The sequence below is a fragment of the Streptomyces sp. NPDC045899 genome, from assembly GCF_056431485.1.
The window spans coordinates 1-54,564 of sequence record NZ_JBWKKP010000028.1 but is presented as its reverse complement, the minus strand read 5'-3'; the positions used below and the strand labels follow the sequence as shown (position 1 = coordinate 54,564).

Sequence of the window (54,564 nt, the reverse complement as noted above, 5' to 3'; positions counted from 1 at the left end):
ACGCGCCCGCCGGCACCATCCGGTACTGGGCCGCGGCCCGCGCCGCGGCCGGTACGCAGGAGGAGCCGTACGCGGCGGCGACGCTGGCCGAGGCGCTCGACGCGGCCCGGCGGCGGCACACCGGGCGCCCGGAGTTCGCGCGGGTGCTGATGCGCTGTTCGTTCCTGGTCGACGGCACGCCCGTCGGCACCCGCGACCACACGACGATCCAACTGGCCGAGGGCGGCACGGTCGAGGTGCTCCCGCCGTTCGCAGGAGGGTGACCCCGAGGTCATGAGCAACCAGCCGCACGACCCGCAGCATCCGCAGAACCCGTACGAGCCGCATGGTCCGTACGGGTCCCCGGAGACGCCGTACGGGGGACAGCAGCCGCCCGCCGACCCCTACGGGAGCTGGGACCAGGGCGGGTACGACCAGGGCTACGGCCAGACGGGACAGCAGCCGCGGCAGGGTCAGGAGTACGGCGGTCACGCCCCGCACCCGGGCTACGGCACGCCGGACCAGCACCCCCGGCAGGGCCCGGCACAGGGCCACGGTCAGGCCGCGCACCAGCCGCAGCAGAACCCGGCCCACGGCGGGCAGGCTCACCCCCCGCACCCCGGCCAGTACACCCAGCCCGCCCCGCACCAGCAGTCCCCGGACCGGCAGGCCCAGCACGCCCCGCACCCGGGGTACGCCCCGCAGCAGGCGTACGGCCGGCAGCCCGGCGGCCCGTACGCGGACCCGTACGCCGCCGCGCCGCAGGGACACCAGCAGCAAGGCCACGCACCGCAGGGCCACGCGCAGTCGCAGGGCCACGCGCCGCAGGGACACCAGCAGCCGCAGGGACACCCCCAGCCACCGGCCCACCCGCAGCAGTCGTACTCCCCCGGCTGGGACCAACGGCACCAGCCGCAGCCCGCCGCCGCGTTCGCGGCGCACGGCCCCCAGGGCCCCGCGCCCGTCACCGCCGCCCCGGCGGCCATGGCGGGCCCCGCCGGACCGGAGCACCCCTCCGCGGCGGCGCCCGCCGCGCCCGAGGAGACGTCCCGGCCGCTCACGGCCGCCGAGAAGGCCCGTGCCGAGGGCCGTCCGCAGATCCTCCACCCCGGGCTGGTCCCGGCCGCCCTGACCTCCGCCATCGCCGCCGCCCTCGCGGGGGCCGCCCCACTGGGCCGCCCCGCGGTCGCCGTCGTGGTGGCGCTGCTCCAGGCGGTCACGGCGGCGGGCTGGTTCCGGCTGAACGGGATGTGGCCCGCCCGGCAGGGCATCGCGCTCGCCTTCGCGGGCGGGCTGGCCGCGACCGCCGGACTGCTCGCCACCGAGCGGACGCACGCCCCGACCGTGGTCATCGGCACGCTCGGGGTCTGGCTGCTGCTGGTGCTCGTACTCCAGCTGCGCAGCCACAGTTCACCGGACGAGCGGCTCTACGGGCTGACCGCCACCGTGGCCTCCACCGCCCTCGCCGTGATCGCGGCCGGGTACCTGGCCACGGCCGCCGAGTCCACCGACGCCGTGGTGATCGGCGCGGCCGGAGTGGCCGGGGCCGTGCTGGTCCGCGCGGTGCCGCTGCCGATCGCCGCCTCCGTGGTGGTGGCGCTGCTCGCCGCCGCGGGCGCGGGCGCCGGGGCCGGACAGCTCACCGGCACCGGCACCACGGACGCCGCGCTGCTGGGACTGGCGGCCGGGGCGTGCGCGCTGATCGGCCACCGGGTGGCGAGCTACGACTACCCGTCCCGTTTTGTCCATATGACCGCCGGGGTGGCGCTGCCGCTGGCCGCCGCCGCTCCCGTCGTCTATGTGATCGGCCGCGCACTGATCTGATCCCCGGCCCCCTGGCTCATCGCTCCGGTTAGGCTCACAACCTCAGGCGAGCGCCTGACCGAGAGCCAGGGGGACCCACCGCACATGCGCGCACTACGCATCACACTGATCGTCGCCGTGATACTCGGCGTTCTCTTCGTCGCCGCGGACCGCATCGCGGTGAGCATCGCCGAGTCCAAGGCCGCGGACAAGATCAAGACCTCGCAGGGGCTGACCGGCACCCCCGATGTCTCGATCAAGGGCTTCCCGTTCCTCACCCAGGTCGCGGGCAAGGAGCTGGACGAGGTCGACATCAGCATGGAGGGGCTGACCACGGACGCGGGCAACGGCCGCAGCGTGCGGGTCTCCGAACTCGATGCCCAGCTCCACACGGTGGGCATCTCGGGCGACTTCTCGTCCGCCACCGCCGACCGCGCCACCGGTACGGCCCACATCAGCTACGCGGACCTCTCGCGCGCGGCGGGTCCGGGGATCACGGTCGCCTACGACCCGTCCGGTACCAACCAAGTCAAGATCACCGGCAGTCTGCTGGGCTTCTCCCTCACCGCGCGCTCCACCATCACCGTGGTCGACGGCGACACCATCAAGCTGCACGCCGAGTCCGTCCCCGGAGGCTCCGTCCCGGGCTGGGAGGAGAAGGTCCGGGAGCGCACCGACATGGAGCGCCAGGTGGAGGGGCTGCCGCGGGGGATGCGGCTGGACACGGTGAAGACCGACAAGGACGGCATGGACATCTCGGTCACGGGGCAGAACGTCGAACTGGCGGGCTGAGCCCGGCGGACGAAGCGGTACCGGCCACCCCACGGGCCACCCCGGCACCCCCGGCCGGGGACCGTCCGCGGACCAGGTGATCCCATGCAGTGAGACGCCTCGTCCGCGACAGCGAGCGCGCGGGTCGCCGCGCGGCTCCGCGACCGCCCCCACGGGGCACTCCTCCACCCCGGTCCCGAATAGTGGACAATCACGTCTCACTATCCGACACGCCGGTGACACGCCCACCGGTCCGTCCCTACGATCGGACGCATGAAGCGACAGGCGGATCTCACGAAGCGGCGGGCAGTCGACCTGTGCCGCGTCGCCGCCATGCTCTGTCACGCCGTCTGAGACGAGGACGCGTGGCCGCCGACGAGATGCCCCCGGCCCGCCCCTCCTCGGCCCGTCAGCCGGATCTTCCCGCACTCCGCTCGTACGCTCGCAACCGAGCCCGCCTCGGGCCGTCCGAGCGTATGACCACCGCCGCAACTGCCCCGGAGGAGAGACACATGAGCCGCAGTGACGTCCTGGTGGACGCCGACTGGGTACAGGCCCGCATCGATGACCCCAAGACGGTCATCGTCGAGGTCGACGAGGACACCTCGGCCTACGACAAGAACCACATCACGAACGCCATCCGGATCGACTGGAAGCAGGACCTCCAGGACCCGGTGCGCCGTGACTTCGTCGACCAGGCCGGTTTCGAGAAGCTGCTGTCGGAGAAGGGCATCGCCAACGACGACACGGTCGTCCTCTACGGCGGCAACAACAACTGGTTCGCGTCCTACGCCTACTGGTACTTCAAGCTCTACGGCCACCAGGACGTGAAGCTGCTCGACGGCGGCCGCAAGAAGTGGGAGCTGGACTCCCGCGACCTGGTCGCCGAGGTCCCGGACCGCCCGGCCACCCAGTACAAGGCCAAGCCGCAGGACGCCTCGATCCGCGCGTTCCGCGATGACGTCGTCGCCGCCATCGGCTCGCTCAACCTGGTGGACGTCCGCTCCCCCGACGAGTTCTCCGGCAAGCTGCTCGCCCCGGCCCACCTCCCGCAGGAGCAGTCGCAGCGTCCGGGCCACGTCCCGAGCGCGCGCAACATCCCGTGGTCGAAGTCGGCCAACGACGACGGCACCTTCAAGTCCGACGCGGAGCTCAAGGAGCTCTACGAGGGCGAGGGCGTGGACCTGTCCAAGGACACCATCGCCTACTGCCGCATCGGCGAGCGCTCCGCCCACACCTGGTTCGTCCTGCACGAGCTGCTCGGCCAGTCCAACGTCAAGAACTACGACGGTTCCTGGACCGAGTACGGCTCCCTCGTCGGCGTGCCGATCGAGCTCGGCGCCAACAGCTGACCCCCTCACCCCCGACGTAAGGACAGACATCCATGTGTGGAGCCCAGGCCGGCGGTCCCGACGCCTCGACGATCAAGCCCGGTGAGACCACGATCCAGGGGTCGGTGACCCGTGACGGCGAGCCGGTGACCGGCTACGTCCGCCTCCTGGACAGCACCGGCGAGTTCACCGCCGAGGTCCCCACCTCCGCGACCGGACAGTTCCGCTTCTACGCCGCCGAGGGCACCTGGACGCTGCGCGCCCTGGTCCCCGGCGCCACCGCGGACCGCACGGTCGTCGCCCAGAAGGGCGGTCTGGCGGAGGTCGCCATCACCGTCTGACGCCCCACCGCGCGTCATACGCACGGCGGGAGGGCCGTACCCCGGGGTTGGACGCCTCGGCGGGGTACGGCCCTCCCGTCCGTCGTGCCGGGCCCCGCGGGCGCGGTCCAGGAGCTGCCCCCGCCGCACCCCCGGACGTATCCTGGGACCATGTACGCGCGACGCCGCCACGCATATTTCTTCCTGATGGGCGCGTGTCTGACGCTCTTCATCTCGGCGTGGGCCTTCGTGCGCCTGTGGTCGGTTCCGGCGGCCGTCGTGATGTGCATCGTCGCCATGGTGATCCCCCCGTTCGCGGCCATCGTCGCCAACCGCCGGGGACCCGACGACCACTGGTGGGACGAGTCGGGGGACGAGGAGTCCGACCGGTGGTGGCGGGAGCTGGACGAGCACAACCACCGCCACTGACCCGGGCCCCGCTCCGCCCCGAGGAGCTCCGTGCCCGCCCGTCCCGTCAGTAGACGAGCGCCTGCACGCCCTCGGGCATGATCTCGCTCACGAAGACCTGGGAGCCCGCGATCCGCGCCCCCTCGATCAGGTCCTTCTCCTCGATGTCCCGGCGGGCCGCGCACTGCGTGCACACCGTGAGGGTGCCGCCGCCCGCGAGAACCCCCTCGATCAGCTCCGGCAGCGGCGCCGCGTGCGGCAGCTCGAACTCCGCCGCCCGCCCCGGCAGCGCGAACCACGCGGACTCACCGGTCAGCCACAGCGAGACCTCCACCCCGCTCGCCACGGCCACCGCCGCCACCGTGAACGCCTGGGAGCACCGCTCGGGCGCGTCCGCGCCCGCCGTCACCTTGATCACCAGCTTCTTCGCCATACGGCAAGCCTAGGCTCGGGGCCTCGCGACGCCCGCCGCCGGACCGCCGACTAGACTCGGCTCCGGTCCGTCATCCGTTCCGCCGTCCCTCCGCCGCCCGCGGAGCCGGGGGACACACGCCGTTCGAGGAGCGCGCCCGTGCTTGAGGCAGTCTTCACCACGCTGATGATCCTGGTCGCCGTCGCCACCCTTGGCTTCTGCGCACTCACCTGGAAGAAGCTGTTCCAGGGCCAGCGCTGATCCGCGCTCCCCGCACCACCGTCACCGACCGCCCTCGAAAGATCGCCTGAGCCCATGATCGAGATTCCGTCCGACCTCCACCCCGACCTGGTGCCGCTCGTCTTCCTCCTGGGCAACTGGGAAGGCGCCGGTGTCTCGGACTTCCCGGGCGCCGAGAAGTGCAACTTCGGCCAGGAGGCGACCTTCACCCACGACGGGCGCGACTTCATCGAGTACGTCTCGCACACCTGGGTGCTGGACTCCGAGGGCAAGAAGGTCCGCCCGCTGGAGTCCGAGTCCGGCTACTGGCGGATCGACAAGGACCGCAAGGTCGAGGTCGTGATGTGCCGCGACCAGGGCATCGTCGAGGTCTGGTACGGCGAGCTGGCGGACGGCAAGCCGCAGATCGACCTGGCCACCGACGCCGTGGCGCGCACCGCCGCCGCCGGGCCCTACGCGGGCGGCAAGCGGCTCTACGGCTACGTCAACAGCGATCTGATGTGGGTGGGCGAGAAGGCCACCCCCGAGGTCGAGCTGCGGCCGTACATGTCGGCGCACCTGAAGAAGGTCGTCGACCCGCGCGAGTGGGCCAAGGACCTCAAGGACCTGCCCGACGACGGGATCGCCTTCTTCCGCTGAGCCTCCACCGGGCCCCGCCTACACTGGGCTCGTGGCGACCACCGACTGGAAGACCGATCTGCGGGAGCGCGGCTACCGGCTCACCCCGCAGCGTCAGCTCGTGCTGGAAGCAGTCGATCACCTGGAGCACGCCACTCCGGACGACATCCTCACCGAGGTGCGCCGTACGGCGAGCGGCGTCAACATCTCCACGGTCTACCGCACGCTGGAGCTGCTGGAGGAGCTGGGCCTGGTCAGCCATGCCCATCTGGGCCATGGCGCCCCCACGTACCACCTCGCCGACCGGCACCACCACATCCACATGGTGTGCCGGGACTGCACGGATGTGATCGAGGCCGATGTGTCGGTGGCCGAGGCGTTCACCCGGCGGCTGCGGAGCGACTTCGGCTTCGACACCGATATGAAGCACTTCGCGATCTTCGGCCGGTGCGCCGACTGCACCGCCAAGCAGAGCCCCGGGCCGGGCTCCGGCGACTCCGCCGAGGGCCGAGTGGCCAAGTCGTAGGCTGAGCGCATGAAGAGCCCTTTGCTGTCGCTGCCCGGCGCCGTCCCCGGCGAGGGCCCCGACGAAGGCGTCGCCGCCCACTACGGCGACCTGTTCCGCGAGCAGCGCACGCTCGCCGACGGATCCGGTTTCGTGGACCTCTCGCACCGCGGGGTGGTCACGGTCACCGGCTCCGACCGGCTGAGCTGGCTGCACCTGCTGCTCACCCAGCACGTCCAGGAACTCCCGGCGGGCCAGGCCACCGAAGCCCTGATCCTCTCCGCGCACGGCCATATCGAGCACGCGCTCTATCTCGTCGACGACGGTGAGACCACCTGGGCCCATGTGGAGCCCGGGAGCCAGGGCGATCTGATCACCTACCTGGAGAGCATGAAGTTCTTCTACCGGGTCGAGATCGCCGACCGCACCGCCGCGTACGCGGTGGTCCACCTCCCGGCCGGGAGCATCACCGAGGCCCCCGAGGACACCGTGGTCCGGGAGACCGCCCACGGCCGTGATCTGTTCCTGCCGCGGGAGCGGCTGGAGTCCTTCGCGGCGGCCGCCGGTCCGCCGGCCGGCGCGCTGGCCTACGAGGCGCTGCGCGTGGAGGCGCGGCGGCCGCGGCTGGGGCTGGAGACCGATCACCGCACCATCCCGCACGAGCTGGGCTGGATCGGCACCGCGGTGCACCTGCAGAAGGGCTGCTACCGCGGCCAGGAGACGGTGGCCCGGGTGCACAACCTCGGCAAACCGCCGCGGCGGCTGGTCTTCCTCCACCTCGACGGCAGCGAGGTCAAGCTGCCCGGCCACGGTGCGCCGATACGTCTGGCCGCCGACGGCGAGGAGGGGCGTCAGCTGGGCTTCGTCACCACCTCGGCCCGCCACCACGAACTGGGGCCGATCGCGCTGGCGCTGGTGAAGCGGAACGTTCCGGTGGATGCGGAGCTGCTGGCGGATACGACGGCGGCGGCGCAGGAAGTGGTGGTCGAACCGTAGCCGTTCCGCGGGGCGCGGTGGGGCTGACGCGGTAGGGATCGTTCTCTGTCCGCGGGTGCGTCGTGGTTGCTCGCGCAGTTCCCCGCGCCCCTGACGGGGCGCGGGTGCGCGTCAGAGGACGTCGCTTGCGGTGTCCGCCAGCCGGCTGCGGGCGGCACGGGCCGCGGGCAGGGCCGCCGCGGCCATCGCTCCGGCCACCGCTCCGGCGCCGATCAGCAGCAGCACCCCCAGCGGCGGCGCCTCCGCGATGCCCGCGCCCATCCCGCTGCTGCGGCCCTGGAGGTCGATCATCCAACCGGAGGCGAACGTCCCGATCACCGTCCCGGCCACCGCCGCGGCCAGTGCGGTGAAGCCGGTCCCGGCCACGATCACCGCCGCGATCTGGCGCGGGGTCAGCCCGATCGCCCGGAGCGCGAGCAGATCGCGGCGGCGGTCGCGCACCGCGGCGCCGATCGTCGTCGACAGCTCGGCCAGACCTATGAGGCCGAGCACCGCGATCAGGCCGAGGCTCACTCCGCGCACGGCGGAGAGCCGGTCGGCCGGGTTGGGGATTTCCCGCACCTCCAGACGGCCGTGCGAGGTGTCCGCCAGGGAGGCGCTGACCGCCTCGGGGCTGGCCCCGGGGCGCAGCGCCAGGTGGTAGAAGTCCGGCTCCAGCTTCGGATCGCGTTCGCGGAGGGTGTCGACCGAGGTGGAGATCACCCGGCCGCCCTGTTCGGGCTCTATGCTCCGCCCGACGATATGGAGCACCTGGGGGCTTCCGCCGACCGTCATCCGGACCCAGTCGCCGACCCTGACGTCGAGCAGGTCCAGCAGTCCCTGTCCGGCCACCGCCTCGTCCTCGCCGTGGGCGGGACGGCCCTCGGCGACGGAGAACGGGTAGGGGCGGCGGTCGGTGCCCAGCCCCTGGAGGGTGATCGTGCCGGTCTGGCCGGGGACCAGTGCCTCGGTCTCGGTACCCGGGTAGACGGCGGTGACCTCGGGGTCCTTGCTGAGGAGGGCACGGATCCGGGCGTCGGACAGCCCTTCGCCCCGGGCGGTGAGCGGGGCGGCAAGACCGATCTTCTCGGGATGGCTCTCGAACCGGTCCAAGGTGGTCCAGGTGCCCACGGCGACCGTGATCAGCAGCAGCGGCAGCGCGAGCCGTCCGACGGACGCGAGCGCGCGCACCGGACGCTGGAACGCGCCGCGCCAGCCGAGCACCAATGCGGGCGGCAGCCGCATACCCAGGGCCCGGCGGGTGGTGCCGGACATCCGGCGGCCGGGGTCGATGGCGGCGCGGGCGACCGGCACCGGCGGCACCCGGCCCGCGCGCCAGGCGGCCAGGCAGGTGGCCGCGGCGATGAAGACGACGGCGCCGCCCATGACGGCGAACGGAGCCCAGCGGTGCTCCGGGAGCGCCTGCCACAGCGCCACCGCCTCGCCGATGCGGCCGGGCAGATGCGGCCCCAGCACCTCGGCGAGGACCGCGCCGCAGACCACACCGAGCAACGCCAGCCCCAGGTGCTGGACGAGGAACATCCGGACCACCTGGCCGGGGGCGAAGCCGATCGCCTTGAGCACCGAGATGTCCCGCAGATGACCGCGGACCCGGGTGGTGATCGCACCGCCCACCGCCAGCGCGGCGGCCAGCAGCGCGCCCAGTCCGAAGAGGCCGAGCAGCTGGCCCACCAGCCGGTCGTCGCCCACCGCCTCGGCACGGGCCCGCTGCCACAGCGAGACCCCGGTGACCTCCTCGGCGCCGAGTTCGGTGACCACCCGCTGCACCGCGAAATCGGTGTCCGTCGGATCCTGCAACCGCAGTCCGATGGCCTGGCCGAGGTGGTCCGGCCGAGTCTCGACGGAGCTGAGGGCGGCGGGCAGCACCCAGCCCACGCCGGGGGTCTCACCGGGGTCGTAGCGCGGTTCGGCGGACTCCGCGACCCCCGCGACCCGCAGCGTACGGGCCTTGCCGCCGGGGGCACGGACGGTGAGCGCGTCACCGGGCTCGGCCCACAGGGCGCGGGCGACCGAGCTCTCCAGCACGATGCCGTTCCGTGCGTCCGAGGAGAGCCAGCGGCCGCCGGTGATCAGCGGACGGGCGGTGTCCGGCTCCTCGGGCCCGGCGGCGCGCAGCTCCAGCGAGGCGCGGGCACCGCCGTGTTCGAGGGTGGCGCGGGCGGTACGGAAGGGCCCGGACGCGGCCTCGACCCCGTCGAGACCGGCCAGTGAACCGGCGTCGGCGGTGGCCCGGGTGTGGATCCACACATGGGCGCCGGAGGACTGGGTGAACACCCGCTGCCAGGGGTTGGCGGCATAGGCGAAGAAGGCGCTCGCCAGCAGCAGCGAGACGATGATCCCGGCGGTGGCGAGCACGGTGAACAGGGCCGCGCCGCGGTGTGCCCGCAGATCGGCGTGTGCCCAGCGCAGGGTGGCCCGCACCCCGGTCAGCCCTTCAGCTCGAGGACGTCGGCCACCCCGCCGCCGCGGCGTCCGCCGCCGCCCTGGAGCGCCACGTCGTCGACGACCTGGCCGTCGAAGAAGCTGATCACGCGGTCCGCGGCACTGGCCATCCGGGCGTCATGGGTGACCAGCACGATCGTCTGGCCGCGCTGGTGGAAGCGGGACAGCAGCCGCAGCACCTCGCGGGTGCCCTTGCTGTCGAGGCTGCCCGCGGGCTCGTCGGCGAGCAGCACGCTCGGGGTGTTGACCAGGGCCCGGGCCAGGGCGACCCGCTGCTGCTCACCGCCGGACAGCTCGGCGGGCATGCTCTGCTCCTTGCCCGCCAGGCCCAGCTCGGCGAGCAGCTCCTCCCGGCCCGCCCTGGCCTGCCGCGGGGTGGACCCGGCCAGCAGCGCGGGCAGCTCCACGTTGTCGGCGACGGTGAGGTTGGAGACCAGGTTGAAGAACTGGAAGACGATGCCGATCTTCTTGCGGCGCAGCACCGCCCAGCGGGCCTCGCTGTAGGAGTCGACCTGCTTCCCGTCCAGCCAGAGCGAGCCGCCGTCGGGGCGGTCGAGGCCGCCGAGCAGGTGGAGCAGGGTGGACTTGCCCGCTCCGGAGGGTCCGGTGACCGCGACGAACTCACCGCGCTCGACATGGAGGTCGACCCCGCGGACCGCCTCGACGGGCGCGGCGCCCTCGGTGCGGTAGGTCTTGACCAGGCCCTCGGCCCGCACGATCGAGTCCGCGGACGGCCCGGCCGCGCGCGGGGACTCCTCGCGGCTCGACTGCTCGCGGCTCATCTCTGCTCCTCCTCCAGGTCCTCCTGGCAGCGCTCCAGCCAGTCGAGGTCGGCCTGGAGGTGCAGCATGGCTCCTTCTATGAGCAGCTGGGGGATCCTGTTCTCCCGCTCCTCGGCCGCGGCCAGTCTGGACAGGTCGCGCATGGCATTCAGATAGTGCCGGCGCTGCTTGTTGATCAGGCCGATCTGGTCGACGTCCCCGGTCTGGGGGGCGAGGGCGAGCTTCATGAAGAACTCGTCCCGTACCCGCGGCTCATCCGTCGGCTCCTCGAACCATAGGGCCAACGCTTCGCGTCCGGCGTCGGTGAGCCGGTAGATGCGCTTGTTGGGCCGGGTCGACTGGGCAACATCCTCGCCCTCGATCAGACCGGACTTCTGGAGCCGGTTGAGAGTGACGTAGATTTGTCCGATGTTGGGCTGAGGGTACGCCGAGCCCAGGAGCTTCTCAAGGGCCTGCTTGAGCTCATAGCCGTGGGCCGGTCCGCGCGAGAGTAGCGCCAGCAGAGGGAGCCGCACCCCTGCCCTCCTCAGCCGTGCCGTACATGTCCGTTAGGGACCATTTCCGACTGTGTGCCGGATCGCCCTTGTATCTTCCTGCAACGTCTAGTATCCCGCATGCCTAACAGGTATACAGGTGGCCGGATACCGGTCTCCGGATCCGACCGGTTACGCGCGCGTAAGGAGGGACCGATGCGGTGGACACACGCCGCCGGCAGAACCCTCCTCGTCACCGCCCTGCTGGTGGCCGGACAGGCGGGCGCGCGGGGCCCCGGCGGAGCGCCGACCGCCGCCGACGGGGGCGGTCGCGGACCGATCACCCTGGTCACCGGCGGTGATCTCACCAGCTATCTGCGCGGTGTGCTGGACGGCTGGAACCGCAAGCACCCGGCGGAGAAGGTCACGCTGATCGAGCTGCCGGACGCCGCCGACGAGGTCCGTGCCCAGATGGTCAGCGGGCTGCGCTCCGGGAGCGACCGCTTCGATGTACTCAACATCGACGTGGCGTGGACCTCGGAGTTCGCCGCGGCGGGCTGGATCTCCCCGCTGAACGCCGACCGCTTCCCGCTGGACCGCTTCCTGCCCCCGGTGGTGGACACCGCCACCTTCGGCGGGCGGCTGCGCGCGGTGCCGTACGTGACCAACGCGGCACTGCTCTACTACCGCAAGGACGTGCTCGCCCAGGAGCACGAGAAGCCGCCCCGGACCTGGGCCGAGCTCGAACGCCTGGCCAAGACCGCCGCCCCGGCCCACGGGCTGGACGGCTACGCGGGCCAGTTCCTGCCGTACGAGGGGCTGACCACCAATGTCACCGAGGCGGTGCAGTCGGCGGGCGGCACGATCCTCGGCGACGAGGGAGCCAAGGTCACCGTGGACTCCGCGGCCACCAGACGGGCGCTGGACTTCCTGACCGGCGGGGTGCGGGACGGCTGGATACCCGAGGAGGCCCTCCGGTACAAGGAGGAGGAGTCGCGGCGGGCGTTCCAGAACGGCCGGCTGCTGTTCCTGCGCAACTGGCCCTATGTGTACTCGCTGGCCAACGCCCCGTCCTCGCCCGTCGCCGGGAAGGTCGGCGCGGTCCCGCTGCCGGGCCCGGACGGCCCCGGCTCCGGCGTCCTGGGCGGCTCCAACCTCGCCGTCAACGCGCAATCCCGGCACCAGAAGTCGGCCACCGATCTGATCGCCTATCTGACCAGCGAGGCGGTCCAGCGCCGGGTCCTCACCGAGGGGGCGCTGCCGCCGGTGTGGGCCGATCTCTACAGCGATCCCGCGCTGGTGCGGAAGTACCCGTACCTGCCGACGCTCCGCAAGGGTGTGCTCGCGGCCAAACCGCGCCCCAAGAGCCCCCGCTACGACCAGGTGAGCCTGACCGTGCAGGCCGTGGTGCACGACGCGCTGGCGCAGCGGCAGTCCACCGAGCGGACGGTCACCCGGCTGCGGCGCGAGCTCGGCGACGTCGTCCGCACGGACTGACCTTCCGGACCCTTCTGCCCGTCGGCGGGACCCTTATCTACCTACCTGTTAAGTAGCTCAGGCACGCTCTGGCGATGGATAAAACAACGCAAACCTGGACACTACTTCGCTACTTCTGTGATTTTCGTTGACACCCGTTCGCAACGCTTACTTAACATGCATGCATAACAGCCGACGATGGCGTGCGGCGCACGCCCGCTGAGAACGGGTAAACGGCACGATGCTCACAGCCACGGCCGCGAACGGCCCCTCACCGTCCCCTGCGGACCTCGCGCAGCGGCACTGGTGGCGCGACGCGGTGATCTACCAGGTCTACATCCGCAGCTTCCTGGACAGCACCGGTGACGGCATAGGCGATCTGGCGGGAGTCCGCGCCGGACTGCCCTACCTCAAGAAACTGGGCGTGGACGGGATCTGGCTGAGCCCGTTCTATCCCTCGCCCCAGCACGACCACGGCTATGACGTCGCCGACTACCGCGAGGTGGACCCGGTCTACGGCGACCTCGCCGAGTTCGACAGCGTCGTGGCCGACGCCCACCGGCTGGGCATGAAGATCCTGGTCGACATCGTCCCCAACCACTGCTCCAGCGAGCACCCCTGGTTCCGGGCCGCGCTGGCGGGCGCCCCCGGCGGCCCGGAGCGGGAGTACTTCCACTTCGCCGACGGCCGCGGGGAGAACGGCGAACTGCCGCCCAACAACTGGCGCGCGATGTTCGGCGGCCCCGCCTGGTCCCGGGTCCGGGAGGCCGACGGCAGCGAGGGCCAGTGGTACCTCCACCTGTTCACCCCCGAGCAGCCCGACCTCAACTGGCGCAACCCGGCGGTCGGCGAGTACTTCCTCGACGTCCTGCGGTTCTGGCTGGACCGCGGTGTCGACGGCTTCCGCATCGATGTGGCCGCGGGCCTCTTCCGTCACCCCGAGCTCCCCGACTCCCCCGACCCGGAGGCCGATGAGCGCACCCGCGACTCGGTCAACCCGCTCGCCTGGAACCAGCCCGAGGTGCACCAGGTGTGGCGGGACTGGCGCGCACTGTGCGACGAGTACGCGGAAGCCGACGGCACCGACCGGCTGCTGGTCGGCGAGGTGTCGGTGCCCACCGCCCGGGAGCACGCCGCCTACGTCCGCCCCGACGAGCTGCACCAGGCGTTCTTCTTCCACCTGCTCAGCGCCCGCTGGGACGTGGACGCCTTCCGGAACACCATCACCGAGGCGCTGCGCGACATCGCCGGGACCGGCTCCACCGTCACCTGGGTGCTCAACAACCACGACCAGGTCAGGACCGTGACCCGGTACGCCTCCGGTCCGGCCGGTGAGGGCGACATCAGCACCGACCACGGCCCCGCGCGGGCCCGCGCCGCCGCCCTGCTGATGCTGGCGCTGCCCGGTGCCGCCTACGTCTACCAGGGTGAGGAACTGGGCCTGCCCGAGGTGCTGGACCTGCCCGACGAGGTGCTCACCGACCCGATCTTCCGCCGCACCGGCAGCCGTCGGCACGTCCGGGACGGCTGCCGGGTGCCGCTGCCCTGGTCCGGGCTGGCCTCCCCGTTCGGCTTCACCCCCGCCGAGGGCGGCGCCCGGCCGTGGCTGCCGCAGCCCGAGTGGTTCGCCGAGCACGCCACCGACCGGGCGCTGGCCGACACCCGTTCCTTCTGGCACCTCTACCGCGACGGCCTGCACCTGCGCCGCAGCCTCCCCCAGCTCGGCGAGGGCGGACTGCGCTGGCTGGAGACCCCGCCCGAGGTGCTCGCCTTCGTCCGGGGCGACGGCCTGGTGTGCGCCGTGAACTTCGGCACCGAACCGGCTCCCGCCCCGGTCTCCGGACCTCCCCTGCTGGCCAGCGGCGACTGCCCGGCCGGCATCCTCCCCGGTTCCACCGCCGCCTGGTGGATCAGCGACATCGACCCCCGATGACCTCCCGCGAAAGGACTTTCCCGATGAGACGCATAATGACCGCGACCGCCACCGTCCTCGGCCTGGCGCTGACCGCGACCGCCTGTGGTGGCGGCGACGACGACTCCGCCAAGGGCGAGCAGAAGCTCAAGGGCCAGACCGTGAACGTGGCGGGGGTCTGGACCGGTGTGGAGATGAAGAACTTCAAGAAGGTGCTGGACGCCTTCTCGGAGAAGACCGGCGCCAAGACCAACTTCGTGCCCACCGGTGACAACGTCTCCACCGTCATCGGCAGCAAGATCGAGGGCGGTAAGGCCCCCGACGTGGTGATGGTGCCGCAGGTCGGCGTGCTCAAGCAGTTCGCCAAGAAGGGCTGGCTCACCCCGCTGTCGAAGAAGGTCGGCGAGAAGGCCGGGGCCACCTTCGCCACCGTGTGGAAGAAGTACGGCACCGTCGACAACACGTACTACGGCCTGTACTTCAAGGCGACCCACAAGTCCACGGTCTGGTACACCCCCCAGTCGTTCGAGCAGGCCGGGGTGCAGCCGCCGAAGAGCTACGACGAGATGCTCAAGACGGCCAAGACCGTCTCCGACTCCGGGACGCCCGCCTTCTCCGTCGGCGGCGAGGACGGCTGGACCCTCACCGACTGGTTCGAGAACATCTACCTCTCGCAGGCCGGTCCGGAGATGTACGACAAGCTGGCCTCCCACAGCATCCCGTGGACCGACCCCAGCGTGGTCAAGGCACTGACCACCCTGGGCAAGCTGTTCGGCGACAAGAACCTGGTCGCCGGGGGCAGCGCCGAGGCGCTGCGCACCGACTTCCCCGAGTCGGTGGAGAACGTCTTCGGCAGCGAGCCCAAGGCGGGCATGGTCTACGAGGGCGACTTCGTGGGCGGTCTGATCTCCGGCCAGTTCCACAAGAAGCTCGGCGAGGAAGCCCGGTTCTTCCCCTTCCCCGCGGTGGACGGCAAGAAGGCCCCGGTGGTCAGCGGCGGTGACGCGGCCGTGGTGCTCAAGGCGGGCAAGAACCAGAAGGCCGCCATGGCGTTCCTGGAGTACCTGGCGAGCCCCGAGGCCGCCGCGGTGTGGGCCGAGGCGGGCGGATTCGTCTCCCCCAACACCAACCTCAAGCCCACCGCGTACAAGGACGAGACCACCCGCGCGATCGCCGAGTCGCTGGTCGACGCCGGGGACAGCGTCCGGTTCGACATGTCGGACCAGGCCCCGGCCGCCTTCGGCGGGACCGTGGGCACCGGTGAGTGGAAGATCCTCCAGGACTTCCTGAAGAGCCCGTCGGACGCGAAGGGCACCGCGCGCAAGCTCGAGGCCGCCGCGGCCAAGGCGTACAAGGACTGAGTGCCCGTCATGTCTGCCACTGTCCGCAAGGTGCTGCCCGCGAACGCGGGCAGCACCCCGTCCGGGCCCACGCCCCGGAGCCGCGCGGCCCGCCGCAGGAAGCTGATCTCGCTGGGCTTCCTGCTGCCCGCGCTGCTCCTGCTGGGCTCCCTGGTCGCCTATCCCATCCTGTTCTCGGTCGGGCGCAGCTTCTTCGACGCCTCGGGCGACACCTTCGTCGGTGCCGACAACTACACCGAGATGTTCCAGGACCCGGCGACGACGAAGGCGATCCGCAACAGCGCGATCTGGGTCATCGTGGCCCCGGTCCTGCTCACCGGGCTCGGTCTGATCCTCGCGGTGCTCTCCGAGAAGATCCGCTGGGCGACCGCCTTCAAGCTGCTGATGTTCATGCCGATGGCGATCTCCTTCCTCGCCGCGGGCATCATCTTCCGCGTCGCCTACGAGGCGGACCCCGACCGCGGTGTGCTCAACGCGATGACCGTCGGCGTCCACGACGCCTTCTCCGGGGACACCGAGGGCTATCCGACGGCCCACCCCCAGAACCCGCGGACGATCCCGGCGCAGAAGGACGGTTCGTACCGCACGGCGAAGGCCGTCTCCCCCGGTGACACGGCCAACCTCGGTCTGGTCGGCGTACCGCCCAAGGACATTCCCAAGGCGGCCAAGCCCGCCGCCGCGGCGTCCTCGGCCCCCGCGGCCAAGGGCGAACTGCGCGGTGTGGTCTTCATCGACTTCACCCTCGGCGGCGGTGGCAAGCCGGGCCGCGTCGACCCCACCGAACGCGGACTGCCGGGGCTCGCCGTGGAGGCGGTGAAGGGCGGCGAGGTCGTCGCCACCGCCACCACCGGGAACGACGGTACGTACCGCTTCGAGGACCTGCCGTCCGGCGACTACCACCTGCAGCTGCCCCAGAAGGACTTCGCCGAGGCGTACCAGGGGATCTCCTGGCTGGGCCCCTCGCTGATCACCCCAGCGATCATCGGCGCCTATCTGTGGATCTGGACCGGCTTCTCGATGGTGCTCATCGGCGCGGGGCTCGCCTCGCTGCCGCGTGACGCCCTGGAGGCGGCCCGGATGGACGGCGCCAATGAGTGGCAGATCTTCCGGAAGATCACCGTCCCGCTGCTCAGCCCGGTGCTGGGCGTGGTCTTCGTAACCACGGTGATCAATGTGATGAAGGTCTTCGACCTCGTCTACATCATCGCGCCGGGGCCGGTGCAGCAGGACGCGAGCGTACTGGCCACACGGATGTGGCTGGTCTCCTTCGGCGGCGGCAACAACCAGGGTCTCGGCAGCGCGCTCGGCGTTCTGCTGCTGCTGCTGGTGGTCCCCGCCATGGCCCTCAACATCCGTCGCTTCCGCAGGAGCCAGTCATGACCCTCTCCGACACCGCCGGGCGGGAACCCGGCGCGTCCGCGGCCGCCCCGGCCACGGCGACGCCCGCGAAGACGTCCCCCGCTCCCCACCGGGCCGGGCGGGGGCCGGCCGCCTGGCTGGCCAAGAAGCTCAGCAACGGACTCATCCAGGCGTTCCTGCTGCTGATCGGGCTGATCTGGCTCACCCCGGCGGCCGGGCTCTTCATGTCCTCGCTGCGTTCGGAGGAGGACAACTCCACCTCCGGCTGGTGGAAGGCGTTCACCAGCCCCGGTTCGCTCTCCTTCGACAACTACCAGGAACTGCTGAAGCAGTCCGACATGGTCCAGGCGTTCTGGAACACGGTGGCGATCTCCGTCCCCGCCACCGTGCTGGTCGTGGTGATCGCCGCGCTGGCCGGATACGCCTTCGCCTGGCTGGACTTCCCCGGCCGGGACTGGGTCTTCCTGGTGGTCGTGGCGATGCTGGTGGTGCCGGTGCAGATCGGACTGCTGCCGGTGTCCAAGCTGTTCGGCTCACTCGGGCTGTTCGGCACGATCCCCGGTGTGGTGCTCTTCCACGTCGCCTACGGACTGCCGTTCGCCATCTTCCTGCTCCGCAACTACTTCGCGGAGATTCCCCGGGAGATGCTGGAGGCGGCCCGGATGGACGGCGGCACCGAGTGGCGGATCTTCACCCGGCTGGTGCTGCCGCTGGGCCGCCCGGCCATCGCCAGTCTGACCATCTTCCAGTTCCTGTGGGTCTGGAACGACATGCTGGTCTCGCTGATCTTCGCCGACAACGAGTCGCAGCCGCTGACCGTGGCGCTGCAGACCCAGACCCGGCAGTTCGGCAGCAACATCGGGGTGCTGGCGCCGGGCGCCTTCCTCTCCCTGATCGTGCCGCTGGTGGTGTTCTTCGCCTTCCAGAAGCACTTCGTCCAGGGCGTCATGGCGGGGTCGGTGAAGTAGCTCAGACCTCGACGATCACCGTGAACGGGCCGTCGTTCGTGAGCGTGACCTTCATGTCCGCTCCGAACCGGCCCGTTTCCACCGTCGCGCCCAGCTCCCGCAGCCGCGCCACGACCTCGTCCACCAGCGGTTCGGCCACCTCACCCGGCGCCGCCGCGTTCCAGGTGGGGCGGCGGCCCTTGCGGGCGTCGCCGTAGAGCGTGAACTGGCTGATCACCAGCAGCGGGGCGGCCAGGTCCGAGCAGGACTTCTCGTCCTCCAGGATCCGCACCGACCACAGTTTGCGGGCCAGCTGGGCCGCCTTCTCGGGGGTGTCGTCATGGGTCACCCCCACCAGGACGCACAGCCCCGGACCGACGACCTCCCCGACCGTCTCGCCGTCCACGACGACGCTCGCCCCGTTCACTCTCTGTACCACAGCACGCATGGGGACCATCATGCCGTGCGTCCATCCGGGGCCGAACGGGTGGAGAGCCGCTGCACAGGGTGCACCCACGGTGGCACGATGCGTGCAGGCGGTGCAGGTGGGCAGGAACTGCGGGAACGACGCACCGCTGGAGGGGACGGACAGAAATGATCACACCGGGCACCGAGCAGCACACGGCCACCGAGGGCCTGCTGCCGCCACGGCCGCCGAGCCAGCGCGGCGGCCGCCTGGCCGACTCCGTGGCGCTGACCACGAACGCCGCCGCCAACGCCGCCGACACCGGGGCCGCGGGACAGAGCCTGTCCGGGCTGCGGCTGCCCGAGCTGCGGACGCTGCGCCGCACCGCGCAGCTCGAGGAGGCGGATCTCAGCTATGTGCGCAGGCTGTTGCAGGGACGGATCGACATCCTCCGCGCCGAACTGGATCGCCGCAGAGATCCGGCACCCACGGTGGTGCCGGATGCCCCGCCCGCGGCCCTGGTGGAGCTGCTGCCGAAGATCCTCGCGGATGTCCCGTCCCGGCACCGCTCCTCAGCCCGCCATGTGACGCTCGGAACCCCGCGGAGCGCGGAGTACGAGCGGCTGGCCGAGGAGATGCTCGCCGAGGTCGGCCTGTCCGATCCGGGGGCCCGGACCGATGAGGAACTGCACGGCGCGATGGGCCGCCTGGTCGGGTACGAGCAGCAGGTCTCCCGGCGCCGGCAGGAGCTCCAGCGCACCGCCGACGGCTGCAGTGCGGAGATCGCCCGCCGGTACCGCGAGGGAGAAGCACAGGTGGACGACCTGCTCGGCTAGGCACGGGTCCCGGGCGGCGACGGGGGCGGGAAAATCCGCGTGCGCCCGGGAAAGACGCGCGCCTAGCGTGCCCCCATGGCCATCGAGATCCGCACCCCGCTCGCCGACACCGATCTGACCTCCTGGAGCCGTGGGCTCAACACCGGCTTCCTCCGGCCGCCGGAGGTGTCGGAGGAGGAGGTGGACTTGCGCCGGTCACAGGTGGATCTGGACCGGGTGCAGGGGGTGTACGACGGGGGCCGCTGTGTCGCCACCTTCCGCAGCTTCGCGCAGCGGCTGACGGCGGTCGGCGGCACCGAGGTACCGGCCGGCGCGATCAGCAATGTGACCGTCTCCCCCACCCATCGCCGCCGCGGTCTGCTCAGCCGGATGATGGACCGCGACCTGCGGGCGGCCAAGGACCGCGGCGAGGCGGTGGCCAGCCTGATCGCCGCCGAGTACCCGATCTACGGACGCTACGGCTTCGGCACGGCCACCTGGGTCAGCGCATGGCGGGTGGATGTGGCGCGGGCAGGTCTGGACCCGCGGTACGCCGGGCCCGCGGACGGCGGCCGGGTCGACTTCGCCGACGGTGACGAGGTGCGGGAGCTCGGCCCCGCGCTGCACGAGCGGCTGCGCGCCGGGGCGCACGGTGTGATCGACCGGTCCGCGTTCTGGTGGCGGCTCAACACCGGCCTCCATCCCTCCCCGGGCCACCCCTGGAAGGAACCGTTCTACGCGGTGTACCGGTCCGCCGAGGGCACCGTGGAGGGATTGCTCGTCTACTCCGCCGATGACCGCTGGGAGGGCAAGTGGCCGCAGAACACCGCGACCGTCCGCGATCTGATCGCGGTCACCCCGGCCGCCGAACGCGCCCTGTGGCACTTCCTGTTGTCCATCGACTGGATCACCTACGTCGACACCGGGCTGCGCGCCCCGGACGACCTGCTGCCGCTGCTGCTCGGCGATCCGCGCGCCGCGCGGGTCACCACCCACGCCGACTTCCTGTGGCTGCGCCCGCTGGACGTACCCCGGCTGCTGACCTCCCGCGGCTACCCGGCCGAGGGCTCGCTCGTCCTCGAGCTGCACGACCGGGCCGGGCTCGCGGGCGGACGCTTCGCGCTGGAGGCGGGACCGGACGGCGCCACCTGTGTGCCGACCACCCGCACCGCCGATCTGACCATGGACATCGCCGAGTTGGGCACCCTGTGGCTGGGTGATGAGTCGGCGGTACGGCTGGCTGCGCTGGGCCGGGTGGCCGAGGAGCGCGCGGGCGCGATGGCGCTGGCGGAGCGGCTGCTGCGGACGGGCCGCCGCCCCTGGTGCCCCGACATCTTCTGAGGCACCCCCGGGAGCAGGGTCGACTCCTGTGGGATCAGGTTGACTTGAGGTACCGGTGCGGACCCGAGCCGTGCTCGGCCAACTGGTCGTAGGGGTTGGCCAGCGCGCATGTGTCGATCGACAGACAGCCACAGCCGATGCAGTCGGTGAGGTGGTCGCGCAGGTTCTCCAACTGCTCGATGCGCTCGGAGAGATCCGCGCGCCAGCACTCCGAGATCCGGGCCCAGTCCTCCTTGCTGAGCACATGGTCCTCGGGGAAGAGCGCGAGCACCTCCCGGATCCGGGCCAGCGGGATGCCGACCCGCTGCGAGGAGCGGACGAAGGCGACGCGGCGCAGTGTGTCACGGGTGTAGCGGCGCTGGTTGCCGCTGGTACGGCGGCTGTGGATCAGCCCCTCGCGCTCGTAGAAGCGCAGCGCCGAGGCCGGGACCCCGCTGCGCCGGGAGAGATCGCCGACCGTGAGCTCATGAGTCTTCCAGGTCAGTTGCGTCATACCGCCGAGAGTAGCTTGACTTCAACTTAAGTTTAAGTCCGAGGCTCTTCCCATGACCTCACAGACCGCGGTCTCCACCGCTTCCAGCAGCACCACCGGCACCGCTCCGCTCCGCCTCGCCGTCGTCGTGGGCAGCACCCGCCAAGGACGCTTCGGGCCGAAGGTCGCGCGGTGGTTCACCGAGCGCGCCGCGCTCCGGGACGACATGAACGTCGAGGTGATCGACCTGGCCGACACCCCGCTGCCCTTCGACCTCACCCACACCCCCGGTCCCGAGGAGAGCCGGGCCCTCGATGCGGTGAGCCCGCGGCTGGACGCGGCCGACGCGTTTGCCGTGATCACCCCCGAGTACAACCACAGCTACCCGGCCGCCCTGAAGAACGCGATCGACTGGCACTACAGCCAGTGGCGGGCCAAGCCGGTCGGCTTCGTCTCCTACGGCGGGATCTCCGGCGGGCTGCGTGCGGTCGAACATCTCCGGCCGGTCTTCGCCGAGGTCCACGCGGTCACCGTGCGCGACTCGGTCAGCTTCCACAACGCCTGGGACCTGTTCGGCCCCGAGGGGCGGCTGACGGACTCCGCCGCCGCGGACAAGGCGGCCACCACCATGCTCGACCAGCTCCACTGGTGGGGCCGCGCCCTGCGCACCGCCCGCGAGACCAGCCCCTACGGCAGCTGATCCCGCGCAGCGGCCCGGCCGGTGGGACGCCCCGCGCGCCCCACCGGCCGCGCCCTCATGCCGTACGGCGCCGGAAGAGCACCCCGGACAGGGCGACCGCCACCGCCAGGATGGAGCCGCTCCAGACCAGGGCCTGCCAGGCGCTGTCCCCGGCCGGCCGGTCCAGCAGCAGCGCCCGGAGGGTCTCGATCAGCGGGGTGACGGGCTGGTGCCGCGCGAAGCCGTGCAGCCAGCCGGGCATGGTGTCGATGGGGACGAACGCGCTGCTGGGATAGGGCAGGAACATCATCAGGAAGGTGAATCCACCCGCCGCCTCCGGCGATCTGGCGATCAGCCCGAAACAGGCCGACAGCCAGGAGATGGCGAGGATGAACAGCAGCAGGATCCCCGCCACCGCCAGCCACTCCAGCGGACCCGCGGCCGGCCGGAAGCCGATCAGGAAGGCGACCCCGAAGACGATGGCGGTCGCGACGGCGTTGCGCAGCACGCTCGCGGCCACATGGCCCGCCACGATCGCGGTGCCGCCGATGTCCAGCGAGCGGAAGCGGTCGATGATGCCGCCCGTCATGTCGTGGGTGACGGTGACCGCGGTGTTGGCCGAGCCGAAGCCCGCGCACAGCAGCATCACCCCGGGGACCACATAGGTGACGTACTCCGTACCGGTGTCGATGGCCCCGCCGAAGAAGTAGACGAAGACCAGCATCAGCATCACGGGCAGCAGCATCGCGGTGAGCACCGCGTCGAGATTGCGCCTGCTCAGCCGGATGGCCCGGCCGGTGAGGACGATCGCGTCAGACACGGGTGGACTCCTTGTCTCCGGCGGGGCCGGGGGTGGTGTCATGGGCGGCGCCGTGCCCGGTCAGGGCCAGGAAGACGTCGTCGAGGGTGGCGCCGCGCACGGTGAAGCGGTCCACCGCGCGGCGTCCGGGGTCGATCTCGTCGAGCAGTCCGCGGACATGGGCGGCGCTGCCGTCGGTGGCGACGCCGAGGGTGAGCCGGTCGGCGTCGCTCCACACCAGCCGGGCGCCCAGGAGGCGCGCGGTCTCGGCGAACGCGTCGGCACCGTCGAGCACCAGGTCCAGCCGCTGTCCGGCGACCCGTTCCTTGAGCTGGGCGGAGGTCCCCTCTGCCACCACCCGGCCGCCGTCCACCACGGCGATCCGGTCGGCGAGTTGATCGGCCTCCTCCAGGTACTGGGTGGTGAGGAAGACCGTCACCCCCTCCCCCACCAGCCCTTTGACCACCTCCCACATGGCCTGGCGGCTGCGCGGGTCCAGCCCGGTCGTGGGCTCGTCCAGGAAGATGACCTCGGGGCGGCCGACCAGACCGGCCGCGAGATCGAGACGGCGGCGCATCCCTCCGGAGTAGGTGCCGACGGCACGGCGTCCGGCGTCGGCGAGGTCGAACCGCTCCAGCAGCTCCTGGGCGCGGCGGCGGGCGTCGGCCCGGCCGAGCCGGGTCAGCCGCCCCATCATCCACAGGTTCTCCGCACCGGTCTGGGCCTCGTCGACCGCCGCGTACTGGCCGGTGAGGCTGATGGCGCGGCGCACCCGGCGGCGTTCGGCGACCACATCGAAGCCCGCGACCCGGGCACGCCCGGCGTCGGGGGTGGTGAGGGTGGCCAGGATGCGCACGGTCGTGGTCTTGCCCGCCCCGTTCGGGCCGAGCAGGGCGAAGACGCTGCCGCGCGCGACGCTCAGATCGACACCCCCGAGGACGCGCACCGCCCCGTAGGACTTCTCCAGGCCCCGCGCCTCGATGGCCGGTTCATCGGTCATGGCTCCCCCGCTCCTTCTTCTGCGTATGCCATACACACTACTGCGTAGGGTATACACAGTTCTTAGGATGGCAGTCAACCGCGAGGAAGACCGGCGGACGAGACGGACGGAGGTCCTCAAGGCCATGGCCACGGAGGCGAACGGCGGCACCGGCCTGCCGACCAGCATCGAGGCCGCCTGGGGGCTGCGGGAGCGCCCCGCCAAGGGGCCCCGCCCCGGGCTGACCCTGCCCCGGATCGTCGACGCCGCCGTGAAACTGGCCGCGGCGGACGGCCTCGGCGCGGTCTCCATGAGCCGGGTCGCGGCGGAGCTCGGCGTCTCCACCATGTCGCTGTACCGCTATGTCTCGGCCAAGGACGAACTGCTGCTGCTGATGGAGGACGCGGCCTACGGCCCCGCGCCGTCCGGCCCCGGCGCCGACGAGCACTGGCGGACCGGGATGAACGGCTGGGCCTGGGCGCTGCGCGCGGCACTGATCCGCAACCCGTGGGCGGTACGGATCCCGATCAGCACTCCGCCCTGTACCCCCAACTCGGTGGCCTGGATGGAGCACGGGCTCGCCTGTCTGCGCGACACCGGGCTCGGCGAGGGCGCGAAGATCTCGATCCTCATGCTGGTCAGCGGGTTCGTCCGCAATGAGGTACGGCTCGCGGCCGATCTCCAGGACGCCGCCCGGCGCTCCGGCAACAGCCCCGAGCAGTCGATGGCGGCATGGGCCCGGCTGCTGGAGAGACTGACCGACGCCGAGCGCTACCCCGCGGTGACCGCGGCGCTGCGGGCCGGGGAGCTGTACACCCCGGGCGGTCCGGACGATGAGTTCATCTTCGGCCTGGACCGCATCCTCGACGGGGTGGAGGCCCTGGTCACCCCGCGCGGCTGAGCCCGGCGGCGGCATATGCGACCGTCGGCCATGGCCAGATTCTTGCACTTGCTGTCCATCTGGCCACTCGTTGCCGCCGTGCCGGTTTCCCACCATGGACGGCATGAACGTGCTGTGGATATTCGCCCATCCCGAACCGCGCTCGCTCAGCGGCGCCCTGCGTGACGAGGGACTGCGCACCCTGCGGGAATTCGGCCATGACACCCGGCAGTCCGACCTCTACGCGATGCGCTGGAACCCCGTCGTCGACGTCGGCGACTTCCGCCATGACGGCGAGCGGCGGCTCATCGTCGGAGCCACCTCCCGACGCGCCTACGCCGAGGGCACGCTGAGCGACGACATCCGCGCCGAGCAGGAGAAGCTGGCCTGGTCCGACGCGCTGGTGATCCAGTTTCCGCTGTGGTGGTACGGCATGCCCGCGATCCTCAAGGGCTGGTTCGACCGCGTCTTCGTCAAGGGGTTCGCCTACGGGGTGACCGGGCCCGACGGCCGCACCCTGCGCTACGGCGACGGCGCGCTGTCCGGGAAGCGGGCCATGGTGGTGCTGACCGCCGGGGCGCCCGAGGAGTCCATGGGCCCGCGCGGTATCAACGGCGATGTCGACCAGCTGCTCTTCCCGCTCCAGCACGGCACCCTCTGGTACAGCGGGATGTCCGTTCTGCCGCCCCATGTCGTCTACGGCGCGGACCGGTTGGCCCCGGAGGCGTACCGGGAGAGCGCCCGAGACCTGCGGGAGCGGCTGCGCACACTGCCCACCGCCGAGCCGCTGCCGTTCCGCCGCCAGAACGGCGGGGACTACGACGAGCGGCTGGTGCTGCGGTCCGATCTGCTGCCGGGCCGCTCCGGACTCGCCGTGCACTACGCACGGGGTTGAGACACAGGGTCGAGCATCAAATCCGATCGCTCCTGACTCCCTCCATAGGCTAATGTCCCGACATCGATCGGAAATGATCAGATGGTCATAACAAGGGGTGGGGTAGTTGGGCACGGTCGTACACACCGGAACCACCAGACGCACCAGGGCGGCGGGGGCGCTGCTCACCGCCGCGCTGCTGTGCGCGGGCGTGGTGGGCTGCGGCAGTGAGAAGGCCGGTGACAAGACGGCGGACACACCGGAGATGTCAGCGGCGGCGGCCGTGAAGGCGGCGGCCAGGAACACCGAGAAGCTGACCTCGCTCAGCTACCGGATGACCGGCCGCACCCCGGAGGACGGCCGGGTCGCGGGCGAGGGCGCGATCTCCTTCGAGCCCCAGGCGATGCGCATGAAGATCCGCGCCCTGGACCAGGGCGCCGACGCCTCGTTCGAGATGCGGGTCATCGACAAGGTGATGTACATGGGCGCGGACAAGTCCTCCGCGCCCGAGATGGAGGGCAAGCGCTGGATCAAGTTCGACCTCGCCGCCCTGGGCGGGGGCGGCTCCGGTGACCGGTCCGCCGCCCCGTTCTCCGGCCAGGTGGACAAGAACCCGGCCGCCGAATCCACCTTCCTCTCCGACTCCGACAACGTGAAGCGCGTCGGCAAGGAGACCATCGACGGCGTCAGCACCACCCACTACCGGGGCACGGTCACCGTCGACCAGATGCGCGAGAGCCTGAAGGGCGAGGACGCCAAGACCCGCGAGCGCCGGGAGAAGAGCCTCAAGCAGTTCGACGAGGTCGGGGTCGAACGGCTCTCCATGGACATGTGGATCGACGGGGAGCACCACACCAAGCGGTTCCGGATGCGCGGCAAGGGCGACAAGGGGCCGCTGGACACCACGATCACCTTCGTGGACATCAACAAGCCGGTCACGGTGAAGGCGCCACCCGCGAGCGAGACCCAGGACCTGGCCGATCCCTCCGAGGGAGCCCAGGGCTGACGAGGAGGCGGCCGCCCCTCACATCCGGTCGACGAGCTCCAGCCGCCAGTCGTTGCACCGGATCGGATTCCCCGCCGGATACTCGAAGTCGCAGACGCCGAGCAGGGTGAACCCCGCCTTGCGGCACACCGCGTTGGACGCCGGATGCCCCAGCGAGGGAAAGGCGTGCAGCCGGCGGTGGGACTTCTCCGCCGCGGCGGCCCCGGCCACCAGCCGGGCCGCCGCGGCCGCGACGCCCCGGCCCTGGCACTCGGGGAGCACGGCCCAGCCGGTCTCGTACACCATGGCGCCCCGCCACTCCTTCTCCCAGAAGCCGATGGCCCCGGCCGCCGCCCCGTCCGGCAGCACCATCCGGTACATCCGCCCCCGGCTCCCGTCACGCATCCCCGCGTAGCGGCGGTGCCGGTCGAGCACCTTCTCCTCGCTCTCCGGCCCGCCCAGGTGACGCGTCATCTCCGGGGTGTTGGCGCGGCGCAGCAGCTCCAGGAAGGACGGATCGTCCTCCCACGGCTCGAGCCGCACCACCAGCCGGTCCCCGTCCGTCGTCTCCGCCATCCGTCCGCCTCCCGCACGCCTCGTCCGGCCGCCGTCCCCCGGCTCACATTCGACCACGGGGGTACGACAACGCCTCCTCACACGGTGAGGAGCGCCATGTCCTCCTCGTCGAGGACCAGCCGCGCCGCCGCCACGTTCTGCTCCAGGTGGACCGGCGAGGCGGTGCCGGGGATCTGCACCACCGAGGACGAACGGGCCAGCCCCCACGCCAGCGCGATCTGGTGCTCGGTGGCGCCGTGCCGCTCCGCGACCGTCCGCAGCCCCTCCCCCTCCAGCGCGGAGTGCCCCCCGCCGAGCGCGAAGAACGGCATATAGGCGATCCCGTCGGCCGCGCACCGGTCGACCAGCGCGGCGTCCTCCTGGCCGAGCACCCCGAACCGGTTCTGCACCGCCGCGACCGGCGCGACGGCACATGCCTCGGCCAGCTGCTCCGCACTCACATTGCTCAGTCCGAGATGCCGGACCAGGCCCTCCTCCCGCAGCGCGGCCAGCGCCTCGAACCGCTCACCGATGGACACCCCGCCCACCGCTCCGAGCCTGCCCACCCGCAGGGACACCAGATCCAGACTGTCCACGCCGAGTTGGGCGAGGTTCTCCTCCACCAGCTCCCGGATCTGCCCGGCGGTCGCCTCCGCGTACATCTCCCCGTCGGCGTCCCGCAGCGGGCCGATCTTGGTGGCGATGGTGAGGTCCGCCGGATAGGGGTGCAGCGCCTCGCGCAGGATGTCGTTGGCCCGTGCACGGGGCGAGAAGTAGAACGCCGCGGTGTCGATGAAGCGCACGCCCAGGTCCACGGCCCGCCGCGCCACCGCGACCGCCGTGTCCCGCTCGACCACGCGTGTCCACCGGCCGGGCAGCTGCATCGCCCCGAAGCCCAGCCGGGGCACGGCGGTCTCCCCGCCCAGCGCGAAGGTGCCCGATGCCGATGCCGAAGTCGATGTGAGTGCGGAAGAAGGTGAGGTCATGGGGCAGCATGCGCAGGTTTCCGGGCACATCACAAGATCAGGTCCACTGTCCGGCCCGTCACCCGGTCGCCGCGTGGCACACACCACTATTGCAAGCACTTGCTTGCAATAGTTAGCACTCATGGGGCAGCATCGAGGCATGGCATCACTGAACGTCGGCAATCTCGGCGAGTTCCTGCGGGAGCAGCGCCGCAGTGCGCAGCTCTCGCTGCGGCAGCTGGCCGACGCCGCCGGGGTGTCCAATCCGTACCTGAGCCAGATCGAGCGCGGGCTGCGCAAGCCGAGCGCCGAGATCCTCCAGCAGCTGGCGAAGGCGCTGCGGATATCCGCCGAGACCCTGTACGTACAGGCGGGGATCCTCGACGAGCGCGATCGGGAGGAGGCGGAGGTGCGCAGCGTGATACTCGCCGACCCCTCGATCAACGAGCGGCAGAAGGCGGTGCTGCTCCAGATCTACGAGTCCTTCCGCAAGGAGAACGGACACCCGACCGCCTCGGCCGGCACCCCCGCCGCGGACGCCGACGTCACCCCACCCTCGACCTGATCCGGGAGGACCAGCAGATGGCCATCACCGACGACGTACGCAAGACCCTCACCGACCCGACCCCGCTGTACTTCGTGGCGGGCACGGCGGACCTCGCCGCGCAGAAGCTCAAGGAGGTGCCGTCGCTGGTCGAGAAGATCGTCGCCGAGGCCCCCGAGCGTTTCAACGCGGTGCGCAACACCGACCCGAAGTCCGTCCAGGACCGGGTCAGCCAGCAGGCGAAAGAGGCGCAGGACAAGCTGACCGAGATGCTCGGTTCGCTGGACACCGACCTCAAGCGGCTGCGGGACACCGCCCAGGACCTCGCCCTCCAGGGCGTCGGCCGGGCCGCCGAGTTCGCCGTCAAGGCGCGGGAGCGCTACGACGAGGTGGCCGAGCACGGCCAGGAGGTCGTGAAGACCTGGCGCGGTGAGGCGGCCGACGAGGTCGTGGACATCGCCAGCGCGATCGAGCCCAAGGACGGCCGGCCCACCACGGCCGCGGCCCAGTCCACGACCCCGTCGCGGTCGGTCACGGTGGACCCCTCCAAGGAGGCCCCGAAGCCCGCGGCCAAGCCCGCCGGGCAGAGCGCCCCGGCCAAGAAGGCCCCGGCGCGCAAGCCCGCCACCGGCAAGAAGACCGACCCGAAGTCGGCCGGCTGACCCACCGGGATCCCCTCGGGACCCCCTCGTGTCCTCGCTGGGAGGGGCGGGCTCGCCCTGCGTGCCCGGCCCTCCCAGCGGGTACGGTGGCCCGAGAGACGCTCCCCTTCATCTCTTCTAGGCGGTGGACAGCGTGCTGGTGCAAGGTTTCGGTGAGTTGCTGTACTGGGTCTCCTGGGGCCTGCTGCTGTTCAGCCTGTTCGCCTTCGTCGACTCCGCGTTCCGCCGGGAGGACGCCTACCGGGCCGCGGACAAGCAGACCAAGCCCTTCTGGCTGATCATCCTCGGCCTCGCGGCCGCGGTGAACTTCTTCATGGGCATCCTGAGCTTCCTGCCGATCATCGGGCTGATCGCGACGATCGTGTACATCGTGGACGTCCGGCCCGCGCTGCGTCAGGCCTCCGGGGGCGGCGGCCGCTGGAACCGGGGCCGCGGCTCCAGCTCCGACGGCCCGTACGGCCCGTTCAACGGGCGGTAGGAACGACCGGGGCGGTGGGCGTCAGCCGCGGTCGAGCAGCAGTACCGCGAGGTCGTCGGTCAACTCCCCGCCGTTGAGCGTCCGCACCTCGGTGACGGTCGCGTCGAGCAGCTCCTCACCGCGCCGCCCCTCCCCGAGCTGGCGGGCGACGATCTCGACCATCCCCTCCTGCCCGAGCCGCTGCACGCCCGGTCCGACCCGGCCCTCGATCAGCCCGTCGGTGTACATCATCAGGCTCCAGGCGCCGCCGAGCTGGATCTCCCGGCGCGGCCAGCGGGCGTTCGGCAGCAGCCCCAGCGCCGGGCCGTTCTCATCGGTCGGCAGCAGCCGGGGCGCCATTCCGGGCCGGATCACCAGCGGTGACGGGTGCCCGGCCAGACAGACCCCGGCCCGCCGCCCGTCCGGGGCGATGTCCACGGTGCACAGGGTCGCGAAGATCTCGTCGTCCGGCCGCTCGTTCTCCAGGACCTGCTGGAGGGTGCCCAGCAGCTGGTCACCGCAGAGTCCGGCGAAGGTCAGCGCGCGCCAGGCGATACGCAGCTCCACCCCGAGGGCGGCCTCGTCCGGGCCGTGGCCGCAGACGTCGCCGATCATCGCGTGGACCGTGCCGTCGGCGGTGCGCACGGTGTCGTAGAAGTCGCCGCCGAGCAGGGCACGGCTGCGGCCGGGCCGGTAGCGGGCGGCGAACCGCAGCCCCGAGTCCTGCAACAGCGGAGTGGGGAGCAGTCCGCGCTCCAGCCGGGCGTTCTCCTGGGCGCGCAGCCGGGACTCGGTCAGCTGGCGCTGGGCGAGGTCGGAGCGTTTTCGCTCCACGGCGTAGCGGATGGCGCGGCTGAGGACACGGCCGTCCAGCTCATCGCGGAAGAGGAAGTCCTGGGCGCCCACCCGCACCGCCTCGGCGGCGCGTTCGGCGTCGTCCTCGGCTGTCAGCACCAGGACGGCGTGCGAGGGCGCCAGCTTGAGCACCGCGCGCAGGGTGTCCAGCGCGTCCGCCGCCTCGCGCTCCGGGCCGGGCAGGGCCAGGTCGAGGAGGATGCACTGCACACCGTCGGTGAGCAGCCGGGTGGCCTCGGTGAGGTTGCGGGCCGTGCGGATACGGACCCGATTGCCCTCGGTGTCCAGCATTTCGGGGACGGTGAAGGCACCGGACGGATCGTCCTCGATCACCAGCAGGGTGAGCCCGCTGTCGGGCAGCGGGGCAGGGCGGGCCTCAGTGGCCAGCGCCTCCCGTTGCCTCGGCACGGGTACGGACATCGCTCGATTCCTTCCCTCCCCCCGAGGGCGCGGCGCCCGCCACCGACCGGCGGTCCGCACATTCCCCGGCACGCACACCGACTAGTCGGTTTCAGAGGTTTCACAGGCGTGGGTGCCGGATACTGCCAGGCGACCTTAGCGCTAGGGCGCGGCTCTACGGAATGACCTTCAGGCATCGACTTTTGTCATATGCCCCACGTCCTGCGGCACTTGGCAGACAACGGGAGAATCGCGGAATGACGAACATCACGCTGGTTCTGGGCGATATCACTCAACAGAACACCGATGCCGTGGTGAACGCGGCCAATTCGTCCCTGCTGGGCGGGGGCGGGGTGGACGGCGCCATCCACCGCCGGGGCGGATCAGACATCTTGGATGAATGCCGCAAACTGCGCGCCTCCCACTACGGCAAGGGGCTCCCGGCGGGCCAGGCCGTCGCCACCACGGCCGGACGGCTGCCCGCCCGCTGGGTGATCCACACCGTCGGCCCGGTGCACTCCGCGAGCGAGGACCGCTCCGAGACCCTCGCCTCCTGCTTCCGGGAGTCGCTGCGCGTCGCGGACGAGCTCGGCGCCGGAACGGTCGCCTTCCCTGCCGTCTCCACCGGCGTCTACCGCTGGCCGCTGGACGACGCGGCGCGGATCGCGGTGGAGACGGTCCGCGCGGCGGACACCTCGGTCAGCGAGGTCCGTTTCGTCCTGTTCGACCAGCCCGCCTACGACGCCTTCGAGGCTGCCCTGCGGCAGCGCGACTGAGCGCCGGCTACGCCCCGCCCGGACGGACGACGCCCAGGATCGGCATGGACCCCGCCCCCGCCACGGTCACCTGGCGGCCGGGGCGCGGGGCGTGCACCATCGCGCCGTTCCCCACGTACATCCCGACGTGACTGGCGTCCGGGTAGTAGATGATCAGGTCACCCGGGCGCATGTTCCCGATGCCCACCTTCGGCAGCAGCCGCCACTGCTCCTGCGAGGTCCGCGGGATCGACCGCCCGGCCACCGCCCAGGCCCGCTGCGTCAGCCCCGAGCAGTCGTAGGCGTCCGGACCCACCGCGCCCCAGACGTAGTTCTTGCCGATCTGGGCCGAGGCGAAGGACACCGCCCGCTTGCCCGTCGCGGTCGCGCCCGCGCCGAGTTCCCGCAGTATCCCGGTGTCCAGCCACTTCGCCTGGGAGGCGCGGGCCTTGTCCTCCTCCAGCCGCCGCAGCCGCTCCCGCTCCTTCTTCTCCAGCCGGGACTCCAGCCGCTGCGCCTTCGCCAGCTTCGCCGTGATCTGCCGCTTCGCCGCCGCCTTCTTCTTCCGGCTCCCGTCCAGCCGCTCCCACTCCCGGGAGGCGGACGCGGCGTAGCGGTCGAGCGCGGCCTGGGTGCGCTCCAGCCTGCTCATCAGCCCGTGGGTGGCCTGCTGGCCCTTGCGGGCGAGGGTGACGCCGTTGAGGAAGTCGCTGGGGTCGTCGTTGAGGAGCAGCCGCGCCTCGGCGGGCATCCCGCCGCCGCGGTACTGGGCACGGGCCATCGCCCCGGCCCGTTTGCGCAGTCCGGACATCTCCTTCTGCGCCTTCACCACGGCCCGCGCGATCTTCACGATCGCCTTCTCCTGGCGGGTCTGGCGCTCCCGCGCGAGGTTGTAGGCGTCGGTGGCCTTCTCGGCCTTGCGGTACAGGGCGTCGATCTCCGAGCGGACACCCTCCAGGCTCGTGTCGCCGGAGCCCTCCGAACCGCCCGGGCCGCCCGCGTCCGGCCGTGGCGCCGGATCGTCCGGTACCGCGTACGCCGATTCGGGGACCGCCGTCACCCCCAGCGCGCATACGAGCGCCGTGGCCGCGGCGGCGCTCGCACCCCGCCCTCTCCCGTCCCGCCTCACGCGCCGTCTCCTCTCATCCGCTGTCGCCTGCCGAGGCCGTACGCGCAGCCGTGGGTATCGCGTACCAGACCTGACGTACCGGCACGTAGGGACGGATAGTGGCATGCCGTACCGCAATCCGACAGAGACACGCGGGAGTTGTCCTCGCCGTCGCCGGATCCGGGACACCGCGGGCGTTCATTCGGGAAGTCATACGGCTGTCACCCGGACGCCGCACGGGCGCCGGGCGGCGGCAGGACGGGGGCGCCAGGATGCCGCGGCGGCCCCGGCTCCCCCGTCCGGCGGCCGTGCGGAAGCGATATGCCCAGGCCCGGGGCGGTGCGCACGGTCCGCGGGTGGGGGACGGAGCACCCGGGAGGGCGGCGGTCCGGCCCGCGACCGCGCCGTGACCTGGCCGTGACCTGGCCACCACCCTGACGGCCGAGGTTCACCATGCGTTAACTCACCCCCTGAGGTCGCTTCACCTGTTCTGCCTAATTTCGGCCCTACTGGGAGAGAGCCGGGGCTGAAATCCGGCTCGACCCCGACAAGCGCCGCTCCACAGTGCGCCTCATCCGTCTCGCGCGCCGTCCCCACCGGCGGCAACTGGAAGGAACTCCCGAAAGTGAAGCAGCTTCAGCGCAAGAACCGGCTTCGCGCCGTCGCCGCCGGTGCCCTCGCCGTCTCCAGCGCCCTCGTCCTCACCGCCTGCGGCTCGGACGACAACAACGGCGGTGGCAGCGACACCAAGGCCGGCAACATCAAGTGCGATGGCAAGGGCCAGCTGCTGGCCTCCGGCTCCTCGGCGCAGAAGAACGCCATGGACCTGTGGATCAAGAACTATGGTGCCGCCTGCGAGGACACCAAGATCAACTACAAGGCCACCGGCTCCGGTGCGGGCATCCAGGAGTTCCTCCAGGGCAAGACCGCGTTCGCCGGTTCCGACTCGGCCCTGAAGCCCGATGAGATCGCGAACTCCAAGAAGGTCTGCGACGGCGGCCAGGGCATCGACCTGCCGATGGTCGGCGGCCCGATCGCGGTCGGCTTCAACGTCCCGGGCGTGGACAAGCTGGTCCTGGACGCCAAGACCCTCGCCGAGATCTTCGACTCGAAGATCACCAAGTGGGACGACCCGGCGATCAAGGCGCTCAACAAGGACGCCAAGCTGCCGAGCCTGAAGATCCAGGCGTTCCACCGCTCCGACGAGTCGGGCACCACCGACAACTTCACCAAGTACCTCAAGGCCGCCGCCCCGAAGGCGTGGCCGCACGAGCCGGGCAAGGCGTGGGAGGGCAAGGGCGGCCAGTCGGCCGACGGCTCCTCCGGTGTCTCCTCCCAGGTGAAGCAGGTCTCCGGCGCGATCAGCTACTTCGAGCTGTCCTACGCGACCGCCAACAGCATCAAGACCGTCGACCTGGACACCGGCGCCTCCGCCCCGGTCCAGGCCACCGTCGACAACGCCTCCAAGGCCATCTCCGAGGCCAAGGTCAAGGGCACCGGCAAGGACCTGGCCCTGGACCTGGCGTACGACACCAAGGCCGACGGCGCCTACCCGATCACCCTGGTCACCTACGAGATCGCCTGCGACAAGGGCAACAAGCCCGGCACCCTCGCCCCGACCAAGTCCTTCCTGAACTACGTCGCCAGCGAGGACGGCCAGACCTCCCTCAAGGAGCTCGGCTACGCCCCGCTCCCGACCGAGATCGCCACGAAGGTCCGCGAGAGCGTCAAGAGCCTCTCCTGACCCGAAAGCGGCCGGCTCCACCGCGTGAACGCGCGGCGGGGCCGGCCGCATCGTCCGGTGCACCGCCGCACGCAGGAGCCGGTCCCGATCGGCTCCGCAGACCGGAGAACCCATGAAAACGGACATAGAACCCACACACACGCCCGCCGGGTCACCACCCCGGTTCAAGACCCGCTCCACGGGCCGCGCCGGTGACAAGATCTTCCTCGGCCTCTCCCGGGGCTCCGGAATCATCCTGCTGGTGATCATGGCCGCCATCGCGGCCTTCCTCTCCTACCGCGCCGTCATCGCGATCTCCAAGGACGAGGCCAACTTCCTCACCGCCTTCGAGTGGAACACCGGCACCGAGCCGATGCGGTTCGGTATCGCCGTCCTCGCCTACGGCACGGTCATCAGCTCGGTCATCGCGATGGTCATCGCGGTCCCGGTCGCGGTCGGCATCGCGCTGTTCATCTCGCACTACGCCCCGCGCCGGCTGGCGGCCCCGGTGGCGTACGTCATCGATCTGCTCGCCGCCGTCCCCAGCATCGTCTACGGCCTGTGGGGCGCGCTCTTCCTGGTCCCGCATCTGACCGGGCTGTACACCTGGCTCGACGAGTACCTGGGCTGGACCGGGATCTTCAGCTACCAGGGCGGCGCCGCGCGCTCCCTGTTCACCGTCGGCATCCTGCTGGCGATCATGATCCTGCCGATCGTCACCAGCGTGAGCCGCGAGGTGTTCCGGCAGGTTCCGAAGATGCACGAGGAAGCCGCGCTGGCCCTCGGTGCCACCCGCTGGGAAGTCGTCCGCATGTCGGTCCTCCCCTTCGGCCGCTCCGGCATCATCAGCGCCTCCATGCTGGGCCTGGGCCGCGCGCTGGGCGAGACCATGGCGGTCGCCACCGTGCTGTCCCCCAGCTATCTGATCGACGCCAGCCTGCTGGACCCGGGCGGCGGCACCTTCGCCCAGAACATCGCCAGCCACTTCAAGGAGGCGAACGACAACGGCCGTGACGCGCTGATCGCCTCCGGTCTGGTGCTGTTCGTCATCACCCTGCTGGTGAACGGTGCCGCGCGGATGATCATCGCCCGGCGCAAGGAGTACTCGGGGGCCGCGGCATGAGCAACGCGACGATCACCAAGAACGAGACGGGCGGCGCCCCCGCGGGCACCTCGTCCCTCCGTCAGGCCCGGCTGCCCCGCTGGGTGCCGCCGGCCCTGGTCGTGGTCTCGGCCGCGGCGGGCGCGGGCATCGGCACCGCCGCCGGTCTCGGCAACACCCTCCAGTGGGGCCTGATCGCGGCCGCGCTGTTCATCCTGGGCACCTACGGCCTCGCCGCCGCCGTCGAAGGCAGCCGCCAGGCCAAGGACCGGCTGGCCACCAGCCTGGTGTGGGTCTGCTTCATCCTCGCCGTCGTCCCGCTGGTCTCCCTGATCTGGGAGACCGTGGACCGCGGCCGCACCGTGCTCGACGGCTACTTCCTGGGCCACTCCATGGAGGGCGTGCAGACGATCCTGCCCGGCGGTGGCGCGTACCACGCGATCATCGGCACCCTGGAGCAGGTCGGCATCGCCACCCTCATCGCCGCCCCGATCGGTCTGCTGACCGCCATCTACCTGGTGGAGTACGGCCGCGGGCGGCTGGCCAAGGCCGTGACGTTCTTCGTCGACGTCATGACCGGCATCCCCTCGATCGTCGCCGGTCTGTTCATCCTCAGCTTCTGGATCATCATCCTGGGCTTCAGCTACTCCGGGTTCGCCGGTGCGATGGCCCTGGCCATCCTGATGATGCCGGTGGTCGTGCGCTCGACCGAGGAGATGCTCAAGCTGGTCCCGAACGAGCTGCGTGAGGCTTCGCTCGCGCTCGGCGTGCCCAAGTGGCGCACCATCCTCAAGGTGGTGCTGCCCACCGCCGTCGGCGGGATCACCACGGGTGTGATGCTCGCCGTCGCCCGTGTCGCGGGTGAGTCCGCGCCCATCGTCCTGCTGGTCTTCGGCGCCGCCGGGATCAACAACAACCCGTTCGACGGTGCCCAGTCCTCGCTGCCCTACTACATCTACGAACAGTGGCAGCTGGGCAACGAGGCCTCCTTCGACCGGGCCTGGGCCGCGGCGCTCGTCCTCATCGCCTTCGTCATGATCCTGAACCTGGTCGCCCGCGGCATCGCCCGCTGGAAGGCCCCGAAGACCGGCCGCTGAGGCCAAGAAGAGAAGTGATTCACATGGCCAAGCGCATCGACGTCGGCGGCCTCTCCGCCTACTACGGAAACCACAAGGCCATCGAGGACATCTCGATGACCGTCGAGCCCCGCTCGGTGACCGCCTTCATCGGTCCCTCCGGCTGCGGCAAGTCCACCTTCCTGCGCACCCTGAACCGGATGCACGAGGTGACCCCCGGCGGCCGGGTGGAGGGCAAGGTGATGCTCGACGACGAGAACCTCTACGGCTCCGGTGTCGACCCGGTCTCCGTGCGGCGCACCGTCGGCATGGTCTTCCAGCGCCCCAACCCGTTCCCGACGATGTCCATCTTCGAGAACGTCGCGGCCGGGCTGAAGCTCAACGGCTCGTACAAGAAGAGCGAGCTGGAGAGTGTCGTCGAGCGGTCCCTGAAGGGCGCCAACCTCTGGAACGAGGTCAAGGACCGGCTGAACAAGCCGGGCGCCGGGCTCTCCGGCGGTCAGCAGCAGCGGCTGTGCATCGCGCGCGCCATCGCGGTCGAGCCCGATGTGCTGCTGATGGACGAGCCCTGCTCGGCGCTGGACCCGATCTCCACCCTCGCCATCGAGGACCTGATCGGTGAGCTCAAGGAGCGCTTCACGATCGTCATCGTGACGCACAACATGCAGCAGGCGGCGCGCGTCTCGGACCGCACGGCCTTCTTCAACCTGGCGGGCGTCGGCCAGCCCGGCAAGCTCATCGAGATCGACGAGACCGAGCGGATCTTCTCCAACCCGTCGGTGCAGGCGACCGAGGACTACATCTCGGGCCGCTTCGGCTGACCCACGACCCCTCGCGATCCGGCGAGGAGGAGGCGTCCTGCGGTGCTGCATGGCGGTGCCACCGCACGACGAAAGGCCCGCCCCTGGCTCCCGGGGGCGGGCCTCCTGTCCAGGGGCCCGCTGCGTACGGGCCTCCTGCGCACGGGTCCTGTGCATGGCGAAGCCCGCGGGGCGTGGAGAACGCCGCCGCGGGCCGCGAGGGGGTGGCCGTCAGCCGAAGGCCAGGTTCACGATCCAGTAGCTGCCCGCCGCCACACCGGCGGCCGCGGGCATGGTGATGAACCAGCCGAGGATGATGTTCTTCGCGACGCCCCAGCGCACCGCGCTGACCCGCTTGGTGGCGCCCACACCCATGATCGCCGAGGTGATCACATGGGTGGTGGAGATCGGTGCGTGGAACATGAACGACGCGGAGTACATGACGGAGGCGGCCGTGGTCTCGGCCGCGAACCCCTGCGGCGGATCCAGCTCGATGATCCGGCGGCCCAGGGTGCGCATGATGCGCCAGCCGCCCGCGTAGGTGCCCAGCGAGAGCATCGCGGCACAGGCGATCTTCACCCACACCGGAATCGGGTCACCCTGGTCCTCGACACCGGCGATGACCAGGGCCATCACCACCACACCCATGGTCTTCTGGGCGTCCTGGAGACCGTGACCCAGCGCCATGCCCGCCGCCGAGACGGTCTGCGCTATCCGGAAGCCGCGCTTGGCCTTGTGCGGGTTGGAGTTGCGGAACATCCAGAGGATGATCACCATCACGAAGTAGCCCAGCACCAGGCCGACGATCGGCGAGATCACCATCGGGATGACGACCTTCTCGAGCACACCGTCCCAGTGGACCGTGCTGGCACCGGCGAGCGCCGCGCCCACCAGACCGCCGAACAGTGCGTGCGAGGACGAGGACGGCAGCCCGAAGTACCAGGTCACCATGTTCCAGGTGATCGCGCCCACCAGACCGGCGAACAAGATCATCATGCCCTGTTTGCCCGTCGGGGTGGCGATCAGCCCCTCACTGACGGTCTTGGCGACCCCGCTGCCGAGGAAGGCACCGGCGAGGTTCATCACCGCGGCCATCGCCAGCGCCGCCCGAGGGGTCAGCGCCCGGGTGGAGACCGAGGTCGCGATGGCGTTCGCGGAGTCGTGGAAGCCGTTGGTATAGGTGAAGAAGAGCGCGACCGCGATGGTCACGACAAGCGCGAAGGTGTCCATGCCGGGGCTCAGGACTCCTTGACGGCGATGGTCTCGACCGTATTGGCCACGTGCTCGAAGGCGTCCGCCGCCTCTTCCAGCACATCCACGATCTGCTTGAGCTTGAGCACCTCCATGGCGTCGTACTTGCCGTTGAAGAGGTGGGCCAGCAGCTTGCGGTGGATCTGGTCCGCCTGGTTCTCCAGCCGGTTGACCTCGATCCAGTACTCGGTCAGGTTCGTCATGGTGCGCAGGTTCGGCATCGCCTCGGCGGTCAGCTCGGCCGCACGCGCCAGCACCTCGATCTGCTGCTCGACACCCTTGGGCAGCTCATCGACCTGGTAGAGGACGACCAGGTCGACGGCCTCCTCCATGAAGTCCATGATGTCGTCGAGGGACGACGCGAGGGCGTAGATGTCCTCGCGGTCGAACGGCGTGATGAAGGAGGAGTTCAGCTGGTGGAAGATCGCGTGGGTGGCGTCGTCTCCCGCGTGCTCCGCGGCCCTCATCCGCTCGGCGATCTCGGCCCGAGCGGAGGAGTCCGCCCCGAGCAGTTCCATCAGGAGCTTGGAGCCGGTGACGATGTTGTCCGCGGAAGCGGCGAACATGTCGTAGAAGCTCGTCTCCCTGGGGGTCAGACGAAAGCGCACTGGGGATCCTCGGGATGCGGCGGATGGGGACTCGACGATGCTAGGCGCATCTTCCGGCCACGGTAACCGGCGCTCCCAGTGTCGCCCATCAGGGAGAGTGCTCTTCACAGGGGCCTGGTTCGGCTGAAAAACCCGGTACCATATACCCAGTGGGGGTATATGGGGACAAAGAGTGATCAACGGGAGGACGCCATGACGACCACGGCAGCCGACACCGGCGCACCCCTCGAGGGCGGCACCGGGGGCGAGGCGTCCGGCCAGGCGTCGGGACCGGCCCCCGAGGGCCACGGCGGCCATGGGTACGCCAAGCAGAAGGACCAGCACCTCAAGCGACTCCGCCGGATCGAGGGCCAGGTCAGGGGATTGCAGCGGATGGTCGAGGAGGACGTCTACTGCATCGACATACTCACCCAGGTCTCGGCCGGCACCAAGGCGCTCCAGTCCTTCGCCCTCCAACTGCTGGAGGAGCATCTGCGCCACTGCGTCGCCAGCGCGGCCGTGGAGAGCGCGGCCCAGGGCGAGCCCGAGGGCGGCAGCGAGGTGGACGCCAAGGTGGCGGAGGCCACAGCGGCCATCGCCCGGCTGCTGCGGACCTGACCGCGGCGCCCCTTCCGGCCTGGCGCGGGCCGCACCGCGCCCCCGCCGGGCGGAGCGCTACGCGCCCGCCGGCGAGGCGGTGACATCCCTCACCCGGCGTCTTCCACCTGGCGTCCGGGTCGTCTCACCCGGCGTCGGGATCGTCGGCGTCCGGATCCCGGTTCGCAGCCGGAGCCGGATCCCGGTCGGCCGTGCGACGGCCGGCGGCGGGCCGGTCGGCCGCGGGGCGGTCGGACTTACGGCGGTCGGCCGGATGTGATCGGTCGGCCTTCGCACGGTCGGCCGAATGTGATCGGTCGGCCTCCACCCGGAGGACCTCGTCGATACGGTCCGTACTGAGCCTGTCCTCGTCCGCGCTCGACGCAGCGATCATCAAATCACCGTAGAGATCGATCTCGACGAGGGCCACGGGGTCCGGGCCTGGCGAGCCGCGACGCGCAACCACGTGTTTCACCTCCTCCTGCGAGCACCTGCGAGCACTTTCGAGCAGCGGCTTCCCAGCGTAGGGATCGGTACACACTCCGCGCATGGCACGGATGGGCCATTTCGAAGGGCAGAGCGGGCCCCTCCGACTACTTCTGAGGTGATCCGACCTTCCCTGTGTAGATATCCGCGGGCTTGGGCAGCTCGACCCGGGCCGGGACCCCGAAGTCGTACAGCTCGGTGGTGGACGACACCCCCACCGCGTGACCGGCGGTGCCCCGCGCCCGGGTTGCTTCCCGCCCGCTGGCCTGGGTACCCACGGTGAAGCGGTGACGCACCTCACGCAGCCGCCCGAGGCCGTCGAGATACGCGTCGAAGGGGACCGTGCCGTCGTCGAAACCGTCGGCCGCGGCGGTCAGCGCCCCGCGCGCCGCCGGGGACGCCGCCCGCGCGGCGCGGCCGATGTCGGTGGTGCCGCGGTAGTGGCGCACCAGGGAACCGTCGATCCCCTCCTCCCCCACCAGGCTCGCCTCCCGGACCCCGCGCAGCAGTTCGGCGGCGGCCAGCGGGTCCGTCGCGCCGCCGGTGACCAGATTGCCGTCCGGGATGTCCGTGGTGTCCACCCGGACCCATTTATCGGGTGGGATCCCCGCACCGCGATTGCGCATGAAGAGCGCCCCGGAGGTGAGGAGTTCGGTGATCGGCTCATGCTCGGCGGCCCCCATCGCGTCCCGCGGCAGCAGCAGCCGCAGCCGCCCCAGCCGCTTCTCGAAGTCGTACGCCCCGGTGCCGCGGATGGCCACGCGGGTGCCGCCGGTGGCCGTCTCCATCGTCGTACGCACCCGTGAACTGCCCTCGCGGACCAGGACATCCGCCGCCCGGTGCAGTACCGCGACCGCGGTCTCGTCCGGGGCGACCCCGCCGGGCCGCTCATCGGCCACCGTCTCGGAGGAACAGCCGCTGATCGTCGCCAGGAGCGCGGCCAGCAGACCGCTCGCCACGACCCCGGCGACCGCTCTCACCCGTCTCCGTACGCCGAGTCCGCGCCGCTGGAACTCCATCGACCGTCGACCCCCTGGCCACGCTCGTCTTGGTACTTGTTCGTTTAACGATCCGGTCGGGCAGCCCGTCACGGCCCGGTAGCGTGGTCATGTGCTCGACTCAGGTGACACGGGCCCCGGCGTGGATGACGGCGGCCCGCGCGACACGGCCGCCGAACGCCCCCTCACGTCCACCGTGGAGCGGGGTTCCTTCTGTCTGGCCCGCTGTAGCTGCGGCTGGTCCGGACCGGCGCGGCGCGCCCGCGGGCTGGCGCGCGAGGACGCGACGGCGCATGCGACGGCCCGTCACGCCGCGCCCGGCTCACCCTGACGGCGGAGCTCCCCGGCGTACGCCGATGCCGGCGGTGCCGCCCTCCTCCCTTTCCGCCCTCCCCCGCTTCGGGGCACCCCTGGCCGCCCTCTCCCGAGGCCGTCCTCACCGGCCACCCTCACCGGCCGCCCTCTGATGGCCGGTTGATGGCCGGTTGATGGCCGAAACGCCGAACTCCTCCCCGGACCAGCGGAACCACCGTGCCCGGCCAACCCTCTGACCAAGAGACCGGGCCCGCCGAGCGGCGGCCCGGTCGACCGTTGGAACACAGGTCGACAGGGAGGGGACACCGCCATGAACCGGCGGACACTGCTGGCAGCGGGTACCGGGCTGACGGCCACGGCCGGCTTGGCCACCGCGTGCAGCGACGATGCGGGCCGGGCCGCGCCCTCCCGCTCCGCCCTCGGGTCGGACGCCCGCTCGGCCGCCGCCTCCGGCCGCCCCGGCGCGCTGGCCGGATCGGCACGGGCCGCGGACTGGACCGCGCTGGGCCGTGATCTCCAGGGTGATCTGCTGCGCCCCGGTGACTCGGACTTCACCTCGGCACGGCGCCTCTACAACACCCGCTTCGACCATCTGCGCCCGGCCGGTGTCGCCTATATAGAGAACACCGCGGACATCGCCGCCTGTCTGGCCTTCGCCCGGCGGCACGACACCCCGGTGGCCATCCGCAACGGCGGCCACAGCTACGCGGGATGGTCCAGCGGCAACGGCCGCCTCATCATCGACGTCTCCGCGCTGCGCTCCATCCGCAGCACCACCGGCGAGGCCCGGATCGGCGGCGGGGCCAAGCTCATCGACGTCTACACCACGCTCGGCGCGCGCGGGGCCACCGTACCCGGCGGCTCCTGCCCCACGGTCGGCATCTCCGGTCTGACGCTGGGCGGCGGCCACGGCGTGGTCTCCCGGGCGTACGGACTGACCTCGGACAGCCTCATCGGCGCGAAGATCGTCACCGCGGACGGCAAGACGCTGGACGTGTCCAAGGACCGCGAGGCCGATCTGTTCTGGGCCCTGCGCGGCGCGGGGAACGGCAACTTCGGTGTGGTCACCGAACTCCGCTTCCGCACCCACAAGACCCCTGACGGTGTCACCGCGTATATGTCATGGCCGTGGTCGAAGGCGGCGAAGGTGCTGAGCGCCTGGCAGAAGTGGGGTCCGGACCAGCCGGACGAGATCTGGTCCTCGCTGCATCTGTCGGCCGTCCCCGGCCGCACCCCCACCGTCTCCGTGAGCTGCTTCTCGCTGGGCAGCTACGGCGACCTCCAGAACGCCGTCGACCGGCTCGCCGACGGTCCGGGCGGCCCCGGCCCGGCCACCCGGGTGACCCTGCGCCGCCGCGGCTACGTCGACGCGATGCGGATGTACGCGGGCTGCGGCGACACCTCGACCACCCAATGCCACCTGCCCGGCCGGCAGCCCGGGCAGAGCAGCTCCGGAGTGCTCCAGCGCGAGACCTACGCGGCACGCTCGGACTTCTACGACCGCTCACTGAGCGCGGCGGGCGTCCGCGCGATGCTCGACCAGGTCGAGCGGTTCGGACGGCGCACCAGCGGTGGCGGCTCGGTCAGCATCGCGCTCACCGCGCTGGGCGGCGCGGTGAACCGGGTGCCGGCCGGGAGCAGCGCGTTCGTCCACCGCCGCTCACGGTTCCTCGCGCAGTACACGGGCTCCTGGGCGGCGGGCGGCTCGGGCGACGCGCAGAACTCCTGGCTGGCCGGTGCCCATACGGCGATGCGCCGGTACGCCTCGGGCATGGCGTACCAGAACTACACCGACGCGACCCTGCGCGACTGGCGCAAGGCGTACTACGGATCCGCCGCGGACCGGCTGGCCACGTTGAAGAAGCGTTACGACCCGGACCGGCTCTTCGACTTCCCGCAGGCCCTGTAGCCCCCGCGCACCCGCGCACGTACGAAGGCCCGGCGGTCCTCCGCCGGGCCTTCGTCCGTGTACCGGTGCCGCCCTAGGCGGCGAGGTCCTTGCTGCCGCGCTGACCGCCCGGCGACCGGCGCTCGGGCACCTCCCCCGGGCGCCCCTCCCCGGCCGTGGCCCCGACGGCGCGGGCGGCGCGGCCGTCCCGTACCAGCCAGCCCGCGCGGGAGCCCGCGATGGCGGTCGTCAGTGGGGTGAGCAGCATCATCGCCAGCGGCGCCAGCAGCAGGGTGACCGCCGTGCCCAGCGCGAACCCGCCGATCACGTCCGTGGGGTAGTGCACGCCCATGTAGACCCGGCAGAAGCCCTCGAACAGCGCCAGCGCTATGGCGCCGACCCCGAAGGCACGGTGGGCCATGAAGACGCCGACCGCGATGGCCATGGTCAGCGTCGCGTGATCGCTGACGAAGGAGTAGTCGGTCTTGCCCGCGACCAGGACGTCGAGCCCCTGGTGGTCCTTGAAGGGGCGCGGCCGTTGCACGATGCCGCGGATGGGGATGTTGGCCATCAGCGCGAGCCCGGCCGCCAGCGGCGCCCATATCAGCCCCGCGACGGCGGACGGCGCCTCCTGCGGCCGCTTGCGCACGCTCCACCAGGCGCCGAACGCCACCAGGACGAGCCCGAAGACGATCCCGAACTCGCCGACGAACTCCATGACGCGGTCGAACCAGTGGGGGGCGTCCTTGGCGAGTCCGTTGATGTCGTAGAGCAGGCTGACATCGGGGTTCGACCCGTCCAGTGCGAGTCCAGCCATGTGCCGTGGCCCCTTATCTCTTGCCTGTCGCTACTTGCCGCTGACGGCCCCCGTGGTGGTGACGACCGGTGGCCGCCGCGACCGGTGCCGGAGAACCCGCCAGCCGTCCGCGCCGGACCACGCTGATCCCGTCGATGGAATCGATCCACTCTCAAGGGAACGCCCTCTTTCGGCCTGGCGTTCCGTTCTCAACCCAACGATCACCGGGACGTTATCGAAGGGTGACCGATCGTCGCAGCTCAGGGGGAATCTTTACGCGGAGTTCGCCCGTGGCAACGCTTTTGCGCCATCTTGCGTCACCCGCGTCGCGCCGATGTAGTCGGGGGTGTCGATCTTGTCGAACCTGATCACCGCTCCGGTGTAAGGAGCGTTGATCATGTACCCGCCGCCCACATACATCCCCACGTGGTGGATCGACCTCGGATCGTCGAGATCGTAGGCGAAGAAGACGAGGTCCCCGGGGATCAGCTCGTTCCGCTTCGGGTGGGGCCCGGCGTTCCACTGGTCGTTGGCGACGCGCGGGAGCTCGATCCCGACCGACTTGTACGCCGCCTTGGTGAGCCCCGAGCAGTCGAACCTGCCGTCCTGCTCGGGCGTACCGTTACCGCCCCACAGATATGGCTTGCCCAGCTGCTTCTGCGCGAAGTAGATCGCCCCGGCCGACTGCTGCGAGGGACGCACCCGCTGGACCGGCGCCTCGAAGCTCTTGGCGAGGGTGGTGATCGTCTTCACGTAGTTCTGCGTCTCGCGGTACGGCGGCACCCCACCGTGCTTGATCACGGCATAGGCGCCCGCGTTGTACGAGGCCAGCATGTTGTGCGTGGCGTTGCCCGGTACGTCCTTCACGTACTTGGCGAGCGAGCAGTCATAGGCGGCCGCCGACGCGATGGCGTCCTTCGGATCCCAGATGTCCCGGTCGCCGTCCTTGTCGCCGTCCACCCCGTGCGCGGCCCAGGTGGAGGGGATGAACTGCGCTATCCCCCTGGCGTCGGCCGGGCTCTGCGCCTTCGCGTTCCAGCCGCTCTCCTGGTAGAGCTGTGCGGCCAGCAGCGCGGGGTTGATGGCGGGGCAGGAATTGCCCCACTTCTGTACGAGCGGCTCATACGCGGCCGGGACGGCACCTCTGGCCAGCCCGACGGTCCTGCCGCCACCGCCGCCGGTCAGATCCGCGGCGACCATGTAGGTACCGACGACCAGCAGACTGACGAACGAGGCCGAGACCCCGAGACCGACACTGACGCCCAGCCAGACCTTCCGCACCCGGCCATCCTCCCCCATCCACCCGTGGCACGAACGCGTTTGCGTACCCACGGCGAAATCCAGCCGCTTCCCAGCCGAAACCATACGGTGGGGGCCGCGCCACGCGCCCCCTGTGCCTCGCCGCTCCGCCCGGGCCGCCTCCCGGCGGGCCGCACAACGCGTAGAGTCCGGCGCAGCCGAGCGCCCGGCCCACGTCCGGGGGAAGCGGGGAGGCGGAGATGACGGAGCTCGACTGGCAGCGCGGCCCGGCCGGTGACGGAGGGTCGGATGCCCCCCGCCTGGAGGTGGCCGTGGCCCCGGACGGATGGATCCACCTGCGGGAGAGCGACGCCCCGCGGACGGTCGTGATCACCACTCCGGCCAAGTGGGAGGCGTTCGTCAGGGGGGTCAAGGCGGGCGAGTTCGACGACTTCACCGAGGCGTCGGAGGGGTGACGGTCCGTCGGGCCGACTCCGGACGGGTGGACCCGGCGCGCCGAACGGCGTGCCCGGTCGGCGTGTCGGGTGACAGGGCACTGGGCCTGATGGCGGTCACTGATCGTTGCCCGACCCCCGGGTGCGTGATACACAGAGTAACCAAAGGGCCCGGTTGCGGCGGGTCCCGCCCACCGGCCGGCCGCCGTCGTCCACAACTTGTGCGAGATCCGCCAAGAAATGCCGCCAAGTCGACATGCGGAAGCGGAATCGTCAGCGAAGATAGAGACCGGCCCACGCCGTGACGGCGAGCCAGATACAACTACCCATAAGGGGCGGTGAGTTCAAAATGTTCCTAGCGGCCGAAAAGGGCGACATCAACACCATCATCGGCGGAATCGCCCCAGACTGGGGTCCCTTCGGGAGCCTGGGCAGCGAGGCCCGCGTGATGATCGAGGTCGTGATGGCCGTCGCGCTGCTGCTCTGCTTCGGCATCGCCATCTGGGGCGCGGCCAAGCAGCGGATCGGCGCCACGGCACTGCGCGACACCTTCAGCGCGGAACAGGGCAAGGGGCTGATCGTCGCCGGTCTGACCGGCGTGTTCATCATCGGCTCACTGGGCACCCTCTTCACGATCGTGTACGGCATGGCCATCTAGTCCCGCCCGGAGCGGCGGACGGGCCGGACGGGCCGGACGGGGAGCATGGAACCCGTGGCACGGCGGACGCGCCGGAGCACGGAGTGCGCTCCGCGCTTCAAGCCCCGGAGCCGCCCCCAGCCCCCGGCGTACGCCCCCACCTCCGAGCCTCCGCCCCCGATCCCCTCTACCGGCCCCACTCCCGCTACCCGAGGCTGCTCCCTGATGCCCGCCCTTCCCGCTGAGGTCGTGTCAGCTTGATGTCCACTCACACCACCGCGCCCGAGCGTCAGTCCGCACCGTTACCGTCGTATACGGGTGGCGGAAGAGCGACCATGGCCGACGCGGCCGGTACGGGCGGCAGGCGCGATCCGGTCGGTGGCAGGCTTGGCACGGTTGAAGGGGCGTACGCACGATGAGTCTCGGCGGCGACGACGGATACGGCGGCGACTACGACGGCCATGACACGGGCCGCGCCCGCGGCGCGGCCTCCGGCGACCACCTCACGCGCACCCGCCTGCCCGAGGGCGACGGCGACCCCTACGGCCCGCCCCGCCGCGGCGCCGGCCGCGCGGCCAAGCCCAGCCGCAACCTGATCACCGTGGTCGGCGTCGTCGTCCTCCTCCTGGCGGCCATCGCCTTCGTCAACCGCGGCGGCGGCAAGGACGACGACTCCGACGGCGGCGGCTCCAACGGCACCAGCTCCGAGAGCGGGCCCACCGCCCCGTCCGGCGAGCGCCCCGTCGAAGGCAAGAACAGCGTGACGGGCATCGCCTCCGGCTTCCCCAAGACGGAACAGGGGGCGCAGAGCGCGGCGGCGAACTATGCGGTGGCGCTGGGGTCCGACGGCATGTTCAAGTCCGCCCGTCGTGAGGCGATCGTGAACACCCTCTACGCCCCGGATGTCGCGACCACGCGGCTGAAGGAGCTCGACAAGGCGTTCTCGAACGACAGGATCCTCGCCAACGCCGGCCTGGATTCCGACGGCAACGCCCCGGACGGCATGACCTTCGTCTCCCGCGCCAACCCCGTGGGCACCAAGATGGTGAAGTTCAAGAACGAGGAGGCTCGGGTCGCCGTCTGGCACTCACTGCTCTTCGGCCTCGCGGGGGAAGGGTCCAAGACCCCGGTCGCCGAGAGCTGGTACACCGATACGTTCGATCTGAAGTGGGTCAAGGGTGACTGGAAGATCGTCCAGCGTGCCCAGAAGAGCGGCCCCGCGCCCGTCGGCCGGGACCAGACCGCGTCCTCGGCCGAAGACATGGCCAACGCCGTAGAGGGATTCGGAGGGTTCACGTATGCCCGCTAACCGCCGTCGTGCCCTCTCCATCGGTGCCGTACTCGCATCAGTCCAAACCGCGGCCGTGCTGCTGGCCACCCGGGCAGCCGCTGCTCCGACTCCGCGCCCGTCGGACACCAGCGACGGGTGCGACGGCATTGATGACGGCCAGCTCAAAGACCTGTGCAAGGGAAACGGGGGCGGAGGATCGTCCGGTCCCGACCCCTCCAACCCCCTCGACCCCGCCGCCTCCCTCGCCCGCGGCTGCGCCGACGCCGCCGCCTGGCTCGTCGGCAAGCTCTCCAAACTGGTCAACGCGACGGCCAACGTCGACTTCACCAACGAGGCCTTCCTCCGCCAGTACGCCGTCGTCTTCGCCGCCTCGACCGTCCTCACCCTCATCCTCTGGCTGCTCGCCGTCGCCAAGCGCGCCATCCGCGGCGCCCCGCTCGGCGAGGCGCTCTCCGAAGCCATAGGTTTCCTCTGGCTGACGGTCCTGGCCTCCGCCTTCACCCCGCTCATCCTCTATACCGTCGTCACCGCCACCGACGCCGTCACCGAGGCCATCGCCTCCGGCACCGGTGCGGACAACGACGCCTTCTTCGGGTCGTTCGCCGAAGCCCTCAAGAAGGACGAGGACATCGGCGGCGGCCCCATCATGCTCATCGTCGTGTCCCTGGTGACGATCCTCGCCGCCGGCGTCCTCTGCCTCGAGCTGGTCATCCGCGCCGCCCTGCTCTACGTCGGCGCGCTGCTCGGCACCGCCGTCTACTCCGGCCTGGTCGACAAGAACATGTGGGGCCACGTCCGCCGCTGGGCCGGGATCATGATCGCCGTGATCCTGGTCAAGCCGGTCGTCGTCACGGTCCTCGCCCTCGCCGGGGCGCTCTCCACCTCCGGTGACGAACCCGACGCCTTCTCGGCCGTCGTCTCCGGACTCTCCATCATCATCCTCGCCATCTTCGCCAGCGCGATGATCTACCGCTTCGTGCCCGGCTTCGGCGACGAGATCGTCAAGGCCCGCAGCGCCAGCGCCGACCCGGCCTCGCGCCAGGCCGCCGCCATCATCAGTTCCCCCGCCGCCCTGGTGAAGCAGGGCATCAACACCCACAGCGCCCGCGGCGGGGATGGCGGAGGCGGCGGCTCCACGCCGAGCAAGCCCGCCAACCCCGTCTCCGGCGGCGTGGCCGCCCACAGCACCCGCTCCAGCGGAGGCGGAGGCGGCACTCCCGGCGGCAGCGGTGGCGGCGGAGGCTCCGCCGCCAGCCGCACCGGCCACCCCGGCGGCAGCCGCGGCAGCGCCCCCCGCACCCCGAACCGCAGCTCCGGCAACACCCCGGGAGGTGACCGGCGGTGACGCTCGACGCCCAGGCCCATCCCGTCCACGCGACCCGACGCACCTATCTGATCGGCCGCGCCCGCCCCAACGCGATCGTCGGCAAGAACCGCGAGACCGGCGAGATCGCGCTGATCATCGGGGGCGCGTTCATCGGCATGATGTGCGGGCTGCTGGTGCCGGTGCTCAGCCTGCGCATCGTTGCCCTGGTCGGCTTCCCCACCCTCGCCCTCGCCGCCGTGTACGTGCCGTACAACGGCCGTACCTTCTACCGGTGGTTCGAGATCAACCGCTCCTTCAAGCGTGCCGTCCGCAAGGGCGCCACCGCCTACCGCTCCTCCGCCGCCGAGGCGGGCACCCGATTCGACGGCCGTGAGATCGAGGTCGGCCCACCCCCCGGCATCGGCCGGATCAGCTGGCTCGCCGCCCCCTTCGGCCCCGACGAGATCGCCGTGCTGCTGCACGCCGACCGCCGCACCGTCACCGCCGCCATCGAAATCGAGGGCCCCGGCGTCGGTCTGCGCGACAGCGAGGACCAGGAGGCCCTCGTCGACCGGTTCGGCACCCTGCTCAAGCACGTGGCCAACGGCGACGGCTTCGTGACGCGCCTGCAGATGCTGGCCCGCACCCTCCCCGCCGACCCCGATGCCCACGCCAAAGACGTCGAGCGGCGCGGCGACCGCGCCGCGCCCCACTGGCTCAAGGACTCCTACGACCAGCTCCAGTCCATGGTCTCGACCTCCTCCGAGCAGCACCGGGCCTATCTGGTCGCCTGTATGCACTACACCCGCGACCTGGCCGCCGAGGCCCAGGCCATCGCCCGCGCGACCCGCCACAGCTCCGGCGGCCGCCGTCTGGACAAGGACGCGGGCCTGGCCGTCGTCATGGCGCGCGAGCTGACCGACATCTGCGCCCGGCTCGCCGAGGCCGACATCCGCGTCCGCCAGCCCCTCGGACAGGGCCGCCTGGCCTCGCTGGTCCACTCGATGTACGACCCGGACCACCCCATCGACCACATCCAGGCCATGACCAAGCGGAACGCCTGGCCCGCCGAGCTGGACGCGATGGAGCCCACCTACCTCCAGGCCAAGACCCGCGAGTCCAGCACCCGCGAGCCCTGGTGCCACGCCACGGCCTGGGTCAAGGAGTGGCCCATGACGCCCGTCGGGGTCAACTTCCTCGCCCCGCTCCTCGTCCACACCCCCGACGTCATCCGTACGGTCGCGGTCTGTATGGACCTGGAGCCCACCGAGATCGCCATCGAGCGGATGCTCACCGAGAAGACCAACGACGAGGCCGAGGCCAGCCGCGCCGCCAAGATGAACCGCACCGTCGACCCCCGTGACATCGCCGCGCACGGCCGGCTGGACCAGCGCGGCGAGGACCTCGCCAGCGGCGCCGCGGGAGTCAACCTCGTCGGTTACATCACCGTCTCCTCCCGCTCACCGGAGGCACTCGCGCGTGACAAGCGGACCATCCGGGCCTCGGCGGGGAAGAGCTATCTCAAGCTGGAGTGGTGCGACCGTGAGCACCACCGGGCCTTTGTGAACACGCTGCCGTTCGCGACCGGCATCCGCCGCTAGCGCCGGCCGAGCCGGCAGAGCAGACAGAGACGACTGGGACGACAAGGAGATAGGGGCTCCGCCGTGGCCGATCCGATGAGCGCTCTCACCGAAGCGTTCACCAGCTTTCTGTTCGGAAAGGTGGAGACGACACGGCTGCCCGTCCGCACCTCCACCGGACAGGCACAGGCCGTCTACCTCCCCACCGCGGCACCCGGCCTCGGTGACTCCGGCGTCATCATCGGGCGTGAGGTGTACTCCGGGAAGGGCTATATCTACGACCCCTTCCAGCTCTACGGACAGCAGCTGCCCGCCCCGCACTGGCTGGTGCTCGGCGAATCCGGAAACGGCAAGTCGGCCCTGGAGAAGACCTATGTCCTGCGCCAGCTGCGCTTCCGCGACCGCCAGGTCGTGGTGCTGGACGCCCAGGGCGAGGACGGCGTGGGCGAATGGAACCTCATCGCCCAGGAGCTCGGCATAACGCCCATCCGGCTCGACCCGATGGCGGCCCTCGACGGCGGTATCCGGCTCAACCCGCTGGACCCGTCCATCACCACCACCGGTCAGCTCGCCCTGCTCCGCACCATCATCGAAGTCGCGATGGGCCACGGGCTCGACGAGCGCTCCGGGTTCGCCCTCAAGGTCGCGCACGCCTACGTCAACGAGACCATCGTCGACCGTCAGCCGGTGCTCACCGATATCGTCGAACAGCTCCGGCACCCCGAGGCCGAGTCCGCCGAGGCGATGAACGTCGACATAGACGACGTACGGGCCTGGGGCCTGGACGTCGCCCTCGTACTGGACCGGCTGGTCGACGGTGACCTCCGCGGCATGTTCGACGGACCGACCACGGCCGGGATCGACCTCGACGCGCCCCTCATCGTCTTCGACCTGTCCCATATCGACCGCAACTCGATCGCGATGCCGATCCTCATGGCCATCGTGGGCGTGTGGCTGGAGCACACCTGGATCCGGCCGGACCGCAAGAAGCGCATCTTCCTGGTCGAAGAGGCGTGGCACATCATCAACTCGCCCTTCGTCGCCCAGCTCTTCCAGCGGCTGCTGAAGTTCGGCCGCCGGCTCGGACTGTCCTTCGTCGCCGTGGTCCACCACCTCTCCGACGTGGTGGACGGTGCGGCCGCGCGGGAAGCCGCGGCGATCCTCAAGATGGCGTCCACCCGGACCATCTACGCCCAGAAGGCCGACGAGGCACGGGCCACCGGTCGGGTGCTCGGTCTGCCGCGCTGGGCGGTGGAGATCATTCCGACGCTCTCCCCCGGTATCGCGGTCTGGGACGTCAACGGCAACGTACAGGTCGTCAAACACCTGATCACCGAGGCCGAACGCCCCCTCGTCTACACCGACCGGGCGATGACGGAGGACGGGCTGGCCGTCCAGATGGCGGCCGAGGCGGAAGCCGAGGAACGGGCCGCCGCGGCGGTCGAGGCAGCGGAGGCGGAGGCATACGGCGGGCCGTCGTACGGATCCACGGTGGCATGAGATGACAGCGGGGCTGAACCGCGGCGGACCCGCGGAACACGGGAGACCTCCCGGCCCGGAGCGCGGTATTCCGGACGGGCTGCTGATCGGCATCATGGCCTTCCTGCTGGGCCTGACCTGTCTGGTGTGGTCCGCGACCGGCCTGGCCGGGCTCTTCGCCCACGGCGCCTGGCCGGACGGCCTGGCCTTCATGCGCACACCGCTGGCGCTGCGCCATCTGGTCGAGGAGCCGCACAACCTCGCGGCGGCCTGGCCCGACACCCCCAAGGCCCAACTGTCCGGGTACGGACTCTTCTGGGGCCTCTTCATCAGCGAGCTTATGGTGCTGATCGTGCTGACGGTCTTCACGGTCGGCACGGTGACCCGCTACCGCGCGGTCCGCGCCAGACGCCGCGCCGAGGCGATCCAGGCCGCGGCCGAGGCACAGGCGGACACCGACGCGAACCGGCGGGGAACGGTCAACGGCGCCGCAAGACCAGCCCCATCCGCTCAGGCCCCCGGTGGAACGTACCCGGCGGCCGCGTCCGGCATCGAAGCGGCGAGCTACGGCACCCCCCGTGCGGAGGCCACACCCCCGCCGGTGGCCACCACGAGCGCCCCGACGGTTCCGGGCCCCGGCGGCCCTCCGCCCTCCGGCGTGGCCCCCACGGTCGCCGCTGCCGACACCGCGCCCGGATCCGCGACTTCCGCCCCGGCCGGCGCGCCACCCGCGACGGCCGCACCGCATGCGCCCGCCGACCCGGTGAGCGCCACGCTCCCCGGTGGAGAGCTGACCCGGTCCCATGTCCTCTACGGCGCCCAGCGCGGTACATCGGCCGCCGAAGCCGTCCTGGAGGCGGCCGGCCCGGTCCTGGTGGTCACCAGCGACGCCGCGCTCTGGTCCGCGACCAAGGACGCCCGGAGCAGGTTCGGCCCCACCCATGTCTTCGATCCGTCCCATCTCCTCGACACGCCCGCCCGGCTGCGCTGGAACCCGGCGGCGGACTGCGGGTCCCGTGACATCGCGACCGCGCGCGCCGCGGCGCTCCTGGCGCCCGTACGCCCCGCGCACGCCATGGACAAGCCCATGGCGGAGGCGGCGGAGACACTGCTGCGCTGCTGGCTGCACGCCGCCGCGGTGGACGGCCGTCCCTTCCGCCAGGTGCACCGCTGGGCCCAGGGCAACTCCGCCCACGAGCCCGTACGGATCCTGCGGACGAACCCCAAGGCGGCGGGCGGCACCGCGGGCGAGCTGGAGGCAACGCTCACCGCTCACCCCGAACGACGGGACCTGGCCCAGGAACTGACGGCCCGGGCACTCGGCGCGCTCTCCTCGATCCATATCCGGGACGCCTGCAATCCGGGCCGTGCCGATTCGCTCGCGCTGGAGTCATTCGTGGGCGAAGGGGGAACGCTCTATGTGATGGGCGAATCCATCGAGGATCCGCGGACCCATCCGGGTGCGATGCCCCTGCTGACCGCACTCGCCTCGCACGTGGTCGAGCACGGCCGGCGCATGGCCGAACGGTCATCCTCCGGTCGGCTCGACCCACCACTCACCCTCGTCCTGGACGATGTGGCCGCCGTGGCCCCAATCCCGGCCCTGCCCGATCTGCTGGCCCAGGGAACGGCTCAAGGAATGCCCGCCCTGGCGCTGATGCGCTCGCAGGAACAGGCGCGGGCCCGCTGGCCGCACCGCTCCCTGGCCGTTCAGGACCAGGGCTGACGACCCGCCAGCCGCACCAGCACCCGCCCTAGGTGGTGTACCGCTCACACCTGTCGGCAGCCTGGCATGGTCGATGGGTGACCAGTGAACTGCGCGGCAAGTACGTCCCTGGCGGACGCGGCCAGTGGAGACCTTCGCCCAGGTCACCGCGGACCGAGATCCGAGCGAGTGCCTGGCTACCCTGCATGAGCTGGAGGATGAAGACGTCCGCTCCGGCGTCTATGCGGCTTTCGACGGGGCGTCAGAGCTGCTGCGGGGTTTGCCTCCGCGGTCGTGGGCGCTGGTGACCTCGAATTACGAGCACCGGGTGCGCGAGCGTTTCCGGCGGACGGGCCTGCCGGTGCCGGGTGTGACCGTGGACGCGGCCGCGGTCGAGGAGGGCAAGTCCTCTCCCGTCCCGTATCTGCGAGCCGCTGAGCAGCTCGCCGCCGAACCCGGAGACTGCCTGGTCACGGTGTATGGGAATGCCGCATGAACGCAAAAATGCCTCGGTCCCGGACACTGAATGTCCGGGACCGAGGCTAAAAATTGTTCGGCGGCGTCCTACTCTCCCACAGGGTCCCCCCT

Annotated in this window: 57 protein-coding genes and 1 pseudogene (1 of these 58 only partly in view); 40 read left to right on the top strand and 18 right to left on the bottom strand. The window is 71.1% G+C overall.

The features are described 5' to 3' along the window. The 7 genes from AC07FT_RS30970 to AC07FT_RS30940 all read left to right on the top strand — a co-directional run. On the top strand, positions 1-263 hold the 3' portion of the coding sequence (locus AC07FT_RS30970) for a MoaD/ThiS family protein (protein WP_471205772.1). Its footprint begins 13 nt before the window's first position; only the last 263 of its 276 coding nucleotides appear in the window; its start codon lies beyond the left edge, outside the window; its stop codon occupies positions 261-263. A gap of 10 nt (positions 264-273) precedes the next feature. Further along, a complete protein-coding gene (locus tag AC07FT_RS30965) occupies positions 274-1,803 on the top strand; it encodes a hypothetical protein (RefSeq protein ID WP_479179282.1) in 1,530 nt (509 codons plus the stop codon). A gap of 84 nt (positions 1,804-1,887) precedes the next feature. Then, positions 1,888-2,574, top strand: coding sequence for an LmeA family phospholipid-binding protein (locus tag AC07FT_RS30960; protein WP_479179281.1), 687 nt, complete (start codon positions 1,888-1,890; stop codon positions 2,572-2,574). A 252-nt stretch (positions 2,575-2,826) separates the two neighbouring features. Then, positions 2,827-2,907 carry a putative leader peptide gene (locus AC07FT_RS30955; RefSeq protein WP_362448143.1) on the top strand — a complete coding sequence of 27 codons (81 nt, stop codon included), beginning with the start codon at positions 2,827-2,829 and terminating at the stop codon, positions 2,905-2,907. A gap of 158 nt (positions 2,908-3,065) precedes the next feature. Next, on the top strand, positions 3,066-3,905 hold the full coding sequence (locus AC07FT_RS30950; protein WP_254750599.1) for a sulfurtransferase: 840 nt from the start codon (positions 3,066-3,068) through the stop codon (positions 3,903-3,905). Positions 3,906-3,937: 32 nt separating this feature from the next. Further along, on the top strand, positions 3,938-4,225 hold the full coding sequence (locus AC07FT_RS30945; protein WP_201881375.1) for a DUF1416 domain-containing protein: 288 nt from the start codon (positions 3,938-3,940) through the stop codon (positions 4,223-4,225). 150 nt (positions 4,226-4,375) lie between these two features. Then, positions 4,376-4,633, top strand: coding sequence for a DUF3099 domain-containing protein (locus AC07FT_RS30940; RefSeq protein WP_479179280.1), 258 nt, complete (start codon positions 4,376-4,378; stop codon positions 4,631-4,633). A 46-nt stretch (positions 4,634-4,679) separates the two neighbouring features. Here AC07FT_RS30940 and AC07FT_RS30935 read toward each other — a convergent pair whose 3' ends face one another. Next, a complete protein-coding gene (locus tag AC07FT_RS30935; RefSeq protein WP_471205779.1) occupies positions 4,680-5,045 on the bottom strand; it encodes a DsrE family protein in 366 nt (121 codons plus the stop codon). A 294-nt stretch (positions 5,046-5,339) separates the two neighbouring features. Here AC07FT_RS30935 and AC07FT_RS30930 point away from each other — a divergent pair, with 294 nt between their 5' ends. Genes AC07FT_RS30930 through ygfZ form a run of 3 tightly spaced genes read left to right on the top strand, consistent with a single transcriptional unit; the run spans position 5,340 to position 7,383 of the window. Beyond that, the gene (locus AC07FT_RS30930) at positions 5,340-5,903 is read left to right on the top strand and encodes a heme-binding beta-barrel domain-containing protein (protein ID WP_254750603.1); all 564 of its coding nucleotides are present in this window, start codon (positions 5,340-5,342) and stop codon (positions 5,901-5,903) included. A gap of 31 nt (positions 5,904-5,934) precedes the next feature. After that, a complete protein-coding gene (locus AC07FT_RS30925) occupies positions 5,935-6,408 on the top strand; it encodes a Fur family transcriptional regulator (RefSeq protein WP_471205781.1) in 474 nt (157 codons plus the stop codon). 9 nt (positions 6,409-6,417) lie between these two features. Beyond that, complete coding sequence (gene ygfZ / locus AC07FT_RS30920) at positions 6,418-7,383, top strand: CAF17-like 4Fe-4S cluster assembly/insertion protein YgfZ (RefSeq protein ID WP_479179278.1); 966 nt, start codon at positions 6,418-6,420, stop codon at positions 7,381-7,383. A 111-nt stretch (positions 7,384-7,494) separates the two neighbouring features. Here the strand turns inward: ygfZ and AC07FT_RS30915 are convergent, their stop codons facing one another. From AC07FT_RS30915 to AC07FT_RS30905, 3 genes are read right to left on the bottom strand one after another with little or no spacing between them, the layout of a single operon-like run. Beyond that, positions 7,495-9,804 (bottom strand): ABC transporter permease, encoded by a 2,310-nt coding sequence (locus AC07FT_RS30915; protein ID WP_479179277.1) that lies wholly within the window; start codon positions 9,802-9,804, stop codon positions 7,495-7,497. A 5-nt stretch (positions 9,805-9,809) separates the two neighbouring features. Next, the gene (locus AC07FT_RS30910) at positions 9,810-10,607 is read right to left on the bottom strand and encodes an ABC transporter ATP-binding protein (RefSeq protein ID WP_254750610.1); all 798 of its coding nucleotides are present in this window, start codon (positions 10,605-10,607) and stop codon (positions 9,810-9,812) included. Then, positions 10,604-11,122 carry a PadR family transcriptional regulator gene (locus AC07FT_RS30905; RefSeq protein WP_479179275.1) on the bottom strand — a complete coding sequence of 173 codons (519 nt, stop codon included), beginning with the start codon at positions 11,120-11,122 and terminating at the stop codon, positions 10,604-10,606. Before AC07FT_RS30905 ends, AC07FT_RS30910 begins: the two co-directional genes overlap by 4 nt. Positions 11,123-11,296: 174 nt before the next feature. On the opposite strand from AC07FT_RS30905, the gene AC07FT_RS30900 reads away from it, so the two are divergent. The 5 genes from AC07FT_RS30900 to AC07FT_RS30880 all read left to right on the top strand — a co-directional run bounded on the left by AC07FT_RS30900 (position 11,297) and on the right by AC07FT_RS30880 (position 18,156). Further along, positions 11,297-12,577, top strand: coding sequence for an ABC transporter substrate-binding protein (locus AC07FT_RS30900; protein ID WP_479179273.1), 1,281 nt, complete (start codon positions 11,297-11,299; stop codon positions 12,575-12,577). 220 nt (positions 12,578-12,797) lie between these two features. Further along, a complete protein-coding gene (locus tag AC07FT_RS30895) occupies positions 12,798-14,489 on the top strand; it encodes a glycoside hydrolase family 13 protein (RefSeq protein WP_479179271.1) in 1,692 nt (563 codons plus the stop codon). A 23-nt stretch (positions 14,490-14,512) separates the two neighbouring features. Continuing rightward, positions 14,513-15,829, top strand: coding sequence for an ABC transporter substrate-binding protein (locus AC07FT_RS30890; protein WP_479179269.1), 1,317 nt, complete (start codon positions 14,513-14,515; stop codon positions 15,827-15,829). 9 nt (positions 15,830-15,838) lie between these two features. Next, positions 15,839-17,209, top strand: coding sequence for an ABC transporter permease subunit (locus AC07FT_RS30885; RefSeq protein ID WP_479179268.1), 1,371 nt, complete (start codon positions 15,839-15,841; stop codon positions 17,207-17,209). After that, on the top strand, positions 17,206-18,156 hold the full coding sequence (locus AC07FT_RS30880) for a carbohydrate ABC transporter permease (protein ID WP_479179267.1): 951 nt from the start codon (positions 17,206-17,208) through the stop codon (positions 18,154-18,156). The genes AC07FT_RS30885 and AC07FT_RS30880 overlap by 4 nt, the downstream gene beginning before the upstream one ends. A 1-nt stretch (position 18,157) precedes the next feature. On the opposite strand, the gene dtd is transcribed toward AC07FT_RS30880, so the two are convergent. Continuing rightward, complete coding sequence (gene dtd / locus AC07FT_RS30875) at positions 18,158-18,583, bottom strand: D-aminoacyl-tRNA deacylase (RefSeq protein ID WP_254750624.1); 426 nt, start codon at positions 18,581-18,583, stop codon at positions 18,158-18,160. Positions 18,584-18,729: 146 nt separating this feature from the next. Between dtd and AC07FT_RS30870 the strand changes: the two genes are divergently transcribed. Continuing rightward, positions 18,730-19,377, top strand: coding sequence for an RsiG family protein (locus AC07FT_RS30870; protein ID WP_479179266.1), 648 nt, complete (start codon positions 18,730-18,732; stop codon positions 19,375-19,377). 75 nt (positions 19,378-19,452) lie between these two features. Continuing rightward, on the top strand, positions 19,453-20,697 hold the full coding sequence (locus tag AC07FT_RS30865) for a GNAT family N-acetyltransferase (protein WP_479179265.1): 1,245 nt from the start codon (positions 19,453-19,455) through the stop codon (positions 20,695-20,697). 34 nt (positions 20,698-20,731) lie between these two features. On the opposite strand, the gene soxR is transcribed toward AC07FT_RS30865, so the two are convergent. Continuing rightward, positions 20,732-21,190: a redox-sensitive transcriptional activator SoxR gene (gene soxR, locus AC07FT_RS30860; protein ID WP_479179263.1), complete on the bottom strand. Its 459-nt coding sequence runs from the start codon at positions 21,188-21,190 to the stop codon at positions 20,732-20,734. A 52-nt stretch (positions 21,191-21,242) separates the two neighbouring features. Here soxR and AC07FT_RS30855 point away from each other — a divergent pair, with 52 nt between their 5' ends. Next, on the top strand, positions 21,243-21,869 hold the full coding sequence (locus AC07FT_RS30855; protein ID WP_479179261.1) for an NADPH-dependent FMN reductase: 627 nt from the start codon (positions 21,243-21,245) through the stop codon (positions 21,867-21,869). Between the two features lie 55 nt (positions 21,870-21,924). Here AC07FT_RS30855 and AC07FT_RS30850 read toward each other — a convergent pair whose 3' ends face one another. Continuing rightward, a complete protein-coding gene (locus AC07FT_RS30850) occupies positions 21,925-22,710 on the bottom strand; it encodes an ABC transporter permease (RefSeq protein WP_479179259.1) in 786 nt (261 codons plus the stop codon). Then, positions 22,661-23,647 (bottom strand): ATP-binding cassette domain-containing protein, encoded by a 987-nt coding sequence (locus AC07FT_RS30845; protein WP_479179257.1) that lies wholly within the window; start codon positions 23,645-23,647, stop codon positions 22,661-22,663. The genes AC07FT_RS30850 and AC07FT_RS30845 overlap by 50 nt, the downstream gene beginning before the upstream one ends. A 67-nt stretch (positions 23,648-23,714) precedes the next feature. Here AC07FT_RS30845 and AC07FT_RS30840 point away from each other — a divergent pair, with 67 nt between their 5' ends. The 3 genes from AC07FT_RS30840 to AC07FT_RS30830 all read left to right on the top strand — a co-directional run bounded on the left by AC07FT_RS30840 (position 23,715) and on the right by AC07FT_RS30830 (position 26,386). Next, positions 23,715-24,527, top strand: coding sequence for a TetR/AcrR family transcriptional regulator (locus AC07FT_RS30840; RefSeq protein WP_479179256.1), 813 nt, complete (start codon positions 23,715-23,717; stop codon positions 24,525-24,527). Positions 24,528-24,630: 103 nt separating this feature from the next. Continuing rightward, positions 24,631-25,401: an NAD(P)H-dependent oxidoreductase gene (locus AC07FT_RS30835; protein WP_479179255.1), complete on the top strand. Its 771-nt coding sequence runs from the start codon at positions 24,631-24,633 to the stop codon at positions 25,399-25,401. A 106-nt stretch (positions 25,402-25,507) separates the two neighbouring features. Further along, positions 25,508-26,386 (top strand): SCO4651 family lipoprotein, encoded by an 879-nt coding sequence (locus tag AC07FT_RS30830; protein WP_479179253.1) that lies wholly within the window; start codon positions 25,508-25,510, stop codon positions 26,384-26,386. A gap of 18 nt (positions 26,387-26,404) precedes the next feature. On the opposite strand, the gene AC07FT_RS30825 is transcribed toward AC07FT_RS30830, so the two are convergent. Both AC07FT_RS30825 and AC07FT_RS30820 read right to left on the bottom strand, forming a co-directional pair. Continuing rightward, complete coding sequence (locus tag AC07FT_RS30825; protein ID WP_479179251.1) at positions 26,405-26,941, bottom strand: GNAT family N-acetyltransferase; 537 nt, start codon at positions 26,939-26,941, stop codon at positions 26,405-26,407. 77 nt (positions 26,942-27,018) lie between these two features. After that, positions 27,019-27,906: an oxidoreductase gene (locus AC07FT_RS30820; RefSeq protein ID WP_479179250.1), complete on the bottom strand. Its 888-nt coding sequence runs from the start codon at positions 27,904-27,906 to the stop codon at positions 27,019-27,021. A 139-nt stretch (positions 27,907-28,045) separates the two neighbouring features. On the opposite strand from AC07FT_RS30820, the gene AC07FT_RS30815 reads away from it, so the two are divergent. From AC07FT_RS30815 to AC07FT_RS30805, 3 genes are all read left to right on the top strand, one after another. Next, positions 28,046-28,450 (top strand): helix-turn-helix domain-containing protein, encoded by a 405-nt coding sequence (locus tag AC07FT_RS30815; protein ID WP_432038193.1) that lies wholly within the window; start codon positions 28,046-28,048, stop codon positions 28,448-28,450. 17 nt (positions 28,451-28,467) lie between these two features. Beyond that, a complete protein-coding gene (locus AC07FT_RS30810; protein WP_471205816.1) occupies positions 28,468-29,091 on the top strand; it encodes a hypothetical protein in 624 nt (207 codons plus the stop codon). A 133-nt stretch (positions 29,092-29,224) separates the two neighbouring features. Next, on the top strand, positions 29,225-29,569 hold the full coding sequence (locus AC07FT_RS30805) for a DUF2516 family protein (protein WP_471205818.1): 345 nt from the start codon (positions 29,225-29,227) through the stop codon (positions 29,567-29,569). A 21-nt stretch (positions 29,570-29,590) separates the two neighbouring features. Here AC07FT_RS30805 and AC07FT_RS30800 read toward each other — a convergent pair whose 3' ends face one another. Further along, positions 29,591-30,823, bottom strand: coding sequence for a PP2C family protein-serine/threonine phosphatase (locus AC07FT_RS30800; RefSeq protein WP_479179247.1), 1,233 nt, complete (start codon positions 30,821-30,823; stop codon positions 29,591-29,593). Positions 30,824-31,059: 236 nt separating this feature from the next. Between AC07FT_RS30800 and AC07FT_RS30795 the strand changes: the two genes are divergently transcribed. Next, on the top strand, positions 31,060-31,578 hold the full coding sequence (locus tag AC07FT_RS30795; protein WP_479179246.1) for an O-acetyl-ADP-ribose deacetylase: 519 nt from the start codon (positions 31,060-31,062) through the stop codon (positions 31,576-31,578). Between the two features lie 7 nt (positions 31,579-31,585). Here the strand turns inward: AC07FT_RS30795 and AC07FT_RS30790 are convergent, their stop codons facing one another. Then, entirely contained in the window at positions 31,586-32,686 is a 1,101-nt protein-coding gene (locus AC07FT_RS30790) for a C40 family peptidase (RefSeq protein ID WP_471205823.1), read from the bottom strand. A 604-nt stretch (positions 32,687-33,290) separates the two neighbouring features. On the opposite strand from AC07FT_RS30790, the gene pstS reads away from it, so the two are divergent. The 4 genes from pstS (at position 33,291) to pstB (ending at position 37,387) form a co-directional block, all read left to right on the top strand. Then, on the top strand, positions 33,291-34,409 hold the full coding sequence (gene pstS / locus AC07FT_RS30785) for a phosphate ABC transporter substrate-binding protein PstS (protein WP_479179245.1): 1,119 nt from the start codon (positions 33,291-33,293) through the stop codon (positions 34,407-34,409). Positions 34,410-34,521: 112 nt separating this feature from the next. Beyond that, a complete protein-coding gene (gene pstC / locus AC07FT_RS30780) occupies positions 34,522-35,511 on the top strand; it encodes a phosphate ABC transporter permease subunit PstC (protein WP_471205827.1) in 990 nt (329 codons plus the stop codon). Beyond that, positions 35,508-36,587: a phosphate ABC transporter permease PstA gene (gene pstA / locus AC07FT_RS30775; RefSeq protein ID WP_479179243.1), complete on the top strand. Its 1,080-nt coding sequence runs from the start codon at positions 35,508-35,510 to the stop codon at positions 36,585-36,587. The genes pstC and pstA overlap by 4 nt, the downstream gene beginning before the upstream one ends. 23 nt (positions 36,588-36,610) lie before the next feature. Continuing rightward, complete coding sequence (gene pstB / locus AC07FT_RS30770) at positions 36,611-37,387, top strand: phosphate ABC transporter ATP-binding protein PstB (protein WP_479179241.1); 777 nt, start codon at positions 36,611-36,613, stop codon at positions 37,385-37,387. 210 nt (positions 37,388-37,597) lie between these two features. Here the strand turns inward: pstB and AC07FT_RS30765 are convergent, their stop codons facing one another. Next, positions 37,598-38,596 carry an inorganic phosphate transporter gene (locus AC07FT_RS30765; RefSeq protein WP_471205830.1) on the bottom strand — a complete coding sequence of 333 codons (999 nt, stop codon included), beginning with the start codon at positions 38,594-38,596 and terminating at the stop codon, positions 37,598-37,600. An 8-nt stretch (positions 38,597-38,604) separates the two neighbouring features. Then, positions 38,605-39,225 (bottom strand): DUF47 domain-containing protein, encoded by a 621-nt coding sequence (locus AC07FT_RS30760; RefSeq protein WP_254750665.1) that lies wholly within the window; start codon positions 39,223-39,225, stop codon positions 38,605-38,607. Between the two features lie 192 nt (positions 39,226-39,417). Between AC07FT_RS30760 and AC07FT_RS30755 the strand changes: the two genes are divergently transcribed. Next, positions 39,418-39,822 (top strand): metal-sensitive transcriptional regulator, encoded by a 405-nt coding sequence (locus tag AC07FT_RS30755; RefSeq protein ID WP_432013959.1) that lies wholly within the window; start codon positions 39,418-39,420, stop codon positions 39,820-39,822. Between the two features lie 124 nt (positions 39,823-39,946). Here AC07FT_RS30755 and AC07FT_RS30750 read toward each other — a convergent pair whose 3' ends face one another. Both AC07FT_RS30750 and AC07FT_RS30745 read right to left on the bottom strand, forming a co-directional pair. After that, on the bottom strand, positions 39,947-40,195 hold the full coding sequence (locus AC07FT_RS30750; protein ID WP_479179324.1) for a hypothetical protein: 249 nt from the start codon (positions 40,193-40,195) through the stop codon (positions 39,947-39,949). 199 nt (positions 40,196-40,394) lie between these two features. Next, a complete protein-coding gene (locus AC07FT_RS30745) occupies positions 40,395-41,306 on the bottom strand; it encodes an SCO4651 family lipoprotein (RefSeq protein WP_479179239.1) in 912 nt (303 codons plus the stop codon). Positions 41,307-41,397: 91 nt separating this feature from the next. Here AC07FT_RS30745 and AC07FT_RS30740 point away from each other — a divergent pair, with 91 nt between their 5' ends. Together AC07FT_RS30740 and AC07FT_RS30735 are read left to right on the top strand one after the other, a co-directional pair. Beyond that, complete coding sequence (locus AC07FT_RS30740; protein WP_479179238.1) at positions 41,398-41,616, top strand: hypothetical protein; 219 nt, start codon at positions 41,398-41,400, stop codon at positions 41,614-41,616. 294 nt (positions 41,617-41,910) lie between these two features. Beyond that, entirely contained in the window at positions 41,911-43,509 is a 1,599-nt protein-coding gene (locus tag AC07FT_RS30735; RefSeq protein WP_479179236.1) for an FAD-binding oxidoreductase, read from the top strand. A 73-nt stretch (positions 43,510-43,582) separates the two neighbouring features. Here AC07FT_RS30735 and AC07FT_RS30730 read toward each other — a convergent pair whose 3' ends face one another. Continuing rightward, positions 43,583-44,305 (bottom strand): phosphatase PAP2 family protein, encoded by a 723-nt coding sequence (locus AC07FT_RS30730; protein ID WP_471205838.1) that lies wholly within the window; start codon positions 44,303-44,305, stop codon positions 43,583-43,585. A gap of 252 nt (positions 44,306-44,557) precedes the next feature. Further along, complete coding sequence (locus tag AC07FT_RS30725) at positions 44,558-45,583, bottom strand: C40 family peptidase (RefSeq protein WP_432013964.1); 1,026 nt, start codon at positions 45,581-45,583, stop codon at positions 44,558-44,560. A gap of 200 nt (positions 45,584-45,783) precedes the next feature. Between AC07FT_RS30725 and AC07FT_RS30720 the strand changes: the two genes are divergently transcribed. The 8 genes and pseudogenes from AC07FT_RS30720 to AC07FT_RS30685 form a co-directional block, all read left to right on the top strand. After that, on the top strand, positions 45,784-45,999 hold the full coding sequence (locus AC07FT_RS30720) for a DUF397 domain-containing protein (protein ID WP_471205840.1): 216 nt from the start codon (positions 45,784-45,786) through the stop codon (positions 45,997-45,999). Positions 46,000-46,327: 328 nt separating this feature from the next. Beyond that, entirely contained in the window at positions 46,328-46,636 is a 309-nt protein-coding gene (locus AC07FT_RS30715; RefSeq protein ID WP_009716148.1) for a hypothetical protein, read from the top strand. 394 nt (positions 46,637-47,030) lie between these two features. Further along, a complete protein-coding gene (locus AC07FT_RS30710; RefSeq protein ID WP_479179234.1) occupies positions 47,031-47,924 on the top strand; it encodes a DUF8175 domain-containg protein in 894 nt (297 codons plus the stop codon). After that, positions 47,914-49,251, top strand: coding sequence for a hypothetical protein (locus AC07FT_RS30705; RefSeq protein WP_479179232.1), 1,338 nt, complete (start codon positions 47,914-47,916; stop codon positions 49,249-49,251). Before AC07FT_RS30710 ends, AC07FT_RS30705 begins: the two co-directional genes overlap by 11 nt. Then, positions 49,248-50,813 (top strand): SCO6880 family protein, encoded by a 1,566-nt coding sequence (locus tag AC07FT_RS30700; RefSeq protein WP_471205845.1) that lies wholly within the window; start codon positions 49,248-49,250, stop codon positions 50,811-50,813. Before AC07FT_RS30705 ends, AC07FT_RS30700 begins: the two co-directional genes overlap by 4 nt. Positions 50,814-50,888: 75 nt before the next feature. Next, the gene (locus AC07FT_RS30695) at positions 50,889-52,292 is read left to right on the top strand and encodes an ATP-binding protein (protein WP_302888980.1); all 1,404 of its coding nucleotides are present in this window, start codon (positions 50,889-50,891) and stop codon (positions 52,290-52,292) included. A 1-nt stretch (position 52,293) separates the two neighbouring features. Beyond that, positions 52,294-53,997, top strand: a complete 1,704-nt coding sequence (locus AC07FT_RS30690; RefSeq protein ID WP_479179230.1) for a P-loop NTPase family protein — start codon at positions 52,294-52,296, stop codon at positions 53,995-53,997. A 112-nt stretch (positions 53,998-54,109) separates the two neighbouring features. Beyond that, positions 54,110-54,448: pseudogene (locus tag AC07FT_RS30685) on the top strand (HAD family hydrolase); the annotation flags it as partial. Positions 54,449-54,564 lie beyond the last annotated feature (116 nt).

Excerpts from the sequence above, each read along its gene's own strand:
- AC07FT_RS30965 (WP_479179282.1), top strand. The coding sequence starts at position 274 with ATGAGCAACCAGCCGCACGACCCGCAGCATCCGCAGAACCCGTACGAG.
- AC07FT_RS30960 (WP_479179281.1), top strand. The coding sequence starts at position 1,888 with ATGCGCGCACTACGCATCACACTGATCGTCGCCGTGATACTCGGCGTT.
- AC07FT_RS30955 (WP_362448143.1), top strand. The coding sequence starts at position 2,827 with ATGAAGCGACAGGCGGATCTCACGAAGCGGCGGGCAGTCGACCTGTGC.
- AC07FT_RS30950 (WP_254750599.1), top strand. The coding sequence starts at position 3,066 with ATGAGCCGCAGTGACGTCCTGGTGGACGCCGACTGGGTACAGGCCCGC.
- AC07FT_RS30945 (WP_201881375.1), top strand. The coding sequence starts at position 3,938 with ATGTGTGGAGCCCAGGCCGGCGGTCCCGACGCCTCGACGATCAAGCCC.
- AC07FT_RS30940 (WP_479179280.1), top strand. The coding sequence starts at position 4,376 with ATGTACGCGCGACGCCGCCACGCATATTTCTTCCTGATGGGCGCGTGT.
- AC07FT_RS30935 (WP_471205779.1), bottom strand. The coding sequence starts at position 5,045 with ATGGCGAAGAAGCTGGTGATCAAGGTGACGGCGGGCGCGGACGCGCCC.
- AC07FT_RS30930 (WP_254750603.1), top strand. The coding sequence starts at position 5,340 with ATGATCGAGATTCCGTCCGACCTCCACCCCGACCTGGTGCCGCTCGTC.
- ygfZ (WP_479179278.1), top strand. The coding sequence starts at position 6,418 with ATGAAGAGCCCTTTGCTGTCGCTGCCCGGCGCCGTCCCCGGCGAGGGC.
- AC07FT_RS30910 (WP_254750610.1), bottom strand. The coding sequence starts at position 10,607 with ATGAGCCGCGAGCAGTCGAGCCGCGAGGAGTCCCCGCGCGCGGCCGGG.
- AC07FT_RS30900 (WP_479179273.1), top strand. The coding sequence starts at position 11,297 with ATGCGGTGGACACACGCCGCCGGCAGAACCCTCCTCGTCACCGCCCTG.
- AC07FT_RS30895 (WP_479179271.1), top strand. The coding sequence starts at position 12,798 with ATGCTCACAGCCACGGCCGCGAACGGCCCCTCACCGTCCCCTGCGGAC.
- AC07FT_RS30890 (WP_479179269.1), top strand. The coding sequence starts at position 14,513 with ATGAGACGCATAATGACCGCGACCGCCACCGTCCTCGGCCTGGCGCTG.
- AC07FT_RS30885 (WP_479179268.1), top strand. The coding sequence starts at position 15,839 with ATGTCTGCCACTGTCCGCAAGGTGCTGCCCGCGAACGCGGGCAGCACC.
- AC07FT_RS30880 (WP_479179267.1), top strand. The coding sequence starts at position 17,206 with ATGACCCTCTCCGACACCGCCGGGCGGGAACCCGGCGCGTCCGCGGCC.
- dtd (WP_254750624.1), bottom strand. The coding sequence starts at position 18,583 with ATGCGTGCTGTGGTACAGAGAGTGAACGGGGCGAGCGTCGTCGTGGAC.
- AC07FT_RS30870 (WP_479179266.1), top strand. The coding sequence starts at position 18,730 with ATGATCACACCGGGCACCGAGCAGCACACGGCCACCGAGGGCCTGCTG.
- AC07FT_RS30865 (WP_479179265.1), top strand. The coding sequence starts at position 19,453 with ATGGCCATCGAGATCCGCACCCCGCTCGCCGACACCGATCTGACCTCC.
- soxR (WP_479179263.1), bottom strand. The coding sequence starts at position 21,190 with ATGACGCAACTGACCTGGAAGACTCATGAGCTCACGGTCGGCGATCTC.
- AC07FT_RS30855 (WP_479179261.1), top strand. The coding sequence starts at position 21,243 with ATGACCTCACAGACCGCGGTCTCCACCGCTTCCAGCAGCACCACCGGC.
- AC07FT_RS30850 (WP_479179259.1), bottom strand. The coding sequence starts at position 22,710 with ATGACACCACCCCCGGCCCCGCCGGAGACAAGGAGTCCACCCGTGTCT.
- AC07FT_RS30845 (WP_479179257.1), bottom strand. The coding sequence starts at position 23,647 with ATGACCGATGAACCGGCCATCGAGGCGCGGGGCCTGGAGAAGTCCTAC.
- AC07FT_RS30840 (WP_479179256.1), top strand. The coding sequence starts at position 23,715 with ATGGCAGTCAACCGCGAGGAAGACCGGCGGACGAGACGGACGGAGGTC.
- AC07FT_RS30835 (WP_479179255.1), top strand. The coding sequence starts at position 24,631 with ATGAACGTGCTGTGGATATTCGCCCATCCCGAACCGCGCTCGCTCAGC.
- AC07FT_RS30825 (WP_479179251.1), bottom strand. The coding sequence starts at position 26,941 with ATGGCGGAGACGACGGACGGGGACCGGCTGGTGGTGCGGCTCGAGCCG.
- AC07FT_RS30820 (WP_479179250.1), bottom strand. The coding sequence starts at position 27,906 with ATGACCTCACCTTCTTCCGCACTCACATCGACTTCGGCATCGGCATCG.
- AC07FT_RS30815 (WP_432038193.1), top strand. The coding sequence starts at position 28,046 with ATGGCATCACTGAACGTCGGCAATCTCGGCGAGTTCCTGCGGGAGCAG.
- AC07FT_RS30810 (WP_471205816.1), top strand. The coding sequence starts at position 28,468 with ATGGCCATCACCGACGACGTACGCAAGACCCTCACCGACCCGACCCCG.
- AC07FT_RS30800 (WP_479179247.1), bottom strand. The coding sequence starts at position 30,823 with ATGTCCGTACCCGTGCCGAGGCAACGGGAGGCGCTGGCCACTGAGGCC.
- AC07FT_RS30795 (WP_479179246.1), top strand. The coding sequence starts at position 31,060 with ATGACGAACATCACGCTGGTTCTGGGCGATATCACTCAACAGAACACC.
- pstC (WP_471205827.1), top strand. The coding sequence starts at position 34,522 with ATGAAAACGGACATAGAACCCACACACACGCCCGCCGGGTCACCACCC.
- pstA (WP_479179243.1), top strand. The coding sequence starts at position 35,508 with ATGAGCAACGCGACGATCACCAAGAACGAGACGGGCGGCGCCCCCGCG.
- pstB (WP_479179241.1), top strand. The coding sequence starts at position 36,611 with ATGGCCAAGCGCATCGACGTCGGCGGCCTCTCCGCCTACTACGGAAAC.
- AC07FT_RS30765 (WP_471205830.1), bottom strand. The coding sequence starts at position 38,596 with ATGGACACCTTCGCGCTTGTCGTGACCATCGCGGTCGCGCTCTTCTTC.
- AC07FT_RS30755 (WP_432013959.1), top strand. The coding sequence starts at position 39,418 with ATGACGACCACGGCAGCCGACACCGGCGCACCCCTCGAGGGCGGCACC.
- AC07FT_RS30750 (WP_479179324.1), bottom strand. The coding sequence starts at position 40,195 with ATGATCGCTGCGTCGAGCGCGGACGAGGACAGGCTCAGTACGGACCGT.
- AC07FT_RS30745 (WP_479179239.1), bottom strand. The coding sequence starts at position 41,306 with ATGGAGTTCCAGCGGCGCGGACTCGGCGTACGGAGACGGGTGAGAGCG.
- AC07FT_RS30735 (WP_479179236.1), top strand. The coding sequence starts at position 41,911 with ATGAACCGGCGGACACTGCTGGCAGCGGGTACCGGGCTGACGGCCACG.
- AC07FT_RS30730 (WP_471205838.1), bottom strand. The coding sequence starts at position 44,305 with ATGGCTGGACTCGCACTGGACGGGTCGAACCCCGATGTCAGCCTGCTC.
- AC07FT_RS30725 (WP_432013964.1), bottom strand. The coding sequence starts at position 45,583 with ATGGGGGAGGATGGCCGGGTGCGGAAGGTCTGGCTGGGCGTCAGTGTC.
- AC07FT_RS30720 (WP_471205840.1), top strand. The coding sequence starts at position 45,784 with ATGACGGAGCTCGACTGGCAGCGCGGCCCGGCCGGTGACGGAGGGTCG.
- AC07FT_RS30715 (WP_009716148.1), top strand. The coding sequence starts at position 46,328 with ATGTTCCTAGCGGCCGAAAAGGGCGACATCAACACCATCATCGGCGGA.
- AC07FT_RS30710 (WP_479179234.1), top strand. The coding sequence starts at position 47,031 with ATGAGTCTCGGCGGCGACGACGGATACGGCGGCGACTACGACGGCCAT.
- AC07FT_RS30705 (WP_479179232.1), top strand. The coding sequence starts at position 47,914 with ATGCCCGCTAACCGCCGTCGTGCCCTCTCCATCGGTGCCGTACTCGCA.
- AC07FT_RS30695 (WP_302888980.1), top strand. The coding sequence starts at position 50,889 with ATGAGCGCTCTCACCGAAGCGTTCACCAGCTTTCTGTTCGGAAAGGTG.
- AC07FT_RS30690 (WP_479179230.1), top strand. The coding sequence starts at position 52,294 with ATGACAGCGGGGCTGAACCGCGGCGGACCCGCGGAACACGGGAGACCT.